Source organism: Nocardioides litoris (assembly GCF_006346315.1).
Lineage (GTDB): Bacteria > Actinomycetota > Actinomycetes > Propionibacteriales > Nocardioidaceae > Nocardioides > Nocardioides litoris.
Genome location: NZ_VDMR01000001.1, coordinates 112,218 through 168,886 on the forward strand (window position 1 = coordinate 112,218; position 56,669 = coordinate 168,886).

56 protein-coding genes (2 of these 56 cut by a window edge) are annotated in these 56,669 nt (G+C 74.8%); 43 read left to right on the forward strand and 13 right to left on the reverse strand.

Annotated elements, in window-relative coordinates:
* Together FJQ57_RS00555 and FJQ57_RS00560 are read left to right on the forward strand one after the other, a co-directional pair.
* On the forward strand, positions 1 to 659 hold the 3' portion of the coding sequence (locus FJQ57_RS00555) for a LacI family DNA-binding transcriptional regulator (RefSeq protein WP_211348699.1). 373 nt of this gene lie to the left of the window's left edge; the window shows 659 of its 1,032 coding nt (coding positions 374-1,032); the start codon falls outside the window, past its left edge; the stop codon is at positions 657 to 659.
* 29 nt (positions 660 to 688) lie between these two features.
* Complete coding sequence (locus tag FJQ57_RS00560; RefSeq protein WP_170219203.1) at positions 689 to 1,723, forward strand: aldose epimerase family protein; 1,035 nt, start codon at positions 689 to 691, stop codon at positions 1,721 to 1,723.
* Here FJQ57_RS00560 and FJQ57_RS00565 read toward each other — a convergent pair.
* Positions 1,678 to 2,403, reverse strand: a complete 726-nt coding sequence (locus FJQ57_RS00565; RefSeq protein WP_170219204.1) for a helix-turn-helix domain-containing protein — start codon at positions 2,401 to 2,403, stop codon at positions 1,678 to 1,680. The two genes, FJQ57_RS00560 and FJQ57_RS00565, sit on opposite strands and share 46 nt — an antisense overlap.
* Positions 2,404 to 2,509: 106 nt before the next feature.
* Here FJQ57_RS00565 and FJQ57_RS00570 point away from each other — a divergent pair, with 106 nt between their 5' ends.
* The 9 genes from FJQ57_RS00570 to FJQ57_RS00610 all read left to right on the forward strand — a co-directional run bounded on the left by FJQ57_RS00570 (position 2,510) and on the right by FJQ57_RS00610 (position 13,881).
* Complete coding sequence (locus tag FJQ57_RS00570) at positions 2,510 to 3,526, forward strand: ABC transporter substrate-binding protein (RefSeq protein ID WP_139977329.1); 1,017 nt, start codon at positions 2,510 to 2,512, stop codon at positions 3,524 to 3,526.
* Positions 3,527 to 3,701: 175 nt separating this feature from the next.
* Positions 3,702 to 5,345 carry a sugar ABC transporter ATP-binding protein gene (locus FJQ57_RS00575; RefSeq protein ID WP_211348700.1) on the forward strand — a complete coding sequence of 548 codons (1,644 nt, stop codon included), beginning with the start codon at positions 3,702 to 3,704 and terminating at the stop codon, positions 5,343 to 5,345.
* Positions 5,338 to 6,447 (forward strand): ABC transporter permease, encoded by a 1,110-nt coding sequence (locus tag FJQ57_RS23485; RefSeq protein ID WP_281284205.1) that lies wholly within the window; start codon positions 5,338 to 5,340, stop codon positions 6,445 to 6,447. Before FJQ57_RS00575 ends, FJQ57_RS23485 begins: the two co-directional genes overlap by 8 nt.
* The gene (gene yjfF / locus FJQ57_RS00585) at positions 6,444 to 7,493 is read left to right on the forward strand and encodes a galactofuranose ABC transporter, permease protein YjfF (RefSeq protein ID WP_139977330.1); all 1,050 of its coding nucleotides are present in this window, start codon (positions 6,444 to 6,446) and stop codon (positions 7,491 to 7,493) included. Before FJQ57_RS23485 ends, yjfF begins: the two co-directional genes overlap by 4 nt.
* Positions 7,490 to 8,533 carry a LacI family DNA-binding transcriptional regulator gene (locus FJQ57_RS00590; protein ID WP_211348701.1) on the forward strand — a complete coding sequence of 348 codons (1,044 nt, stop codon included), beginning with the start codon at positions 7,490 to 7,492 and terminating at the stop codon, positions 8,531 to 8,533. The genes yjfF and FJQ57_RS00590 overlap by 4 nt, the downstream gene beginning before the upstream one ends.
* Positions 8,530 to 10,287, forward strand: coding sequence for a ribulokinase (gene araB / locus FJQ57_RS00595; RefSeq protein WP_139977331.1), 1,758 nt, complete (start codon positions 8,530 to 8,532; stop codon positions 10,285 to 10,287). The genes FJQ57_RS00590 and araB overlap by 4 nt, the downstream gene beginning before the upstream one ends.
* On the forward strand, positions 10,284 to 10,961 hold the full coding sequence (locus tag FJQ57_RS00600) for an L-ribulose-5-phosphate 4-epimerase (protein WP_139977332.1): 678 nt from the start codon (positions 10,284 to 10,286) through the stop codon (positions 10,959 to 10,961). The genes araB and FJQ57_RS00600 overlap by 4 nt, the downstream gene beginning before the upstream one ends.
* A 54-nt stretch (positions 10,962 to 11,015) precedes the next feature.
* A complete protein-coding gene (gene araA / locus FJQ57_RS00605) occupies positions 11,016 to 12,551 on the forward strand; it encodes an L-arabinose isomerase (protein WP_139977333.1) in 1,536 nt (511 codons plus the stop codon).
* A gap of 22 nt (positions 12,552 to 12,573) precedes the next feature.
* The gene (locus tag FJQ57_RS00610) at positions 12,574 to 13,881 is read left to right on the forward strand and encodes an FAD-binding protein (protein ID WP_170219205.1); all 1,308 of its coding nucleotides are present in this window, start codon (positions 12,574 to 12,576) and stop codon (positions 13,879 to 13,881) included.
* Here the strand turns inward: FJQ57_RS00610 and FJQ57_RS00615 are convergent.
* Positions 13,866 to 15,065 (reverse strand): MFS transporter, encoded by a 1,200-nt coding sequence (locus tag FJQ57_RS00615; RefSeq protein ID WP_170219206.1) that lies wholly within the window; start codon positions 15,063 to 15,065, stop codon positions 13,866 to 13,868. The genes FJQ57_RS00610 and FJQ57_RS00615 overlap by 16 nt on opposite strands.
* Positions 15,066 to 15,109: 44 nt before the next feature.
* On the opposite strand from FJQ57_RS00615, the gene FJQ57_RS00620 reads away from it, so the two are divergent.
* From FJQ57_RS00620 to FJQ57_RS00630, 3 genes are read left to right on the forward strand one after another with little or no spacing between them, the layout of a single operon-like run.
* On the forward strand, positions 15,110 to 15,811 hold the full coding sequence (locus FJQ57_RS00620) for a FadR/GntR family transcriptional regulator (protein WP_139977336.1): 702 nt from the start codon (positions 15,110 to 15,112) through the stop codon (positions 15,809 to 15,811).
* 49 nt (positions 15,812 to 15,860) lie between these two features.
* The gene (locus FJQ57_RS00625) at positions 15,861 to 17,177 is read left to right on the forward strand and encodes an MFS transporter (protein WP_139977337.1); all 1,317 of its coding nucleotides are present in this window, start codon (positions 15,861 to 15,863) and stop codon (positions 17,175 to 17,177) included.
* Between the two features lie 12 nt (positions 17,178 to 17,189).
* Positions 17,190 to 18,851 carry a bifunctional 3'-5' exonuclease/DNA polymerase gene (locus tag FJQ57_RS00630; protein ID WP_139977338.1) on the forward strand — a complete coding sequence of 554 codons (1,662 nt, stop codon included), beginning with the start codon at positions 17,190 to 17,192 and terminating at the stop codon, positions 18,849 to 18,851.
* Positions 18,852 to 19,106: 255 nt separating this feature from the next.
* Here FJQ57_RS00630 and FJQ57_RS00635 read toward each other — a convergent pair whose 3' ends face one another.
* From FJQ57_RS00635 to FJQ57_RS00645, 3 genes are all read right to left on the reverse strand, one after another.
* Positions 19,107 to 20,393 carry an HNH endonuclease gene (locus FJQ57_RS00635; protein WP_139977339.1) on the reverse strand — a complete coding sequence of 429 codons (1,287 nt, stop codon included), beginning with the start codon at positions 20,391 to 20,393 and terminating at the stop codon, positions 19,107 to 19,109.
* Between the two features lie 159 nt (positions 20,394 to 20,552).
* Positions 20,553 to 21,173, reverse strand: a complete 621-nt coding sequence (locus tag FJQ57_RS00640; RefSeq protein WP_139977340.1) for an endonuclease — start codon at positions 21,171 to 21,173, stop codon at positions 20,553 to 20,555.
* Positions 21,174 to 21,229: 56 nt separating this feature from the next.
* Positions 21,230 to 21,580: an STAS domain-containing protein gene (locus tag FJQ57_RS00645; protein ID WP_139977341.1), complete on the reverse strand. Its 351-nt coding sequence runs from the start codon at positions 21,578 to 21,580 to the stop codon at positions 21,230 to 21,232.
* A 109-nt stretch (positions 21,581 to 21,689) separates the two neighbouring features.
* On the opposite strand from FJQ57_RS00645, the gene FJQ57_RS00650 reads away from it, so the two are divergent.
* Complete coding sequence (locus FJQ57_RS00650; RefSeq protein WP_139977342.1) at positions 21,690 to 22,649, forward strand: hypothetical protein; 960 nt, start codon at positions 21,690 to 21,692, stop codon at positions 22,647 to 22,649.
* Here FJQ57_RS00650 and FJQ57_RS00655 read toward each other — a convergent pair.
* The 3 genes from FJQ57_RS00655 to FJQ57_RS00665 are packed head-to-tail and all read right to left on the reverse strand — an operon-like array spanning position 22,623 to position 24,601.
* A complete protein-coding gene (locus FJQ57_RS00655; RefSeq protein ID WP_211348702.1) occupies positions 22,623 to 23,483 on the reverse strand; it encodes an SDR family NAD(P)-dependent oxidoreductase in 861 nt (286 codons plus the stop codon). The two genes, FJQ57_RS00650 and FJQ57_RS00655, sit on opposite strands and share 27 nt — an antisense overlap.
* Before the next feature lie 30 nt (positions 23,484 to 23,513).
* The gene (locus FJQ57_RS00660; RefSeq protein WP_139977343.1) at positions 23,514 to 24,002 is read right to left on the reverse strand and encodes a hypothetical protein; all 489 of its coding nucleotides are present in this window, start codon (positions 24,000 to 24,002) and stop codon (positions 23,514 to 23,516) included.
* Entirely contained in the window at positions 23,993 to 24,601 is a 609-nt protein-coding gene (locus FJQ57_RS00665; protein ID WP_246081523.1) for an RNA polymerase sigma factor, read from the reverse strand. The genes FJQ57_RS00660 and FJQ57_RS00665 overlap by 10 nt, the downstream gene beginning before the upstream one ends.
* A 181-nt stretch (positions 24,602 to 24,782) precedes the next feature.
* On the opposite strand from FJQ57_RS00665, the gene FJQ57_RS00670 reads away from it, so the two are divergent.
* From FJQ57_RS00670 to FJQ57_RS00710, 9 genes are all read left to right on the forward strand, one after another.
* Positions 24,783 to 25,256 carry an Asp23/Gls24 family envelope stress response protein gene (locus tag FJQ57_RS00670; RefSeq protein ID WP_139977345.1) on the forward strand — a complete coding sequence of 158 codons (474 nt, stop codon included), beginning with the start codon at positions 24,783 to 24,785 and terminating at the stop codon, positions 25,254 to 25,256.
* Between the two features lie 19 nt (positions 25,257 to 25,275).
* Positions 25,276 to 25,608, forward strand: a complete 333-nt coding sequence (locus FJQ57_RS00675; RefSeq protein WP_246081524.1) for a hypothetical protein — start codon at positions 25,276 to 25,278, stop codon at positions 25,606 to 25,608.
* Positions 25,605 to 25,892 carry a hypothetical protein gene (locus tag FJQ57_RS00680; protein WP_139977346.1) on the forward strand — a complete coding sequence of 96 codons (288 nt, stop codon included), beginning with the start codon at positions 25,605 to 25,607 and terminating at the stop codon, positions 25,890 to 25,892. Before FJQ57_RS00675 ends, FJQ57_RS00680 begins: the two co-directional genes overlap by 4 nt.
* A gap of 30 nt (positions 25,893 to 25,922) precedes the next feature.
* Positions 25,923 to 26,102, forward strand: a complete 180-nt coding sequence (locus tag FJQ57_RS00685) for a hypothetical protein (protein WP_139977347.1) — start codon at positions 25,923 to 25,925, stop codon at positions 26,100 to 26,102.
* Positions 26,095 to 26,484, forward strand: coding sequence for a hypothetical protein (locus FJQ57_RS00690; RefSeq protein ID WP_139977348.1), 390 nt, complete (start codon positions 26,095 to 26,097; stop codon positions 26,482 to 26,484). The genes FJQ57_RS00685 and FJQ57_RS00690 overlap by 8 nt, the downstream gene beginning before the upstream one ends.
* Positions 26,481 to 27,065 (forward strand): hypothetical protein, encoded by a 585-nt coding sequence (locus FJQ57_RS00695; RefSeq protein ID WP_139977349.1) that lies wholly within the window; start codon positions 26,481 to 26,483, stop codon positions 27,063 to 27,065. Before FJQ57_RS00690 ends, FJQ57_RS00695 begins: the two co-directional genes overlap by 4 nt.
* A complete protein-coding gene (locus FJQ57_RS00700) occupies positions 27,062 to 27,661 on the forward strand; it encodes a hypothetical protein (RefSeq protein ID WP_139977350.1) in 600 nt (199 codons plus the stop codon). The genes FJQ57_RS00695 and FJQ57_RS00700 overlap by 4 nt, the downstream gene beginning before the upstream one ends.
* A 137-nt stretch (positions 27,662 to 27,798) precedes the next feature.
* On the forward strand, positions 27,799 to 27,972 hold the full coding sequence (locus FJQ57_RS00705) for a CsbD family protein (protein ID WP_139977351.1): 174 nt from the start codon (positions 27,799 to 27,801) through the stop codon (positions 27,970 to 27,972).
* 128 nt (positions 27,973 to 28,100) lie between these two features.
* The gene (locus FJQ57_RS00710; protein ID WP_211348703.1) at positions 28,101 to 29,036 is read left to right on the forward strand and encodes a YihY/virulence factor BrkB family protein; all 936 of its coding nucleotides are present in this window, start codon (positions 28,101 to 28,103) and stop codon (positions 29,034 to 29,036) included.
* Between the two features lie 88 nt (positions 29,037 to 29,124).
* Here FJQ57_RS00710 and FJQ57_RS00715 read toward each other — a convergent pair whose 3' ends face one another.
* A complete protein-coding gene (locus FJQ57_RS00715) occupies positions 29,125 to 30,315 on the reverse strand; it encodes an acyl-CoA dehydrogenase family protein (protein WP_139977352.1) in 1,191 nt (396 codons plus the stop codon).
* 44 nt (positions 30,316 to 30,359) lie between these two features.
* Between FJQ57_RS00715 and FJQ57_RS00720 the strand changes: the two genes are divergently transcribed.
* Positions 30,360 to 31,145: a crotonase/enoyl-CoA hydratase family protein gene (locus FJQ57_RS00720; RefSeq protein ID WP_139977353.1), complete on the forward strand. Its 786-nt coding sequence runs from the start codon at positions 30,360 to 30,362 to the stop codon at positions 31,143 to 31,145.
* A gap of 144 nt (positions 31,146 to 31,289) precedes the next feature.
* On the opposite strand, the gene FJQ57_RS00725 is transcribed toward FJQ57_RS00720, so the two are convergent.
* On the reverse strand, positions 31,290 to 32,099 hold the full coding sequence (locus tag FJQ57_RS00725) for an SDR family NAD(P)-dependent oxidoreductase (RefSeq protein ID WP_139977354.1): 810 nt from the start codon (positions 32,097 to 32,099) through the stop codon (positions 31,290 to 31,292).
* A gap of 87 nt (positions 32,100 to 32,186) precedes the next feature.
* On the opposite strand from FJQ57_RS00725, the gene FJQ57_RS00730 reads away from it, so the two are divergent.
* From FJQ57_RS00730 to FJQ57_RS00760, 7 genes are all read left to right on the forward strand, one after another.
* Complete coding sequence (locus FJQ57_RS00730) at positions 32,187 to 33,476, forward strand: NAD(P)/FAD-dependent oxidoreductase (protein WP_281284206.1); 1,290 nt, start codon at positions 32,187 to 32,189, stop codon at positions 33,474 to 33,476.
* On the forward strand, positions 33,476 to 34,546 hold the full coding sequence (locus tag FJQ57_RS00735) for an NAD(P)-dependent alcohol dehydrogenase (protein WP_139977355.1): 1,071 nt from the start codon (positions 33,476 to 33,478) through the stop codon (positions 34,544 to 34,546). The genes FJQ57_RS00730 and FJQ57_RS00735 overlap by 1 nt, the downstream gene beginning before the upstream one ends.
* Positions 34,543 to 35,931 (forward strand): glucose-6-phosphate dehydrogenase, encoded by a 1,389-nt coding sequence (locus tag FJQ57_RS00740; protein WP_139977356.1) that lies wholly within the window; start codon positions 34,543 to 34,545, stop codon positions 35,929 to 35,931. The genes FJQ57_RS00735 and FJQ57_RS00740 overlap by 4 nt, the downstream gene beginning before the upstream one ends.
* Complete coding sequence (locus FJQ57_RS00745) at positions 35,928 to 37,751, forward strand: glycoside hydrolase family 15 protein (RefSeq protein WP_246081525.1); 1,824 nt, start codon at positions 35,928 to 35,930, stop codon at positions 37,749 to 37,751. Before FJQ57_RS00740 ends, FJQ57_RS00745 begins: the two co-directional genes overlap by 4 nt.
* A 174-nt stretch (positions 37,752 to 37,925) precedes the next feature.
* Positions 37,926 to 38,597: a maleylpyruvate isomerase N-terminal domain-containing protein gene (locus tag FJQ57_RS00750; protein ID WP_139977357.1), complete on the forward strand. Its 672-nt coding sequence runs from the start codon at positions 37,926 to 37,928 to the stop codon at positions 38,595 to 38,597.
* A gap of 27 nt (positions 38,598 to 38,624) precedes the next feature.
* On the forward strand, positions 38,625 to 40,070 hold the full coding sequence (locus FJQ57_RS22820) for a hypothetical protein (protein WP_211348704.1): 1,446 nt from the start codon (positions 38,625 to 38,627) through the stop codon (positions 40,068 to 40,070).
* Positions 40,067 to 42,322 carry an enoyl-CoA hydratase-related protein gene (locus FJQ57_RS00760; RefSeq protein WP_139977358.1) on the forward strand — a complete coding sequence of 752 codons (2,256 nt, stop codon included), beginning with the start codon at positions 40,067 to 40,069 and terminating at the stop codon, positions 42,320 to 42,322. The genes FJQ57_RS22820 and FJQ57_RS00760 overlap by 4 nt, the downstream gene beginning before the upstream one ends.
* A gap of 9 nt (positions 42,323 to 42,331) precedes the next feature.
* Here FJQ57_RS00760 and idi read toward each other — a convergent pair whose 3' ends face one another.
* Positions 42,332 to 42,910, reverse strand: a complete 579-nt coding sequence (gene idi, locus FJQ57_RS00765) for an isopentenyl-diphosphate Delta-isomerase (protein ID WP_139977359.1) — start codon at positions 42,908 to 42,910, stop codon at positions 42,332 to 42,334.
* 27 nt (positions 42,911 to 42,937) lie between these two features.
* Between idi and FJQ57_RS00770 the strand changes: the two genes are divergently transcribed.
* The 11 genes from FJQ57_RS00770 to FJQ57_RS00820 all read left to right on the forward strand — a co-directional run bounded on the left by FJQ57_RS00770 (position 42,938) and on the right by FJQ57_RS00820 (position 55,855).
* Complete coding sequence (locus FJQ57_RS00770) at positions 42,938 to 43,690, forward strand: ZIP family metal transporter (protein WP_246081526.1); 753 nt, start codon at positions 42,938 to 42,940, stop codon at positions 43,688 to 43,690.
* Positions 43,691 to 43,922: 232 nt separating this feature from the next.
* Positions 43,923 to 44,573, forward strand: a complete 651-nt coding sequence (locus tag FJQ57_RS00775; RefSeq protein ID WP_139977360.1) for an HAD family hydrolase — start codon at positions 43,923 to 43,925, stop codon at positions 44,571 to 44,573.
* A complete protein-coding gene (locus FJQ57_RS00780) occupies positions 44,570 to 45,847 on the forward strand; it encodes a sedoheptulose 7-phosphate cyclase (RefSeq protein WP_211348705.1) in 1,278 nt (425 codons plus the stop codon). The genes FJQ57_RS00775 and FJQ57_RS00780 overlap by 4 nt, the downstream gene beginning before the upstream one ends.
* Positions 45,848 to 45,855: 8 nt before the next feature.
* On the forward strand, positions 45,856 to 46,653 hold the full coding sequence (locus FJQ57_RS00785) for an O-methyltransferase (RefSeq protein ID WP_211348706.1): 798 nt from the start codon (positions 45,856 to 45,858) through the stop codon (positions 46,651 to 46,653).
* Positions 46,650 to 47,960: an ATP-grasp domain-containing protein gene (locus FJQ57_RS00790; RefSeq protein ID WP_139977362.1), complete on the forward strand. Its 1,311-nt coding sequence runs from the start codon at positions 46,650 to 46,652 to the stop codon at positions 47,958 to 47,960. Before FJQ57_RS00785 ends, FJQ57_RS00790 begins: the two co-directional genes overlap by 4 nt.
* A gap of 1 nt (position 47,961) precedes the next feature.
* Complete coding sequence (locus FJQ57_RS22825; RefSeq protein WP_211348707.1) at positions 47,962 to 49,821, forward strand: TauD/TfdA family dioxygenase; 1,860 nt, start codon at positions 47,962 to 47,964, stop codon at positions 49,819 to 49,821.
* Between the two features lie 28 nt (positions 49,822 to 49,849).
* Positions 49,850 to 50,818, forward strand: coding sequence for a glycosyltransferase family protein (locus FJQ57_RS22130; RefSeq protein WP_170219207.1), 969 nt, complete (start codon positions 49,850 to 49,852; stop codon positions 50,816 to 50,818).
* Positions 50,806 to 52,068 carry a glycosyltransferase gene (locus FJQ57_RS00805; protein WP_170219208.1) on the forward strand — a complete coding sequence of 421 codons (1,263 nt, stop codon included), beginning with the start codon at positions 50,806 to 50,808 and terminating at the stop codon, positions 52,066 to 52,068. Before FJQ57_RS22130 ends, FJQ57_RS00805 begins: the two co-directional genes overlap by 13 nt.
* Positions 52,065 to 52,931, forward strand: coding sequence for a WcbI family polysaccharide biosynthesis putative acetyltransferase (locus FJQ57_RS00810; RefSeq protein WP_139977364.1), 867 nt, complete (start codon positions 52,065 to 52,067; stop codon positions 52,929 to 52,931). Before FJQ57_RS00805 ends, FJQ57_RS00810 begins: the two co-directional genes overlap by 4 nt.
* A 318-nt stretch (positions 52,932 to 53,249) precedes the next feature.
* Entirely contained in the window at positions 53,250 to 54,350 is a 1,101-nt protein-coding gene (locus tag FJQ57_RS00815; RefSeq protein ID WP_139977365.1) for an FUSC family protein, read from the forward strand.
* Between the two features lie 242 nt (positions 54,351 to 54,592).
* Positions 54,593 to 55,855 carry a glucose-1-phosphate adenylyltransferase family protein gene (locus tag FJQ57_RS00820; RefSeq protein WP_211348708.1) on the forward strand — a complete coding sequence of 421 codons (1,263 nt, stop codon included), beginning with the start codon at positions 54,593 to 54,595 and terminating at the stop codon, positions 55,853 to 55,855.
* Between the two features lie 121 nt (positions 55,856 to 55,976).
* On the opposite strand, the gene FJQ57_RS00825 is transcribed toward FJQ57_RS00820, so the two are convergent.
* Together FJQ57_RS00825 and FJQ57_RS00830 are read right to left on the reverse strand one after the other, a co-directional pair.
* Entirely contained in the window at positions 55,977 to 56,450 is a 474-nt protein-coding gene (locus tag FJQ57_RS00825) for a hypothetical protein (protein WP_139977366.1), read from the reverse strand.
* Positions 56,451 to 56,471: 21 nt separating this feature from the next.
* On the reverse strand, positions 56,472 to 56,669 hold the 3' end of the coding sequence (locus FJQ57_RS00830; RefSeq protein ID WP_139977367.1) for a TIGR03943 family putative permease subunit. It continues 573 nt past the right edge of the window; 198 of the gene's 771 nt are visible here — the last part of the coding sequence; its start codon lies off the right edge, out of view; the stop codon is at positions 56,472 to 56,474.

Genomic DNA, 56,669 nt, shown 5'->3' on the forward strand with positions numbered 1-56,669 from the left:
ACCAGGCCGTGGAGGCGCTGGTCGTGGCGGTCACCCACCGCGACGCCGCCGCCCAGGTGCAGGCCCTCTCCCCGCCGGTCCCGGTGGTGGTCGTGCAGGGCCTGGCCGGCGGCGAGCAGCACGCGGCCGGCATCGACCAGGTCGCCGGTGCCGTCACCGCGACCGAGCACCTCCTCGACCTCGGCCACCGCCACGTCGCCCACCTGACCGGCCCCCGCGACTGGGTCGAGGCCGACCAGCGCCGCGACGGCTGGCGCCGCGCCCACGAGGCCCGCGGGCTGCTGCCGGGGCCCGAGCTCAGCGGCGACTGGTCACCGGCGAGCGGTCACGCCGCCGGGCTGAAGATCGCCGACGACCCCGACGTCACCGCGGTCTTCGTGGCCAACGACGCCATGGCGCTCGGCGTCATGCAGGCCCTGCACGAGCGCGGTCGCCGGGTGCCCGACGACGTCAGCGTGGTCGGCTTCGACGACGTGCCCGAGGCCGCGTTCTACTGGCCGGCGCTGACCACCGTCACCCAGGACTTCGCGGCGCTGGGGCGCCAGGCCCTCGCGGTGACGCTGCGGGTGCTCGGTGGCGACGAGGACGGCACGGCGGCCCCGCTGCTGCCCGAGCTCGCGGTCCGGGCCTCGACCGCGGCCCCGCGCTCCGGTGCCTGACCGGCCCGCGCGCTGTTAGCGTTCACAGCGTGACCGACTCCGACGCCGCCGTGCACGCTCACCCCGCCTGGACCATCGGGGCGGCCCCCGGGCCGGTGCTCACCGTCCTCGAGCACGGCGCGACCGTTCACCGGCTGGAGGTCACCGGGGGCGACGGCACCCGACGCAACGTCGTGCTCGGCCACGCCACGCCCCAGGACTACCTCGACGCCGGACTGTTCATCGGCGGCACGATCGGGCGCTACGCCAACCGGATCGCGGGCGGTGCCTTCGAGCTCGACGGCCGGGCGGTGCAGGTCGGCACGTCCGACCGCGGCAACCACCTGCACGGCGGCCCCGACGGCTTCGACCGCCGCCCCTGGACCCTGGTCGAGCACGGCGACGGTCGCCTGGTGCTGCGGATCACCAGCCCCGACGGCGACCAGGGGTTCCCCGGCGAGGTCACCGCGACCGTCACCTTCGAGGTCGACGCGACCAGCGTGCGCCAGACCTTCGAGGCCACCACCGACGCGCCGACGGTGGTCAACCTGACCAGCCACGCCTACCTCAACCTGGCCGGCGACGGCTCCGGCACGGTCGACGGCCACCGGCTGCGCGTGGCGGCCTCCCGCTTCACGCCGGTCGACGAGACCGGCATCCCGCTGGGCGACCACGAGCCGGTCGACGGCACGCCGTTCGACCTGCGCGAGGGCCCGGCGCTCGGTCCGGTCGTGCGCGCCGACCACCCGCAGGTGCGCCTCGGGCCCGGCCTGGACCACAACCTGGTGCTCGACGGTGAGGGCTGGCGCGAGGTGGCCTGGCTCGACGAGCCCACGACCCGCACCCGGATGGTGCTCTCGACCGACCAGCCCGGCCTGCAGGTCTACACCGGCAACTTCCTCGACGGCACCCGGCGCTCGCGGGAGGGCGTGGCCTACCGCCAGGGCGACGGCCTGGCCCTGGAGCCCCAGCTCGCGCCCGACACGCCCCGCCGCAGCGGCCCCGGCTGGCCGAGCGCGGTGCTGCGGCCCGGCGAGACCTACCGCGCGCAGTTGGCCTGGAGGTTCGAGCTGCTCGAGGGGTAGGCCGCCAGCAGGGCGCCGACCGGGAGCCGGTGCACCCGCTCGAGGCGGGCCCGGTTGCGTGCCGAGGGGACGCCCCGACCGGCCTCCCACCCGCGCACGGCGTCGGTCGTGCACCCCAGCAGGTCGCCGAGCTCGCGCTGCGTCAGGCCCGCCCACGAGCGCCACGTGCGCAGCACCGCTGGCAGGTCGCCCACCCGCCAGCGACGCGGGTCGAGCTCGCGGGGCGGCTCCACGCCCGCCGCCTCGGCCACGGTCGCCACCGGGACGCCGTACGCCGACGCGAGGCGCCGCAGCATCACCAGGGGCGGCGGGGTGCCGCCCTCCCAGGAGCCGACCGTGTGCCGGGTCGAGCCCACCCGGCTCGCGACGACCTCCTGCGACAGCCCGCTGCGCAGCCGCAGCCGGCGCAGCGGGGAGGCGGGGGCGGGCTCGGGCGCGCGCAGCGGGGTGCGCAGCAGCCGGCGCAGCGCCTCGGGCGGCACGCCCAGCGCCCCGGCCAGCGCGGGCACCGCACTGCGGGGGATGCGGGCCCGTCCGGCCTCCCAGTTGTAGACGGTCGCGGCGCGGACCTCGGCCGCGGCGGCCAGCCGGGTGACGGGCACGCCGGCGGCGACGCGCAGCGGGCGCAGCGAGCGGCCGGGCACCGAGGCGTCGACGGTCGGCGCCGGGTGAACGTTCACATCAATCTCCTCGAAACGGTTGACGACGCTCATGTTAGCGTTCACACTCATCCGCAGTGACACCGGTCACATGGGCACCGATGCCCCTGATCTGGAGGAAAATCCCGTGGTGAAGAAGAACCTGGCCGCCATCAGCGCGGTCGCCCTGACGGCCCTCACGCTGACCGCCTGCGGCAGCAGCAGCGAGGCCGGCGGCGGCAACGAGACCGGCGGCAAGGGCGCCGGCAGCGACGGCAAGATCACCATGGGCTTCGCCCAGGTGGGCGCCGAGTCCGGCTGGCGCACGGCCAACAGCACCAACATCCAGGAGTCGGCCGCCGACGCCGGCATCGAGCTGAAGTTCTCCGACGCCCAGCAGAAGCAGGAGAACCAGATCAAGGCCATCCGCTCCTACATCCAGCAGAAGGTCGACGTCATCGCCTTCTCCCCGGTCGTCGAGACCGGCTGGGACGGTGTCCTGCAGGAGGCCAAGCGGGCCGGCATCCCGGTCATCCTCACCGACCGCGCGGTCGACTCCGAGGACACCTCGCTCTACAAGACCTTCCTGGGGTCCGACTTCGTCGAGGAGGGCAAGAAGGCCGGCCAGTGGCTGGTCGACAACGCCGCCGACGCCGACGTCGACGGTGACGGCGACATCAACGTCGTCGAGCTGCAGGGCACCACCGGTGCCGCCCCGGCCATCGACCGCAAGGAGGGCTTCGAGGAGGTCATCTCGAGCAACCCCGAGATCGCCATCAGCCAGTCGCAGACCGGTGACTTCACCCGCGACGGCGGCAAGCAGGTCATGGAGGCCTTCCTGCAGTCCGAGGACGGCATCGACGTCGTCTTCGCGCACAACGACGACATGGGCCTCGGCGCGATCGAGGCCATCGAGGCCGCCGGCCTCGAGCCCGGCAAGGACGTCAAGATCATCACGATCGACGCCGTCAAGGACGGGATGACCGCCCTGTCCGAGGGCAAGATCAACTTCATCGTCGAGTGCAGCCCGCTCCTCGGGCCCCAGCTGATGGACCTGGCCAAGAAGGTCCTCGACGGCGAGGAGGTCCCCGCCCGCGTCGTGACGGAGGAGACCACCTTCACCCAGGAGCAGGCCGCCGAGGTCCTCCCGACCCGCGCCTACTGAGCGGCGCTGGGCCGACCCCACCGGGTCGCCCGCAGCGCACCCGACGGGCCGACCGCCCGTCCCCCTCGTGCCCGTCGCGGGTCCGGCCCCACCGAGGCCGGGCCCGCGGCGGACCGCCAGCACCTGTCACACCCCGCCCCACCCCCCAGCTCGCCCGCACCACCGGAGGTACCTGATGACGCAGACCGAGGCCCCCGTCCTGCCCGACGCGACCACCGCGACCAGCGCGGGCCGTCCGGCCGACGCCCCCGTCCCGGTCGTGGAGATGCGCGACATCTCCATCACCTTCGGGGCGGTCAAGGCGCTCTCGGAGGTGAGCGTGCGCCTGTACCCCGGTGAGGTCCACGCGCTCATGGGCGAGAACGGCGCCGGCAAGTCGACCCTGATCAAGGCGCTCACCGGCGTCTACTCCATCGACGGCGGCACCGTGCTCGTCGGCGGCGAGCAGCGCTCGTTCGGCTCGCCGGCCGCCGCCCAGGACGCCGGCATCAGCACGGTGTACCAGGAGGTCAACCTGGTCCCCAACCTCACCGTCGCCGAGAACATGATGCTCGGGCGGGAGCCCCGCATCGCCGGTGCCATCAACACCTTCGCCATGAACCGCCGCGCCGCCGCGGTCCTGCAGCGCCTCGGCATCGACGTCGACCCACGCTCGGTCCTCGGCTCGCACCCGATCGCCGTGCAGCAGCTGGTCGCCATCGCCCGGGCCGTCGACGTCGATGCCCGCGTGCTGATCCTCGACGAGCCCACCTCGAGCCTGGACTCCGACGAGGTCGCCAAGCTCTTCGACGTCATGCGCCACCTGCGCGAGAAGGGCGTGGCGATCGTCTTCGTCTCGCACTTCCTCGACCAGGTCTACGAGATCTCCGACCGGATGACGATCCTGCGCAACGGCCGCCTGGTGGAGGAGCGGATGGTCGCCGACACCAGCCAGCTCGAGCTCGTCCAGCTGATGATCGGCCGCGACCTCGAGGTGCTCGAGCGCCTCGACCGCGACGCGGCCGCCGCGGCCGAGGAGCCCGCGGAGCCCGCCGTCCCGGTCCTGACCGCCGTCGGCCTGGGCCGCAAGGGCACGCTCGAGGCCACCGACCTCGAGCTCTTCCCCGGCGAGGTCATCGGCATCGCCGGCCTGCTGGGCTCGGGCCGCACCGAGCTCGCCCGCCTCCTCTTCGGCGCCGACACCGCCGACCGCGGCAGCCTCGAGGTCGGCTCGGCGACGGGCAGGCGGTCGGGACGACCGGGCCGGCGCCGCCTGCGCAGCCCGCGCCACGCCATCGACCGCAAGGTCGCCTTCTCCAGCGAGGACCGCAAGGGCGAGGGCGTCATCGGCGACCTCACCGTCGCCGACAACATGCTGCTGGCCCTGCAGGCCTCCCGCGGCTGGCTGCGCCCGATCCCGCAGGCGGTGCGCACGCAGCTGGTCGACCAGTACATCAAGGCCCTCGACATCCGGCCCGCCGACCCGCACGCGCTCATGCGCAACCTCTCCGGCGGCAACCAGCAGAAGGTGCTGCTGGCCCGCTGGCTCATCACCGAGCCCGAGCTGCTGATCCTCGACGAGCCCACCCGCGGCATCGACATCGGCGCCAAGACCCAGATCCAGGCCCTCGTCGCCGACCTGGCCGCGCAGGGGATGTCGGTGGTCTTCATCTCCGCCGAGCTGGAGGAGGTGCTCCGCCTCTCCGACCGGCTCGTCGTGATGCGCGACCGCCGCAAGATCGCCGAGCGGCCCAACGACGGCGTCAGCGTCAGCGACGTCCTGGAGATCATCGCCGGCCCCCAGGCCACCACGACCGAGAAGGAGGAGACCCGTGGCTGACACCCTCAAGCCGCCCACCGAGGTCCCGCAGACCAGCGACGACCCGACCCAGCTCGTCGTGCGCCGCGGCCCGCTGGCCGCGGCGCTGTCGCACCAGCTGGTGTGGCCGGTCGTCGCGCTGGTCGTGCTGCTCGCGGTCAACGTCGCCGCCGACCCCGGCTTCCTGGCCATCCGGATCCAGGACGGCCACCTGTTCGGCAACCTCGTCGACATCCTGCGCAACAGCGCCCCGGTGCTGGTGGTCGCGATCGGCATGACCCTGGTCATCGCCACCCGCGGCATCGACCTCTCGGTCGGCGCGGTCGCGGCCATCGCCGGCGCCATCGCGTGCACGACGCTGGTCGACAGCGCCAGCCAGGGCGCCGCGGCGACGGCGATCATCGCCTGCACCTACGCCCTGGCCGTCTGCGTCCTGCTCGGCCTGTGGAACGGCTTCCTGGTCTCGGTCGTCGGCATCCAGCCGATCATCGCCACCCTGGTGCTCATGGTCGCCGGGCGTGGCCTGGCCATGCTCGTCACCGACGGCCAGATCACCACGGTCAACAACGACTTCTTCAGCGGCATGGCCTCCGGGTTCGTGCTCACCCTGCCCATCGCGTTCGTGCTCGCGGTCGGCGTCTACGCCCTGACCGCGCTCATCACCCGGCGCACGGCGCTGGGCATGCTCATCGAGGCCGTCGGCATCAACCCCGAGGCCAGCCGCCTGGCCGGCGTCCGGTCGCGCACGATCATCTGGACCGTCTACGTCTTCGCGGGCCTCTGCGCCGGCGTGGCCGGCCTGGTCATCGCGGCCAACACCAATTCCGTCAACGCCAACAGCCTGGGCCTGTGGATCGAGCTCGACGCGATCCTCGCCGTCGTCATCGGCGGCACCTCACTGGCCGGCGGCCGGTTCTCGCTCACCGGCACCCTCGTCGGCGCGATCTTCATCGCCACCCTGGCCCGCACCATCGCCAGCATCGGCATCCCGCCCGAGGCCAACTACCTCTTCAAGGCCATCGTCGTGGTGGTCGTGTGCCTGCTGCAGAGCCCGCAGGCCCGCGGCGCCCTGCGCGCGCACCTCGCCCCCGCCCGCTCCCCGAAGGGAGGTGCTCGCGCATGAGCACCGCCACCGCCCCCGCCGCCAAGCAGGCCCCGGCCCCCGGCACCCCTCGCCCCGACGGCTCCCGCTCGGTGTGGCACCGGGTCAAGGACTTCGAGCCGCCCACGCGGTTCCTCCCCGTCTTCGTGACCTTCGCCCTGCTCGTCGGCATGTTCGGCGTCGGCGGCGCCCGCTACGACGGGTTCGCCGACCCCCAGACCGTGCTCAGCCTGCTCACCGACAACGGCTTCCTCGTGGTGCTGGCCGTCGGCATGACCTTCGTGATCCTCACCGGCGGCATCGACCTGTCGGTCGGCTCCAACGTCGCGCTGTCGACCGTCATCGCGGCGAAGACGCTGCAGATGGGCTGGTCGCCGCTGCTCGTCGTGGTCACGGTCCTGGTCGTCGGCACGGTGCTCGGCACCCTCATGGGCCTGCTGATCCACTACCTCGACATCCAGCCGTTCATCGCCACGCTCGCCGGCATGTTCCTGGCCCGCGGCCTGTGCTACCTCATCAGTGCCGAGTCGATCCCGATCACCGACGACACCTTCAGCACCTGGGCGTTCAGCACGCTCGTCCTGCCCGGCGGCTACTACGTGAGCTGGTCGGCCGTGGTCGCGCTCGTGCCGGTCGCGGTGGCGGCGTTCGTGCTCGCCAGCACCCGCTTCGGCCGCACCGTCTACGCCATCGGCGGCAACGAGTCCTCCGCGATGCTCATGGGCCTGCGCGTCGCCTCCACCAAGGTCGCCGTCTACGCGATCAGCGGGTTCTGCGCTGCCTTCGGCGGCATCCTGTTCTCCCTCTACACGCTCTCGGGCTACTCCCTCAACGCCGTCGGCATGGAGCTCGACGCCATCGCCGCCGTCGTCATCGGCGGCACCCTGCTCACCGGCGGCCGCGGCTACGTCGTCGGCTCGCTGCTCGGCGTCATGGTGCTGGGCCTGATCCAGACCTTCATCTCCTTCGACGGCACCCTCAGCTCCTGGTGGACCCGCATCAGCATCGGCGTCCTCGTCCTGGTCTTCGTGGTCGTCCAGCGGCTGCTCACCCGGCGGCAGCCATGACGCTGGTGCCCCCGCGTCCCGCCACCGGGCGGACGCCGGTCATGGCCGACGTCGCCCGGCTCGCCGGGGTGTCCCACCAGACCGTCTCGCGCGTCGTCAACGGCCAGGACAACCTGCGCCCCGAGACCCGCGAGCGGGTCGAGCGGGCCATCAAGCAGCTCGGCTACCGCCCCAACACCGCCGCCCGCGCGCTGGTCACCCGCCGCTCGGCGACCATCGGCGTCATCGGGTCCAAGGGCGGGTTCTGGGGCCCGAGCACGGTGCACCGCACCATCCAGGCCGCCGGCCGCGAGGCCGGCTACTTCGTCAGCTCGGCCAACCTGCAGAGCCTCACCCGCGGCGCCATGGTCGACGCGGTCAACCACCTGCGCGACCACGGCGTCGAGGGCATCGTGCTCATCGCCGCCACCGACGAGGCGCTCGAGGTCGCCCGGCACCAGGGCGCGCTCGGCGTCCCTGTCGTCGTCGTCGAGGGCGACGAGGGCCGCGCGCCGTGGACGGTCGGCGTCGACCAGGCCGCCGGCGCCGAGCTGGCCACCCGGCACCTGCTCGACCTCGGCCACACCGAGGTCGTGCACCTCACCGGCCCGCTGTCGTGGACCGAGGCCCGCGGCCGCATGCTCGGCTGGCAGACCGCGATGTACGCCGCGGGCCTGCGCCCCGGGCCGCACCTGGTCGGTGACTGGTCGGCCCGCAGCGGCTTCGAGGCGGGTCTCGAGATCGCCTCACGACGCGACGTGACCGCGGTGTTCTGCGCCAACGACCAGATGGCGATCGGCCTGCTGCGCGCGCTGCACGAGGCCGGCCGCCGGGTGCCCGACGACGTCAGCGTCGTCGGCTTCGACGACATCCCCGAGGCGGCCTACCTCATCCCGCCGCTGACCACCGTGCGCCAGGACTTCGGCGCCGTCGGCCGCCGCGCCATCGAGATCCTGCGCGCCGCGATCGACGGCTCGGTCGACGCCCCGGCCCGCCTCATCGCCCCCGAGCTCGTCGTCCGCGCGAGCTCCGCCCCCCGCCCCGAGAGGACCCACCCGTGACCGCCCAGCCCGACCCGCCCGGTCAGCCGCGCGAGACCTACGTCGTCGGCGTCGACTACGGCACGCTGTCCGGCCGCGCGCTCGTCGTCCGCGTCTCCGACGGCGCCGAGCTCGGCTCGGCCGTGCTCGACTACCCGCACGCCGTCGTCGAGGACCGGCTGCCCGCCGACCTCGACCCCGCCGCGACCGAGCTGGCGCCTGAGTGGGCGCTGCAGGTGCCCGACGACTACCGCGAGGTGCTGCGCCAGGCCGTGCCGGCCGCCGTCCGCGCCGCGGGCGTCGACCCGGCCGACGTGGTCGGCATCGCCACCGACTTCACCGCCTGCACGATGGTGCCGACGCTGGCCGACGGCACGCCGCTCAACGAGCTGCCCGGTCTCGCGGGCCGTCCGCACGCCTACGTGAAGCTGTGGAAGCACCACGCCGCCCAGCCCCAGGCCGACCGCATCAACCGGCTGGCCGAGGAGCGCGCCGAGCCGTGGCTGCCGCGCTACGGCGGCCTGATCTCCTCGGAGTGGGAGTTCGCCAAGGGCCTGCAGCTGTTCGAGGAGGACCGCGAGCTCTACGACCGCATGGAGCGCTGGGTCGAGGCGGCCGACTGGATCGTGTGGCAGCTGTGCGGCACCTACGTGCGCAACGCCTGCACCGCCGGCTACAAGGGGCTGTATCAGTCCTACGAGGGCCAGGACGGCGCCTACCCGTCCGCGGCCTACCTCGACGCCCTCGCCCCCGGCTTCTCCGCCTTCGTGCCCGACAAGCTGGAGCACCCCATCGGCCAGCTCGGGGAGCGCGCCGGCACCCTGTCGGCCCAGGCCGCCGCCTGGACCGGGCTGCCCGAGGGCATCGCGGTCGCCGTCGGCAACGTCGACGCCCACGTCACCGCCCCGGCCGCGCAGGCCGTCGGCGCCGGCCAGATGGTCGCCATCATGGGCACCTCCACCTGTCACGTGATGTCGGCCGACGTGCTGCGCGAGGTGCCCGGCATGTGCGGCGTCGTCGACGGCGGCATCGTGGCCGGCAGCTGGGGCTACGAGGCCGGCCAGTCCGGTGTCGGCGACATCTTCGGCTGGTTCACCCGCACCAGCGTCCCGCCGTCGTACGTCGCCGCGGCCCAGGCCGCGGGGGAGTCGGTGCACGAGCACCTGACCCGCCTGGCCGCGGCCCAGGAGGTCGGCGAGCACGGCCTGGTCGCGCTCGACTGGCACTCCGGCAACCGCTCGGTCCTGGTCGACCACGAGCTCTCGGGGCTGGTCGTCGGCCAGACCCTGGCCACGAGGCCGGAGGACGTCTACCGCGCGCTGCTCGAGGCCACGGCCTTCGGCACCCGCGTCATCGTCGAGACCTTCCGCGACAGCGGCGTGCCGGTCGAGGAGTTCGTGGTCGCCGGCGGCCTGGCCAAGAACCACCTGCTCATGCAGGTCTACGCCGACGTCACCCGGCTGCCGCTGTCGGTCATCGACTCCGAGCAGGGCCCGGCGCTCGGCTCCGCGATCCACGCCGCCGTCGCGGCCGGCTGCTACGACGACGTGCCGAGCGCGGCCAAGAGCATGGGCAAGGTGCGCCGCGGGGTGTTCCTGCCCGACGAGGCCCGCGCCCAGCAGTACGACGACCTCTACGCCGAGTACGTCGCGCTGCACGACCACTTCGGCCGCAACCAGGCGACCATGCGCCGGCTCAAGGCGCTGCGCCGTGACGCCGTCGCCCGCCGACGGGCCCGCGGGGCCGGCGTCCAGGGCCAGGAGGTCTCGGCATGACCGTCGTCGACGACGTGCAGGACACCGTGCTGCGGCTGCGCCGCGAGGTGTGCGCGCTGCACGAGCAGCTCACCCGCTACCAGCTGGTCGTCTGGACGGCCGGCAACGTCTCCGCGCGCGTGCCCGGTCGCGAGCTGCTGGTCATCAAGCCCAGCGGCGTCTCCTACGACGACCTGGCGCCCGAGAACATGGTGGTCTGCGACCTCCACGGCCGCGTCGTCGAGGGCGAGCACGCGCCGAGCTCCGACACCGAGGCCCAGGCCTACGTCTATCGCGAGATGCCGCACGTCGGCGGCGTGGTGCACACCCACTCGACGTACGCCACGGCGTGGGCCGCGCGCGGCGAGGCCGTGCCGTGCGTGCTGACGATGTGCGCCGACGAGTTCGGCGGGGAGATCCCGGTCGGGCCGTTCGCGGTCATCGGCGACGACTCCATCGGCCGCGGCATCGTCGAGACGCTGCGCGGGAGCCGCTCGCCGGCGGTGCTGATGCGCAACCACGGCGTCTTCACCGTCGGCCCCACGGCCAAGGCCGCCGTCAAGGCCGCCGTCATGTGCGAGGACGTGGCACGGACCGTGCACGTCTCCCGCCAGCTCGGCACCCCGCTGCCCATCGAGCAGCGGTACGTCGACTCGCTGTTCGACCGCTACCAGAACGTCTACGGCCAGCGCTGACCGCGCCCGGCCGTCCCGACACGCTCCCCACGCTCGCCACCGAGAGGAACCCTGATGACCACCACGTCGACGCCGGCGCAGTCCCGCCCCGCCCCGGAGGTGTGGTTCCTGACCGGGAGCCAGTCGCTCTACGGCCCCGAGACCCTCGACCAGGTGGCCGCGCAGTCGCAGGACATCGCCGCCCAGCTGACCGCCTCGATGGCCGAGGCGGGCCTGCCGGCCGAGCTGGTCTGGAAGCCGGTGCTCCTCGACGCGGGGTCCATCCACCGCCAGATGCTCGAGGCCAACAGCGCCGCGCAGTGCGTGGGCGTCGTGGCCTGGATGCACACCTTCAGCCCGGCCAAGATGTGGATCGCCGGCCTGGACGCCCTGGCCAAGCCGCTGCTGCACCTGCACACCCAGCACGGCGTCGACCTGCCCTGGTCGACCATCGACATGGACTTCATGAACCTCAACCAGGCCGCCCACGGCGACCGGGAGTTCGGGTTCATCCAGTCCCGCCTCGGCGTGCCGCGCAAGACGGTCGCGGGCCACGTGTCCAACCCGGTCGTGGCCCGCCGCATCGCCGGGTGGGTGCGCGCCGCGCTCGGCCGCCACGAGGTCCGCAGCCTCAAGCTGGCCCGCTTCGGCGACAACATGCGCGACGTCGCGGTCACCGAGGGCGACAAGGTCGAGGCCCAGCTGCGCTTCGGGGTCTCGGTCAACACCTACGGCGTCAACGACCTGGTGGCCGTGGTCGACGCCGTGGCCGACGAGCACGTCGACAAGCTCTGCGTCGAGTACGCCGACACCTACCGCGTCGACGCCTCGCTGCTCCCCGGCGGCGAGCGCCACGAGTCGCTGCGCTACGGCGCCCGGATCGAGCTCGGGCTGCGCACGTTCCTCGGCGAGGGCGGGTTCGGCGCGTTCACCACCAACTTCGAGGACCTCGGCGGGCTGCGCCAGCTGCCGGGCCTGGCCGTGCAGCGGCTGATGGCCGACGGCTACGGCTTCGGCGGCGAGGGCGACTGGAAGACCTCGGTGCTGCTGCGCACGACCAAGGTGATGGCCCAGGGCCTGCCCGGCGGCACGTCGTTCATGGAGGACTACACCTACCACCTGGCTCCGGGGGCCGAGAAGATCCTCGGCGCCCACATGCTCGAGGTCTGCCCGACCATCACCTCCCAGACCCCGTCGCTGGAGTGCCACCCGCTCGGCATCGGCGGTCGCGAGGACCCGGTGCGGCTGCGGTTCACCGCCGACCCCGGCGCCGGCCTCGTCGCGGGCCTGTCCGACCTCGGCGACCGCTTCCGGCTGACCGTCAACGAGGTCGACCTGGTCGAGCCCGACGAGGACCTGCCGCAGCTGCCGGTGGCCTGCGCGGTCTGGGAGCCCCGCCCGTCGCTGTCGACCTCGGCCGAGGCGTGGCTGATGGCCGGCGCCCCTCACCACACGGTGCTCTCGACCGCGGTCGACGTCGAGACGTTCTCGGACTTCGCCGAGATGGTGCGGGTCGAGATGGTGACCATCGACGCCGACACGACGCCGCGCACGTTCCAGCGCGAGCTGCGCTGGAACGCCGCCTACCACCGGCTCGCCGAGCGCCTGTGACCCCACCTGTGAGACTGGCGTGGTGACCTCCCCCGCGCCGCTCGAGGCGAGCCCCACCGGCCTGAACTGGTCGGGCAACGTCCGCTACGCCTCGACCGGCGTGGTGCAGCCGCCCGACCTCGCCGGGGTGCAGGAGGCCGTCGCGGGCGCCGCGGCGGCCGGCACCCGTGTCCGCGCGCTGGGCTCGCGCCACTCCTTCTCCACCGTCGCCGACACCGACGGGCTGCACCTGTCGACCCGCGGGCTCGGCACCCGCGTCGAGGTCGACGCCGACGGCCTCGCCGCGGTGCCGTCGGGGGCGACGTACGCCGAGGTCGCGGCCCAGCTGCACGCCGCCGGCCGGGCGCTGCACAACATGGGCTCGCTGCCGCACATCAGCGTCGCCGGCGCCTGCGCCACCGGCACCCACGGCTCCGGCGACGGCAACGGGGCGCTGGCCACCGCGGTCCGCGGCCTCGAGCTGGTGACGGCCAGCGGCGAGGTCGTGCGGCTCGACGCCGACCACCCCGACCTGCCCGGCGCCGCGGTCTCGCTCGGCGCGCTCGGGGTCGTCACCCGGCTCTGGCTGGCCACCGAGCCGGCGTACGACGTCGCGCAGACGGTCTGGACCGACGTGCCCGCCGACGCGCTGGCCGACGAGATCGAGGCGGTCATGGGCTCCGGCCACAGCGTCAGCGTCTTCGACGACCTGCGCGACCCGTCGGTGGTGAGCGCGGTGTTCGTCAAGCAGCGCGTCGACGGTCGCGCCGACCTCGCGCCCGTGCTGGCCGGACGGCCGTCGGCCGCCGGCCCGGTGCACCCGGTGCCCGGCATCGACCCCGCGCCGGCCACCGAGCAGGGCGGCGTGTCCGGGCCCTGGCACGAGCGGCTGCCGCACTTCCGCGCCGAGTTCGTGCCGAGCGTGGGGGAGGAGCTGCAGACCGAGTACTTCGTGCCGCGGGCGGCGATCCGCGAGGCGCGTGCGGCGCTGGCCGAGGTCGCCGACCAGGTGGCGCCCGTGCTGATGGTGCACGAGCTGCGCACCGTCGCCGCCGACGAGCTGTGGCTCAGCGGCGCCCACGGCCGCGACACCGTGGCGATCCACTTCACCTGGCGGCCCGAGCCGGGGCCGGTCGGCGAGGCGGTGCGCCTGCTGGAGCGGGTGCTGGCGCCGTACGACCCGCGGGCCCACTGGGGCAAGGTCGCCGGCGGCACCGTGCCGCGCTGCGACCCGGCGGGGGCGGCGCGGTTCGCGGTGCTGCGCGACCGGCTCGACCCGGGGCGGGCCTTCGGCAACGCGTTCCTCGACGCCGAGCTCGACTCGCTGGCGGCTGCTCAGTCCTCGACGTAGCGGGGGCGGCAGGCGAACCAGCCCGCCACGAGCCCGGGCACCACGCTCGCGGTGAGCAGCCACAGCGGCGCCGACCACGAGCCGGTGGCCTCGCGGAGCAGGCCGAGGCCGAGCGGCCCGGTGGCGGCGAGGGCGTAGCCGGTGCCCTGGACGAACCCGGAGACGCTGGCCGCGGCGGCCGGCGTCCGGGTGCGCTGGTTGACCAGGGTCAGGCACAGCGGGAAGCTGCTGACGCCGACGCCGAGGGCGCAGACCCAGAGCAGGGTGCCCTCGCGCGGGGCGAGGTCGAGGCCGACGAACCCGACCACGAGCAGGGCCGAGCAGACCACGACCACCGGGAACGGGTTGGCCACCCGGGTCGCGAGCTGCGGCACCGCGAGCGCGGCGAGCACGCCCCACGCGGAGTAGAGGGCGACCATCGACCCCCCGAGCGCCCGGCTGCCGCCGGCGTCGGTGAGCACGGCGGGCAGCCAGGTGATGACGGCGTAGTTGGTCAGCGCGGTCAGGGCGAACAGGACGACGAGGCCCCACGCCGTGGCCGAGCGGGCCACGCGCGGGCGCGTCCCGGCCGGGGCGGACGCGCGGTGGTCGGCGGAGCGGGTGGCGAGCGCGAGCACCAGCCAGAGCACCGCGGCCAGCGCGGCGGGCACGGCCCAGACGCCGACCGAGACCCGCCACCCGGCGGCGTCGGCCACGGGCACGGCGAGCAGCGGGGCGATGAACTGGCCGGTCTGCAGCAGGAGCAGGTAGGTCGAGGTCCACAGCGCGATCCGGTCGGGGAACCACGTCTTGACCAGCGGGACGACCACCACGTTGGCCGCCCCGATGCCGGCGAGCGCGAGCACGGTGGAGACGACGAGGACGACCGGTCCGGGGGCCAGGGCCCGGAGCAGCAGGCTGGCCGCGGTGAGCGCGAGGGCGGCCGTGGCGGTGCGCTCCAGCCCGAACCGGCGGGTGACCACCGGCGCGAGCAGGCCGAAGATCGCGAACGACGCCGCGGGCACCGTGCCGAGCACGCCGATGAGGGCCACGCCGAACCCGAGCCGGTCGCCGATGGTCTCCAGCAGCGGGCTGAAGCCGGTGACCGCGGTGCGCAGGTTGACCGCGGTGACGGCGATGGCGAGGCCCGCCCACACGGCGAGGCGGCGGGCGGGTGGGGCGGCGGGGGGTGCCAGGGTGGTCACGTGGGCTCCGTCGGGCTGGATCCGGGCATAGATCGGATCATGGGATGAATTGGGACGATAGTGGAACGCCACCCCTCGGTCGAGGGGGCCTGCGCCGCGACAGCCTCGTCGACCAGGCCGCGGCCCGCTTCCGCGCCGAGGTCGTCTCGGGCCGCTGGTCCGTCGGCGGCCGCATCCCGACCGAGCCCGAGCTCGTCGACCTGGCCGGCGTCGGGCGCAACACCGTCCGCGAGGCCGTGCAGTCGCTCGTACACGCCGGGCTGCTGCGCCGCGAGCAGGGCCGCGGCACCTTCGTCATCTCCGACTCCGAGCTCGCCGGCCCGCTCGGCCGGCAGCTGGCCGGCGGCTCCCGGCGCGACTACCTCGAGCTCCGTCTCGCGCTCGACCGCACCGCGGCCGCGCTCGCCGCCACGCGGCGCACGGCGGAGGACGCGGACCGCCTGCGCGCGCTGCGCGACCGGCGAGCCGCCGCCTGGGCGCCCGACGGCGACCCCGAGGACCGCGCCCCGGCCGACCTCGCCCTGCACCGCGCCGTCGTCGAGGCGAGCCACAACCCGCTCTACCTCTCCCTGTACGCCAGCGTGCTCGACGTGTTCGCCCGGCACATGCGCGACGACGAGACCGGCGACGCCGACCCGGCGGCCCGCGAGCACCACGACCTCGTCGAGGCCGTCGTCGCCGGCGACGCCGTGGCCGCGGCCGCGGCCGTCGACCGCATCGTCGAGCCGCTGCTGCGCGACGCCTGAGGGAAACCCCGGCGACGACTGTCCGTGGTCGGTGGCAGAGTGCTGGCCGATGATCTCCCTCGCCACCGCCCTCAAGCCGCCCTCGCCCCTGGCCGGGCGGCTGGCGGGGCAGTCGCTCCTCTTCGCGCTCGGCGAGGGCACGTTCATGACGGGCTCGGCGGTCTTCTTCACCCAGATCGTCGGCCTGCGCGCCGCCGAGGTGGGGCTCGGCCTCACCATCGCCGGCATCGCCAGCTTCCTGGCGGCCTACCCGATGGGCAAGCTCGTCGACCGGTTCGGCCCCAAGCGCTGCTGGGCGGTCAGCGCGGCCGGGCAGGCCGCTGCGTTCACGCTGTGGCCCTTCATCGACAGCTTCGCCGGCTACGTCGGCATGGCCGTGCTGATGGAGGTCGTCGGCGCCCTCGGCGGCGCGGCCCACGGCGCCTACACGATCGACGTGCTGCCGCAGGAGGAGCGGGTGCAGTCGCGCGCCTACATGTACTCCGCGCTCAACCTCGGGTTCACGCTCGGCTCGGTCGTCGGCGGCGTCGCGCTCGCCTTCGACTCCGACGCCGTGCTCCAGGCCGTGCCCTGGTTCACCAGCGCCGTCTTCCTGGTCAACGCGGCCGCCATCCTGCGGCTGCCCAACGCCTCCCACGACGACCGCACGCCCGAGGAGCGCAAGGTCAAGGTCGCCGGGCCGGGGCCGCTGCGCAACGTGGGCTGGATGGCCTCGACCTTCTTCGTCGGCGTCCTGTGGACCAACCAGGTGCTCCTCAACATCGTCATCCCGCTCTGGCTGGTCGAGGAGACCGACGCCCCGCGGGTCCTGCTGGCGTTCCTGTTCGGCACCAACACCGTCATGTGCATCCTGCTGCCGATGGCCGCCGCCCGCGGGGTGCGCGACGTGCCCACGGCGCTGCGGGCGATCCGGTTCTCCACCGGCTTCTTCGTCCTCTCGTGCGTCATCACGCTCTACACCCACGACACCGTCGGCTGGGTGACCATCGCGCTGGTCTGGCTGGGCCACATCACCGTCACCGGCGCCGAGCTCTACCTCTCGGCCGCCAGCTGGTCCTTTGAGGCCGAGCTGATGGACCCGCGCCGCCGCGGTGAGTACCAGGGCGCCGCCGAGCTGAGCGGCACCCTCGGCAAGGTCTGGGCGCCCGCGCTCTACACGTTCCTCGCGCTGTCGTGGGGCGAGATGGGGTGGCTGGTCATCGCCGCGATCATCGTCGTCGCCGCCGCCGGCCTGCACTGGTCGGTCCGACCCGCCCGCGCCTTCCTCGACCGCCAGGGCGTCGACCCCTCCCTCGGCGCGCCCGACCGCGAGCCCGAGGCCGCCGGCACCCCGGTCCCGCCGCCCACGTTCGACGCCACCCAGTGACCGGGTGACCCGGTGACCGGGCGGGTGGCGCTGTCGCGGCTCGACGGCGACCGGGTGCTGGTCACCGACCCCGCCGGGGAGCACGAGGTCGCGGCGGCCGACCTGGCGTCGTACGTCGCGGAGCGGGAGGGGTCGGCCGACCCGCCGCGCTGGGTCTGGGACGACACCGGCCGGTGGTACCCGGCCCTGCTCGACGCCGGCGTCCGCGTCGCCCGCTGCCACGACCTGCGGCTCGGCCACCACCTGCTGCGTCGCTCGCCGGTCGTCGACCCGGGGCTGCTGGCCGGACCGCAGGACGCGCTGTGGGACCGGCTGGGCCCGACGGTGCCGACGGAGCCGACGCTGTTCGCCGCCGACGACGCGGCGGAGCGGCTCCGGGCCGACGTCGAGGACGCGCGGCAGCAGGCCGCGGTCGCCGCCTGCGCCGAGCCCGGGCGGCTCGGACTGCTGCTGGCCGCGGAGTCGTCGGGGGCGCTGGTCGCGGCCGAGATGACCTGGGCGGGCCTGCCGTGGCGCGCCGACGTGCACGACCGGTTGCTGGTCGAGCTGCTCGGTCCGCGCCCCCCGCGCGGCGCCCGCCCGCAGCGGCTCGAGGATCTCGCCGTGGAGGTCCGCGCGCTCCTCGACGCGCCCGGCCTCAACCCCGACTCGCGAGCCGAGGTGCTGGCCGCGCTGCGCCGAGCCGGTGTCGACGCGCCCGACCTGCGCGCTTGGACCCTGCGCCGCGTCGACCACCCCGCCGTGCCGGCGCTGCTGCGCTACAAGCAGCTCACCCACTTCTGGACCACCAACGGCTGGACCTGGATCGACCAGTGGGTGCGGGGCGGGCGCTTCCGGCCGGCGTACCTGCCCGCGGGCTCGGCCACCGGCCGCTGGACCACCAACGGTGGCGGCGCCCTCTCGCTGCCGCAGCAGGTGCGCCCCGCGGCCGTGGCCGACGAGGGCTGGGTGCTCGTCGTCGCCGACGTCGCCCAGCTCGAGCCGCGGGTGCTGGCCGGCATGAGCGGCGACCGGGCGCTGGCCCGCTCGGCCCGCGGCGTCGACCTCTACCAGGGCATGGTGGCCGACGGCGCCGTCGCCTCCCGCGACGAGGCCAAGCTCGCCCTGATCGGCGCGATGTACGGCGCCACCTCCGGCGGCAGCGGCCAGCTGCTGCCCGCCCTGGTCCGCCGCTACCCCGACGCCTTCGGCCTCGTCGAGGCCGCCGCCCGCGCCGGCGAGCGGGGCGAGCAGGTGCGCACCCTGCTCGGTCGCGGCTCGCCCCGAAGTCCGTCGGAGGTCGGGGAGCTCGAGCCGGACAGCGTGCCGACCGACCTCGGCGACCGCGACCGACGCCGCCGCGCGTGGGGTCGCTTCACCCGCAACTTCGTCGTCCAGGGCACCGGCGCCGAGTGGGCGCTGTGCTGGCTGGCCGACCTCCGCGCCCGCCTGTGGTCGCTCGGCTCCGGGCCCCTCGACCACCGCCCGCACCTGGTGTTCTTCCTGCACGACGAGGTCGTCGTGCACACCCCGGCCGCGCTGGCCGAGGAGGTCTCGGAGGCGGTGGTGGCGGCCGCGACCTCGGCCGGCCGGCTGGTGTTCCGCGAGGGCCCGGCCGTCGACTTCCCGCTCGGGGTCACCGTCGCGCGGTCCTACGCCGAGGCCGGCAAGGGTGCAACGCCGGAGGGGGCGTGAGCGACCGCCGCCGGGGTCGAGCTCGGGGAGGAGAGCCCTCACCTGCTCGGCAACGAGTGGTCGACCGCCGGGGAGCGGCATGCCGGTCGGGGAGCTCGTCGGCGTGGCCGGAGCCGGCCAGGCTCCGGTCGCTGGTCAGCCGGCCGCCACACCGTCGATGACCGACCCGCGGTCGGGCCCTCCAGACCTGGTCGCCACTTCGTGCAGCACGACAACCCCGCGCACCGGTGGTGGGCGGGGTACGGGGCGGGGTGGTCAGGGCTCCGCGCTGCGGTCGACCGTGTACTCCGCGCCGGCGGGGGAGTGCCACTCGAACACGCCCGGGCTGGGTTGGGTGTAGGTCCAAGCGCTGTGGGTCTTGGCGCGGTGGTGGGCTCGGCAGAGCCGGGCGAGGTTGGACGAGCGGGTCTGGCCGCCGGAGTCGTGGGGCTGGATGTGGTCGCGGTCGGTGCGGCGTCGGTTGCAGTGCGGGAACGCGCAGCGCTGGTCGCGGAGGTCGACCTGCTCGGCCAGCCGTGGTGACGGCGTGTAGCCGGCGGAGGTGAGGTCCGCGGTGAGGTCGATGACGGGCTTGACGTGGGCGTCATCGTGCAGCCACGCGGCGACCTGTTGGGCCAGGGCCCGGGCGGCGGTGAGGTCGCCGCCGGGGAGGTCGACGACCGGTGTGACGGTGACCGTCGTGCCGGGGTGGCGGCACCAGGCGGCGAGCTGCTCGGTGGTGATGGTGGAGCCGGTGGTCTCGACGACGTCGGAGTCCGAGCGCAGGTGCGCGTAGACCGTGACGCCGCGACCGGTGGTGGTCTCGAGATCCAGCGCGAGCTGGGCGCGGGCGATCTCGCCGACGGCGAGGGCGCGGCGGGCGTCCCACGACTCATGGCACCCCAGCTCGCCGAGCTGGGCCGCCACACCGGCAACGGCGGTGTCGAGGTCGACCGCGTCGGCCAGGTCGAGGGTCCCGGTGACCTCGACGGTGCCGTCGAGCGATCGGACGTGGTCGAGGTGGACGTCGAACCGACGGTGCTCCAACGCCGCCAACCTGCGGCGCTCCACCTCGTCGGGGCAGTGGGTGGCGAGCGCGGAGGCGACGGTGCGGTCGACCTGCGCGAAGGTGCAGGAGTGCGCGGTCGGGGTGAGCGCTCGGTCGACCTCCGCTGCACCCGCGGGCGGGAGCTGCTGGGTCTGCTCGGCGATCCGGAACGCCTTCCACACCGGCACCTGCAGCGCGACGACCCTGGCCCACAGGCGGGGGAGGCGGTGGCGCAGCTCGAGGGCGTTGCCGACGTACACCGCGCACGGGTCGGGCGAGCGGCCGAGGACGCAGGCCAAGTCGTGGGTGTCGAACTCGCTGACCCACGGACACCCTGGCCCGCCGAGCTGCAGACCGGGCGTCATGGTGTGGAGCGACGCCTCGGCCTCCGACACCTCATGAGCCGCGCACCAGTCCAGCACCGCGACCAGCGTGGCGACCTCCTCGCGCAGCATCCGCCCACGCGCGTCGGCCACGGCGGCGAGGGCCGGGTCGAGGATGCGCGTGCTGTTCATGTCGTCAGAGTAGACGCGACCACCGACAGTTCTCGACGATGTGTTCGATGCTGTGGATGGCCCTGGGGAATGGTCTTGAGACGGGCGCCAGGGCGCCCTCCTCGACCACCGTGGGGTGCGGTCGCGACGCGGGCGCTCGCCCGCTCGACCAGCGCTCCGTCAGTCCGACTCGGCCTTCTCGGCACGCACGAGGGCCGCGCCGACGACCTCGAGGCCGAGGCCGGCGCCGTCGGTGGCGGAGGCGAGGCCGGAGACGGTGTGGGGGAGGTCGTGGGCGCGGGCGAGGTCGAGGACCCGCTGGTCGGCGTACGGGCGGATCGCGGGCCAGACGGCCTGGACCTCGCGGCGGAAGATGTCGGCCCCGACGGCGCCGATGCCGGTGAAGTCCTGGAGCCGGTCGCCCAGCGCGTCGGCGTCGCCGTCGACGTCGTCGCGCAACCGCCGCAGGTCGCCGTCCCAGCGGTCCTCGACCTCGTCGGCGAGGGCGACGAGCTGGCGCGCGGTCTGCCGCTTGCGCAGGTAGCGGGCCTCGACGAGGGTCTCGTGCACGGCGTCCTCGCCGTCCTCACGCAGGCGGGCCGACGTCGGGTGGGCGCGACGTACGGCGTCGGCGGCGCGGACGCCGAGGGCGCGGTCGAGGTTGGCGGAGAGCAGCGAGGTCAGCACGAGGAGCTGGAACAGCGGGGCCGGCTGGTCGCGCAGGTGCAGCCCGGACTCCTCGGCGAACGTCGTGCCGTGCTCCTCGCACAACGTGGTCAGCCGCTCGCGGGTGCTCGCCATGAGACTTGTCTAGCCCCGGCACCCGGGAGGCCGGACCACCCGGGCGGGCAGCAGGGTCAGGCGGCGAACGGGTCGGAGTCGGCGCCGAGCTCGACGGTCATGACCCGGTCCAGGCGGGCCAGGCGCAGCACCGCGAGCGCCTTGGACGACGGCCGCCACAGCACCAGGTCGGTGCCGGCGGCGCGGGCGCGCTTCCAGGCGGCGACGAGCACGCCGAGGCCGACGCTGTCGATCCAGGTCAGGCCCCCGAGGTCGAGCACGATGCGCTCGGTGTGACGGCCCAGGGCGTCGTGGAGGGCGCTGCGGAGCGTGCCCGCGGCGCGCACGTCGACGTCGCCGCGCAGGACCACGAGGACACCGCGCGCGTGCGCGCTCACCTCGACCGAGAGGTCGTCGTCGTGTCCCATGGCGCGTCCTGACGTCACAAGGCGCGTTGGCTTCCGAGACCGCGCTGGGGACAACGTAGGGCGGCCCCGGCCGGGCCGCCCCAGCCCTAGGGGTGGGACGGTGGTCGGCGTGAGCGACCCGACCGGCGACGAGACGGTGGTCGACGCGACGCCCGAGCAGGTCCTGGCGGTGGCCGAGCAGATGGTCGACCTGCCCTGGCCCGCCGACGGCTCCGACGACGACCTGCCGTGGGTCCTCGACGGGCTCGAGGGCACGTCGCTCTGGCTGGCCCACGTCCTCCCCCTCGCCGCCCGGGCCGAGCCGGCGCAGGTCCGTGCCCTGCTCGACCCGCTCGTCGCCCTGGCCGACCGCCGATGGGCCGTGCGCCACCGCTTCGACGCCACCGCCCACACCGACGACGCCCGCACGATGGCCGACCCGTCGGCGTACGACCGGCGCAGCGCCCCGGCGGGCATGGTCCGCTCGCTGGGCGCGAGCACCGCCCCCTGGTGGCGGTGTGCCGGCCACGCGGTCCTCCTCGTCGACGGCGGCGACCGGGCCGCGCTGCTCGTGCTCCCGGTGGAGTGGATGGGCCGGCCCGGGGCGGCGGAGGCTGCCCTCGCGACGCCACTGGGTCGCGACCTCGTCTCGGGCGACCGGGCGCGGGTGCTGACGGCGGTGTGGGAGGTCATCCGCACCCGCGACCCCGCGGTGCTCGGCCCGCTCGTGCCGGCCCTCCCGGCGATCCGCGAGGTGGCCGACGACGCCGACCTCGGTGGGGCGCTCATCAGCAACCGCACCCACCTGGCCCACGCCCTGCTGCGGGTGCGGCTGCACGGCGAGGGCGCCTGCCTGTGCCTGGCCTACCCCGACCACCAGCTCTACGACGTGGTGAAGGAGGTCGACCGAGGCCACGTCACCGTCGTCGGCACGGTGCCCAACCCGCGGCAGTGGGAGGACGACCGCATCTGCGCCTGCACCGGCTGCGGCCGCCGATACCAGGTGGAGCAGGGCGACTACCACTACCCCTGGTGGGCCTGGACCCCGCGCGACGGGGGTGCGTCAGGAGAGCCCGACGAGGTCGGCTGAGCGCTCCCAGAGCCCGTCGATGATGCGCTGGTCGCGGGCCTGCTTGTTCTCCTTGCCGTCGGCGGTGAACCGGCTGAAGTAGCGACCGTCGACCTCCGGGTCGGGGCCGCGCTCGGCCAGCCACACCAGCGGCGCGGCCCCGTCGGGCACGCTGATCGTGGCCAGCTTCTTCAGCGGCGTGCGGTAGAGCAGCCCGAACAGCCGGGAGTCGCGCCCGAAGGAGCTGCCGACCGGTCCCGGGTGCACCGCCACCGACGCGACGCCCGCCGGACCCCAGCGCTGCGCCAGCCCGCGGGTGAAGACGATGTTCATCAGCTTGCCCGTGCCGTACGCCGGGAGCTCGAGCACGCGCCGGCGCTCGTGGTCGAGGTCGTCGAGCACGATCTTGCCCATCAGGTTGCCGATGCTGGAGGTGTTGACCACGAGCGAGGGCGCGCGGGTCAGCTGCGGCTCGAGCAGCCGGGTCAGCAGGTACGCCGCCAGGTGGTTGACCTGGAAGTTGGGCTCGTGGCCGTCGTGGGTGCGCCGCCGCGGGTCGAAGGTGCCGCCGGCGTTGTTGAGCAGCACGTCGAGGCGGCCGTCCGGCCCCAGGCGCTCGGCGACCTCGGCGGCGAGGCGGCGCACGTCGTCGAGCCGGGAGTAGTCGGCGACGAGCGGCTCGGTGCCGACGGCGGCCGCGACCGGCCGCAGCTTCTCGGCCGACCGGCCGGTGACCAGGACCGTGGCCCCGCGCCCGGCCAGCACCCGGGCCGCCTCCGCGCCGATGCCGTCGCTCGCGCCGGTGACCAGCACCGTGCGCCCCGCCATGGACCGCTCCACACCCGACTCGCTCACGTCCCGAGCGTAGGGCGCGCTCGGGCGCGGTCAGACCACCCGCGGGTCTCCCTCGACCACGTCGACGACCTCGACGTGCACCGGCCGGGCGCCGGACGCCGAGCCCCCGACCTGCTCGTCGAGCAGGTCGCCCGCGGCCCGGCGCACGTCGGCCGCGACGGTCGCGATGTCGCTGCCGTAGGCGACGGCGACCGCGACCTCGACGGCGACCACGTCGTCGCCGTCGTCCCCGCCGAGGTCGAACCGCACCGACTCGGCCGCGTGGGTGGCGGTGGTGAGGGCCTCACGGGCCAGGGTCAGCAGCACCCGCGTGGAGACCCAGGTGCGGGACCCGTCGGCGTCGAGCACGGTGGCCCCGGAGGCGTCGCGCACCAGCACGGGGTCGGACGGCCCGACGACGGTGCGCACCTTGGACCGGATGTTCTGGGCCAGGGCCGGCCACGTCGCCGGCGGCTCCTCGGCGCGCGCGGCGGCGACCGCCCGGGCCAGCGGGTCGGGGGAGGGCTGCTCTAGCGCCATCGGGCCATCCTCTCGGCCAGGGTGCGACGGCCGCGGTGCAGGTGCCCCCGCACGCTGCCGACGGGCAGGGAGAGCGCCTCGGCGATCTCGTCGTAGCTCATGCCCTCGACCTCGCGCAGCAGCCAGGCGGCGCGCTGGTGCCAGGGCAGCTCGTCGAGCGCCTGCTGCAGGGCCTCGAGCAGCTCGGCGTCGAGCGCGCTCTGGAGGGGGTTGTCGGACGCGGGCCTGCTGACGACCGAGAGCAGGTCGTCGTCGACCGGGATCGGACGGCGCTTGCGCCGCAGGTCGGCCGCCCGCCGGTGCACGAGGCGGATCAGCCAGGTGCGCAGGCTCGACCGGCCCTCGAAACCGTCGAGGCCGCGCCAGGCCGAGACGAACGCCTCCTGCACCGCCTCGGCGGCGTCGGTCGCGTCGGCGTTGACCAGGCGCAGGGCGTAGCGGTACATCGCGGGTCCGTGGCGCTCCACGATCTGCGCGAACGCCGCCTCGTCGCCGAGCCGGGCGGCCCGCACCAGCGCGGTGTCGGACCGTTCGGGGCCGTCGTCAGCGTCGTCGTCGGCCCCGGGCAGGGCGACGGTGGACGGGGGCGACGTGGTCACACCCCTCATTCTGAGCAGCCGGCCCGGGCGGATCTCACCCCGTCAGGTGAGGTCGCCCACGCCTGGGGGCGGAGGGGCGGCCTCGGCCATCGGGGTGTGACCCACGTCTCCGAACGACAGGCGTGACGTCCGGGGCCTCGGGCGCGACCAACGCCCGTACACACCGATCGAAGGAGCTGGAATGACGGAGACCAAGACCCCCGCCACGACCACGACGACCTCCGCGGGCACCGAGGTGGCCACGAGCGGCGGCACCGGCCTCGCGACCGAGCAGGGCCGCACCTCGATCGCCGACACCGTCGTGTCGAAGATCGCGGGCATCGCCACCCGCGAGATCAACGGCGTGCACGCCCTCGGTGGCGGCGCCGCGCGGGCCGTCGGCGCGCTGCGTGACCGGATCCCGGGCTCCCGCACCAACCTGAGCCAGGGCGTCGCCGTGGAGGTCGGTGAGCGGCAGGCCGCCATCGACCTCGACATCGTCGCCGAGTACGGCGTCGCCATCTCCGACCTCGCCGCCGGCATCCGTCGCAACGTCGTCAGCTCGGTCGAGCGGATGACGGGCCTCGAGGTCACCGAGGTCAACATCACCGTCCACGACATCCACATCGACGGCGACGACGAGGACGACGAGCCGGCCGTCTCCCGTGTCGAGTGACGACCACCCGAGGGCGGCGGTGACCCCGCTGCGCAGGCCCACCGAGCCCGGCGTCGACCCCGACGCCGGGCCGGCGGAGCCTGCCGACCTCGTGGCCGCGGCCGTCCTCGCCGTCCCCGGTGTCGCCGGCCTGCACGGGGGCGTCCTCGGCGAGGTCGGCACCTACCTGCCGGGGCGCCGGGTGGCCGGCGTACGGCTGCGCGACGACCGGGCGGAGGTGCACCTCACCGTCGAGATGGGCGCTCCGCTGCACGACACCGTGCGGCTCGTGCGCGAGGCCGTGCGCGGTGTGGTCGGCGGGCCCGTCGACGTGACCGTCGAGGACGTCGTCGCCCCCGGGACGCCCGCGTGACCCCGGAGCCGGACGACGCCGCCGCCCGGGCCGCCCGGTCCGAGCGCCGGCGCGTCGCCCGGCTCCACCATCCCGACCTCGGCGGGGACCCCGACGACTTCGTCGAGGCCATGCGCCGGCTCGACCGGCCCCGCCCGCCCCAGCCCCTGGCCCCGCCCCCGACCGCGCCCCTCCGGGTCGAGGTCGTGCGGACGACCCGGGGCCGGTTCGCGCGGCTGCTGCGGCGCCGCGCCCGCCCCATCGTCGACCGCCTCACCCCGCGCCGCCGGTACGGCGGCTACTGACCGCCCCACACCCATCCCGAGGAGAGCACCATGACCACGTCCACCGTCGGCCTCATCGCCGGCCTGCTGCTGGCGATCGCCATCGCCGCCGGGGGCTTCACCGGCCTCCTCCTCGGCCTGCTGCTCGGGGCCGTCGGCTACCTCGTCGGCGGCCACGTCGACGGCCAGCTCGACCTGGGCGCCCTGGTCCGCGGGCGGCAGCGTGACTGAGGCACCCGCGTCGGCCACCCCCGCCACCGAGCCCGAGCAGCGCGGCACCCTCGACGTCCGGGTCAAGGCCCTCGAGCACGCCGTGCAGCGGATCGTCCTCGACGTCCCCGGCACGGTGCGCCACCGCAGCACCCTGCGCCGCCTCGCCGGCGGCGGCACCCCGCAGGCCTCGACGACCCTGCGCGGCGGCAGCGCCCGGCTGGAGGTGCAGGTCAGCTGCGCCTGGCCGTGCGACGTGACCCGCGTCGTGACGGAGGTCCGTGACCGCGTCCTCGTCGAGGCGGCCCGGCTGACCGGCATCGACATCACCACCGTCGACGTGACCGTCGAGGCGGTCACGCCCGACGACCTCGACACCGCACCCACCAGGAGGGTCCAGTGACCACCGACGTGACGAGGCCCGACCTCGCGGTCACCGACCGCCCCGACGCCGGCACGCCCCGCACCCACCCCGGTGCCGGCGGCGTCACCGTGCTCGTCTGCCTGCTGCTCGCCGGCCTGGCCGCCCTGGGCGTCCAGGACCTGCTGGCCTCCCAGGGCTGGACCGCCGGCGAGCCGTGGCTGCTCACGGCCGTCGACGCCGTCGACGGGCTCGCCGTCGGCGCGGCCACCACGGCCGCCGGCGTCGTGCTCGTCGTGCTCGGCCTGGCCGTCCTGCTGCTCGCCGTACGCCGGGGCCGGCCGACGCACCTGCGCACCTCGGCCAGCGCCGAGACCTGGGTCTCGCCGCGCGCCCTGGGCGCGCTGGCCGCCCGCGCCGCCGACCGCGCGCCGGGCGTGCTGCACACCTCGGTGGTCAGGAGCACCCGCCGCTCCGTCGTGGTCGAGGTCGGCACCCGGTCCGGGCCGGGGGCACCGGCCGACCCGGGCGCCCTCGACGCTGCCCGCACCGCCGCCTCGGCCCAGGTCGAGCTGGTGCCCGGCGCCCGCCTGTCGGTGCGCCAGGCCAAGGACGCGTCGTGAGGCGCGCCCGGACCACCGACCGGGTGGTCGCGCTGGTGCTGGGGCTGCTGCTCGTCGCCGGGGGCCTCGCGCTGGTCGACCTGCAGACGGGCGTGCTGCTCGGCACGCCCTCCGACCTCGACCTCGGACCGGTGCGCGACGTGGTCGACACCGGCTGGTGGCCGTGGGTCTTCGCCGTCGCATCCGTCGTGCTCGGCCTGCTCGCCCTGGGCTCCCTGCTCGGACGGCTGCGGCCCGGCCGCGACGGCTCGACCCGCCTCACCGCGAGCGACCCGCGGGGTCGACTGGTCGCCGACCTCGACTCCGTCGCCTCCGCCGTCGCCGGCCGCCTCGAGGCCACCGCTCCCCTCGCCCGCGCCCGTGGTGCGGTCGTGCGCAGCCGGCGGGGACCGGTGCTGTCGGTCCGGGCCCACCTGGCGCCCGACGCCGACCTCGCCGAGGTCGCCGCGGCGGCCGAGGAGGCCGCGGCCGACGTCGTGCGCGCGTTCCCCCAGGACGCGATCGGGTTCCGGCTGCTGCTGGAGGAGCCGCGGGCCGAGCGCACGCCCCGCAACCGGTCGCGCCGCCGCGACACCGTGCGCGTGGGCGAGGCCTGAGGCCGGGCCAGGCCGGTGCACGACTGTGCGCTGGATCACCGGCACATCGCGTGACGATCGGCGTGCACCGCACGACCAACTCTTGAAAGCACCGAGCGGTCGCACCCGGCGGCCGCCGACATCCGAGGAGGATCACCATGGGTATCGCTGACAAGGCCAAGAACGCCGCCGAGGACGCGCTGGGCAAGGCCAAGGAGGTCATCGGCGACGTGACCGGCAACGAGAAGCTCGAGGCCGAGGGCAAGAAGGACCAGACCAAGTCCTCGGTCAAGGACGCGGGCGAGAACGTCAAGGACGCGTTCAAGAAGTGACGTCGTCCGGCACGGTCCGGGACGCGGGGTCGCCCCCCGAGGGCGACCCCGCCCCGTCCCCGGACCTGCCCCTCGGCCGGTGGGACCGTTGGCAGCGAAGACATCCGCTGCTGGCGGTCCCTCTTGCCGTGCTCTACAAGTTCTTCGACGACCAGGGCGTCTACCTGGCCGTCATCATCACCTACTACGCCCTGCTCTCGGTGGTGCCGCTGCTGCTGCTCGCCACCTCCGTGCTGGGCTTCGTGCTCTCCGGCGACCCCGAGCTGCGCACGCGGGTCCTCGACTCGGCGGTCAGCGACTTCCCCGTCGTCGGTGACCAGCTCGGCCGGCCCGAGGGCCTGCAGGGCTCGGTCGGCGCCATCGTCATCGGTGGTGCCTTCGCGCTGTACGGCTCGCTCGGCCTCGGCACCGCCGTCCAGAACGCGCTGCTCACCGCCTGGGCCGTCCCGCGCAACAACCGCCCCAACCCGGTGCTGCTGCGGGTCCGCTCGCTCCTGCTGCTCGTCGCCGGCGGTCTCGCCGTGCTCGCCGTCTCGTCGGTCTCCACGCTCGCCCAGGTCGTCGACCGCGACCCCACCGGGCTGCTGCCGCCCGAGGTCTTCCGCTGGACGGGACCCGTCATCAGCGGGCTCGCCGTCACCGTCGTCGTCGCCCTGCTGCTCTGGCTCGGCGCCGGGCGCCGCCACTCGCTGCGCCGCTCGTTCGCCGGCGCGCTCGTCATCGCCCTGCTCTGGCAGCTCATCCAGCTCGGCGGCACCCGCCTCGTGGGCCGCTCGGTCCGCGAGGCCTCGGAGATGAACGCGACCTTCGGCGTCGTCCTCGGCCTCATCGCCGTCACCTACCTGGCCTCGGTCTCCCTCGTCCTCGGGGTCGAGACCAACGTCGTGCTGCACCGGCGCCTCTGGCCCCGGGCCCTGCTCACGCCGTTCACCGACGCCGTCGCCCTCACCGACGCCGACCGCCGCGCGTACGCCGACTACGCCAAGGCCCAGCGGCACAAGGGCTTCGAGCGGGTCCGGGTCGAGTTCGAGGACCGCGACCGCGACCGCGACGACCGGTCCTGACGGCCCGAGCGGGGATAGTGCGTCACCCGGTCAACGTCGAGGAGGGCCCGCGACGTTGACGGGGTGACGCAGTACCCCCAGGCCCAGGTCAGGAGGGGGCCGCGACGGTGATCTCGCCGTCGCCGCCGGCCTTGAGGTCCAGGGAGCGGGAGACGACCAGGCGCTGGACCTGGTTGGTGCCCTCGAAGATCTGCATGACCTTGGCCTCGCGCATGAACCGCTCGACGGGGAAGTCCTTGGTGTAGCCCGCGCCGCCGAGCACCTGCACGGCGTCGGTGGTGACCTTCATGGCGTTGTCGGTCGCGACGAGCTTCGCGATGGACGCCTCGCGACCGAACGGCAGGCCCGCGTCGCGCAGCCGCGCGGCGTGCAGCGTGGTCGCGCGGGCGGTCTGGATCGCGGCCTCCATGTCGGCCAGCACGAAGCCCAGGCCCTGGTGGTCGAGGATCCGCTTGCCGAACGTGGTCCGCTCCCGGGCGTAGGCCAGCGCGTGGTCCAGCGCCCCCTGGGCCAGGCCGACCGCGACCGCGGCGATCCCGAGCCGGCCGGAGTCCAGGCCCGCGAGGGCGATCTTGAGCCCGTCGCCCTCGGCGCCGAGCAGCCGGTCGCCGTCGACGCGGACGCCGTCGAACCGCATCGTGGTGGTGTGGGAGGCCGTGAGGCCCATCTTGCGCTCCGGCGGGTCGGCCGAGAGGCCGTCGGCGTCGGCGGGGACCAGGAAGCAGGAGATCCCGCGGGCGTCGCCGGGCTCGCCGCTGGTGCGGGCCATCACCTTGTAGAAGTCGGCGTGGCCGCCGTGGGTGGTCCAGGCCTTCGCCCCGTCCAGGACGTAGGAGTCGCCGTCGCGGCGGGCGGTGGTGCGCATCGCGGCCGGGTCGGACCCGGCGTGGGCCTCGGAGAGGCAGTAGGCGCCCAGCAGGTCGCCGGCCAGCATCTCCGGCAGCCACAGCTGCTGCTGCTCCTCGGTGCCACGGGTGTGGAGCCCGAAGCACGACAACGCGTGCACCGAGACCCCGACCCCGACCGAGGCCCAGACCGCGCCGAGCTCCTCCAGCACCTGCAGGTAGACCTCGTAGGACACGCCACCCCCGCCGACGTCCTCGGGGTAGGGCAGGCCGAGGATCCCGGTCTTGCCGAGCATCCGGAACGCCTCCCGCGGGAACGTCTCGGTGGCCTCGGCCTCGGCGACCTGCGGCAGCAGCTCGGAGGTGGCGATGTCGCGCACCAGGCGCAGCAGGTCGGCGTGCTCGTCGGAGTCCAGGACGCGGCGTGCGGGCATGTCCTCGACGATAACGCGGCCCCCGCTCTGCTGTGATGGGCGTCATGAGCGAGGAGAACGCACCCGAGGAGCAGGCGGTCCTGGTCGAGGCCCGCGACGGCGTCCAGGTCATCACGATCAACCGACCACGAGCGCGCAACGCGATCAACGGCGCCGTGGCCCGTGGCCTCGCCGCTGCCGTCGACGAGCTCGACGCCTCCGACGACCTGCGGGTCGGCGTGCTGACCGGCGCCGGCGGCACGTTCTGCGCCGGCATGGACCTCAAGGGGTTCCTCACCGGCGACGTGCCGGTGGTGGAGGGCCGCGGGTTCGGCGGCATCACCGAGCGCGGTCCCCGCAAGCCGCTGGTCGCCGCCGTCGAGGGGTACGCCGTCGCGGGCGGCTTCGAGCTGCTGCTGGCCTGCGACCTGGTGGTCGCGTCCGAGACGGCCCGCCTCGGCGTGCCGGAGGTCAAGCGCGGCCTGGTCGCGGCCGCCGGCGCGGCGATGCTGCTGCCGCAGCGGGTGCCGCCCGCGATCGCGCTGGAGATGCTGCTCACCGGTGACCCGATCGACGCCGCCCGCGCGGCGTCCCTGGGGCTGGTCAACCGGGTCGTCCCCGAGGGCGGCGCCCTCGACGGCGCGCTCGAGCTGGCCGCCCGGGTCGCCGCCAACGGACCGCTCGCGCTCGCGGTCACCAAGCAGGTCGCCCTCGAGGCCCCCGACTGGTCCTACGCCGAGCGCTGGCAGAAGCAGGCCGACCTCACGCTGCCGGTGTTCGGCTCCGCCGACGCCACCGAGGGCGCGGCGGCGTTCGCCGAGAAGCGCCCGCCGCGCTGGACGGGGCGGTAGCGCCTCGGCTCGTGTGGTCTCGAGACAGGCGCTGGCGCGCCTTCCTCGACCACCGTGTGGCCCGGCTGGACCTCACGGTGGTCGAGGAGGTTGCGCTGGCAACGGTCTCGAGACCACACGACCACAGCCCCGCAGCCCCGCAGCTCAGAGGGTCGCGACGGATCCCGAGTCGACCCGGTAGTTGGCCCCGTTGACGAAGGACGCCTGCTCGGAGCAGAGGAAGGCGATGACGGCGGCGACCTCCTCGGGCTTCCCGCGGCGGCCGAGCTCCATGTAGGGCCGCTCCTCCTCGAGGAACGACTCGATGGCCTCGTCGAAGGAGACACCCTCCTCCTGCGAGCGCATCTCCATCATCGCGTCGGTCATCGGGGTCTCGATGAACGCGGGGGAGACGGAGTTCACCAGCAGGCCCTCGTGGGCGTAGGAGCGGGCCAGGCCGCGGGCGAAGGAGAGCAGGCCGGCCTTGCTGGCGCAGTAGGGCAGCTCGTCGTCGTACGGCTGGACGGCGTCCTCGCTGTTGACGTAGACGATGCGGCCCCAGCCGCCGTGGCGCAGCGCGGGGAGGAAGGCGCGGGTGACGCGGACCGCCGAGAGCAGGTTGACCGTGATGGCCTCGACCCAGTCGTCGTCGCTGATGTCGTGGAAGGCGCCGGTGGCGCCGGTGATGCCGGCGCCGTTGACCAGCACGTCGACCTCGCCGGCCAGGTCGGCGACGGTCGAGGCGAGGTCCTTGGCCGCGGCGTCGGTCGACAGGTCGGCGGGGACGGTGAGGGCCGAGGGGCCGCCGGAGGACTGCTCGTCGAGCCAGGCCCGGGCCTGCTTGAGGTCGTCCTTGTCCTGGTCGACGAGCACCACCTGGGCGCCCTCGGCGAGCAGGAGGCGGGCGGTGTGGCGGCCGATGCCGCCGGCGCCGCCGGTGATGACGGCCGTGCGGCCGGAGAGTCCGAGGTCCATGTCCTCCACCTTGACGAGCGGCGGGGGTGAACCCGGCCACCCCCACAGGTGACCGCCCCCACCCCCACGGCTGCCTACCTTCGGGGCGTGACGCAGACCGACCAGACCGACGTGTCCACGGACGATCCCGGCGCTCCGCGCGCCACCTACGACTTCCTCATCGTCGGCGGCGGCATGGTCGCCGACGCCGCCGCCAAGGCGATCCGCGAGCAGGGCGCCCAGGGCAGCATCGGCATCCTCGGCGACGAGCCGACCACGCCGTACCCGCGCCCGGCCCTGTCGAAGAAGCTGTGGACCGACCCCGACTTCTCCTACGACGACGGCGAGCCGTCGACGGCCGAGGAGACCGGCGCCGAGATCCACCTCGAGACCCGCGTCGTCGGGCTCGACCCCGACGCGCACGAGGTGACGACCGAGGCCGGCGACCGCTTCGGCTACGGATCCCTGCTCATCGCCACCGGCGGGCACCCCACCACGCTCGACGGGCTGCCCGCGGGCGACCGCGTCCTCTACTACCGCACCCTGAGCGACTACCACCGCCTGCGCGGGCTCGTGCCCGAGGGCGAGGGCGACAAGCCGCACGTCGCCGTGGTCGGCGGGGGCTACATCGGCTCCGAGATCGCCGCGGCCATGGTCGGCGAGGGCTGCCGGGTGACCCTGCTCCACCCTGACGAGGTCCTGGGGGAGTCGGTCTACCCGCGCGAGTTCGCCGAGCGCTACCAGCAGCTGTTCACCGACGCCGGCATCGACGTCCGCGGCGGGTCCAAGGTCGCCGGCGGGCTCGAGGCCGGCGACGGCGTCCAGCTGCAGCTCGACGGCGGCGAGACCGTCGAGGCCGACGTCGTCGTGCTCGGGCTGGGCATCCAGCCCAGCGGCGACCCCATCAGCGACGCCCTCGACCGGGCTGACGACGGCGGCATCGTCGTGGACGAGCGGCTGGCCACCTCCGCGCCCGACGTGTACGCCGCGGGCGACGTCGCGCAGTACCCCGACCCGATCCTGGGCCGCCGCCGCGTCGAGCACGTCGACAACGCCGACAGCCAGGGCGCGACCGTCGGTCGCATCATGGCCGGCTCCGACGAGGCCTACGACCACACGCCGATGTTCTACTCCGACCTCTTCGGCCACGGGTACGAGGCGATGGGCACCCTCGACGCCTCCCTCGAGACCGTGGTCGACGACTTCGAGGACGGCGACGGCGGGCAGAGCACCGTCCTGTACTACCTCTCCGACGACGAGGTCGTGGGCGTCCTGCTCTGGGACTGCGCCGGCGGCCTCGACGAGGCCGAGCAGCTGCTCGCCGCCCACACCCGTCCCGCCGACGCCTCCGAGCTCGTCGGCCGCATCCGCCCGCAGAAGAACGACGAGGACTCCTGATGACCACCACCGCCCACGCCCTGTCCGCCCCCGAGGCGGGCGCCTCCTTCGAGACCGTCGACATCGAGCGGCGCGACCTGCGCCCCGACGACGTGCGCATCGACATCCGCTGGGCCGGCATCTGCCACTCCGACATCCACCAGGCCCGCGACGAGTGGGGCCAGGGCATCTTCCCGATGGTGCCGGGCCACGAGATCGTCGGCACCGTGGCCGAGGTCGGCAGCGACGTCACGACCCACCAGGTCGGCGACCGCGTCGGCGTCGGCTGCTTCGTCGACTCCTGCCTGGAGTGCGAGGCCTGCCGCGACGGCGAGGAGATGTTCTGCGAGAGGGGCGTCGTCCAGACCTACTCCAGCAAGGGGTACGACGGCGACGTCACCGCGGGCGGCTACAGCAGCCAGGTCGTCGTGCGCGACCACTTCGTGGTCAAGGTGCCCGGAGCCTACGCCGACGACGACCTCGCGGCCGTCACGCCGCTGCTGTGCGCCGGCATCACGACCTACGCCCCCCTGAAGCGGTACGACGTCGGCGCGGGCACCAAGGTCGGTGTGATCGGCATGGGCGGGCTCGGCCACGTGGCCGTCAAGATCGCCGCCGCCCTGGGCGCCGAGGTCAGCGTGCTCAGCCGCACCGACGCCAAGGAGGCCGACGGCAAGGAGTTCGGCGCGACGGCCTACCACGCCACCGAGGACGCGTCGGTCTTCGACGACCTGCAGGGCCACTTCGACGTGCTGCTCAACACCGTGGGCGACGCCGTCGACCTCGACGCGTTCCTCGGCACGCTCGGCCGCGGCGGCGTCATGGTCAACCTCGGCGCGCCCAGCGACGAGCTCGAGCTCGGCGCCTTCTCGCTGCTGACGATGCGGCGCGCGGTCGCGGGCTCCATGGTCGGCGGGCTCGAGCTGACCCAGCAGATGCTCGACTTCTGCGCCGAGCACGGCATCACCGCCACCGTCGAGGTCATCTCCGCCGACCAGGTCGACGACTACTACGACAAGGTCGTCAGCGGCGACGTGCGCTACCGCGCCGTCATCGACGTGCCCACCATCGGCGGGGGCGACCAGGCGTGAGCGAGCCCGAGCGGCCGGCCCCGCACGTCGTCGTCCTCTTCGGGGCCAACGGCGACCTGGCCAAGCGGATGATCTACCCCGCCCTGGCCTCGCTCGGCGCGGCCGGGCGGCTGCCGGCGTCGTACGCGCTCATCGGCACGGGCCGCCACCAGCCCGACGACGAGTACGCCGACATCGTGCGCGCCTCGATCGAGAAGGCCGACGGCGAGGTGGGGGAGCTGGCCGACCGGGCCCGCTTCCAGACCTCCTCGGCCGACGACGGCACCGACCTCGGCGAGCTGGTGCGCCAGGCCGAGCAGGAGCTGGCCGAGGAGGCCGGCTGCGACGTCGAGGACGTCCGCCGGCTGGTCTACCTCTCCGTGCCGCCGGGCTCGATGCCCGACATCGTGGCCATGCTCGGCCGCGAGCGCATCGCCGAGCGGGCGCGGCTGGTGGTGGAGAAGCCGTTCGGCCTCGACCTGGAGTCCTCCCGCGAGCTCGACCGGGCCATCAAGGACGTCGTCGACGAGGACGAGGTCTTCCGTGTCGACCACTTCCTGGGCAAGGAGGCGGTGCAGAACGTCCTCGCGCTGCGCTTCGCCAACCGGCTGCTCGCCACCGTCTGGAACGCCGAGACCGTCGAGTCGATCCGCATCGAGGTGCCCGAGACGCTCGGCCTCGAGGGCCGCGGCAGCTTCTACGAGTCCGTCGGCTGCCTGCGCGACATGGTCTCCACCCACCTGAGCCAGATCCTGGGCTTCGTGGCGCTCGAGCCGCCGGCCGACCTGTCGGCGGAGTCGGTGCGCGACGCCAAGGCCGCGGTCTTCCAGGCCCTGCGCCCGATCGCCCAGGACGACGCGGTCTTCGGCCAGTTCGAGGGCTACCGCGACGACGACGACACCGCCGACGACAGCCAGGTCGAGACGCTCGTCGCCCTGACGGCGTACGTCGACACCGACCGCTGGCGCGGCGTGCCGTTCCACCTGCGCACCGGCAAGGCGATGGCCGACGACCGGCGCCTGGTCGTGGTGCACTTCCGCGAGCCCGACCCGGCGCTGTTCGGCGACACCGGCGACGGCGACCACCCGCACGAGCTGGTGCTCGACCTGAGCGACCAGCCGAAGATCGCCTGGCGGCTCCGGGGCAAGAAGCCCGGCCCCGAGCTGGAGGTCGCCCCGGTGACCCTCACCCTCGACTACGCCGAGGACTTCCCCGACGACCAGCCGCTGGCCGCCTACGAGCGGATCCTGCTCGACGTCTTCCACGGCGACCAGCTGCTCTTCGCCCGCGCCGACGAGGTCGACCGGCTGTGGGAGGTCTACGGGCCGCTGCTCGACGACCCGCCGCCGGTGCAGACCTACGAGCAGGGCACCTGGGGGCCGACCCCGCCCTGGGAGCGGGAGTGACCGACACGGGCGAGTGGTTGCCGATCGCGGGCCACGGCCTCATCGGCGACCTGCGCACCTGCGCCCTGGTCGGCAACGAGGGCACGATGGACTGGTTCTGCGCGGGCCGCTTCGACTCGCCCAGCGTGTTCGGGTCGCTGCTCGACCCCGACGCCGGCTCGTGGCGGATGCAGACCCACGAGTCGGCCGAGGCCGTCACGACCCACCAGTTCTACCTGCCCGACTCCAACATCCTCATCACCCGCTTCCTCACCGAGGCCGGCGTGGTCGAGGTGCAGGACTTCATGCCGGTGCTGGCCGCCGACGACCAGGACCACCGCCAGCGGCTGGTGCGCCGGGTCATCGGGGTCCGCGGCCGTACGACGATGACGACCGTCCTCGCCGCGCGGCCCGACTACGGCCGCACCAGCCCCGACATCTCCGAGGTCGACGGCGGGCTGCTGCTCGTCGCCGACGGGGTGCGGCTGGGGCTCGTGGCCTCGGTCGGCCTCGAGGTCGACGGCGACGACGTGCGGGCGACCTTCGAGGTCGGCACCGGCGACGAGGCCCTCTTCGTCCTCGAGGTGCTCGACGGGGACTCCGGCGGCGGCGAGACGCTGCCGACCGTCGACCCCGAGCAGTCCGACCAGCTGATGGACCGCACGGCGGCGTACTGGCGCGGCTGGCTCTCGCAGTCGACCTACACCGGGCGCTGGCGCGAGATGGTCAACCGCTCCGCGCTCACCCTCAAGCTGCTCACCCACGAGCCGACCGGAGCGATCATCGCCGCGCCGACGACGAGCCTGCCCGAGCAGGTCGGCGGGGAGCGCAACTGGGACTACCGGTTCGTGTGGATCCGCGACGCCGCGTTCAGCCTCTACGCCCTGCTGCGCCTGGGGTTCACCGACGAGGCGGCCCGCTTCATGGAGTGGCTCTCCCAGCGGCTGGGGGACTCGCGCGACGGCGACCTCGGCCCGCTGCGCGTGGCCTACGACATCGACGGCGGCGTGCCCGAGGAGACCGAGCTCGACCACCTCCGCGGCTACCGCGACTCCCGGCCCGTGCGCGTCGGCAACGCCGCCATGGGCCAGCTGCAGCTCGACATCTACGGCGAGCTCATCGACTCGGTCTACCTGTTCAACAAGTACGGCCCCGGCATCAGCCACGACGCCTGGACCGACCTGCTGCGCGTCCTCGACTGGGTCATGGACAACTGGGACCGCGACGACGCCGGCATGTGGGAGATCCGCGACGAGCCGCGCGCCCACACCACGTCGCGGCTGATGTGCTGGGTCGCCGTCGAGCGCATGATGCGCACCGCCCGCCAGCGCGGCCTGCCCGGCGACATCGCCGCCTGGTCCCGGGTCCGCGACGCGATCTACGAGCGCATCCAGGAGAAGTCCTGGGACCCCGAGGTCGGGGCCTACATGCAGTCCGAGGGCTCGGACTCCCTCGACGCCGGCGTGCTGCTGATGCCGATGGTCAAGTTCGTCGCCCCCAACGACCCCCGCTTCGTCTCCACGCTGGAGGCGATCGAGGAGCGGCTGGTCTCCGACAGCCTCGTCTTCCGCTACGACGTCGAGGAGTCCTCCGACGGCCTCGACGGCACCGAGGGCACCTTCTCGCTGTGCTCCTTCTGGTACGTCGAGGCGCTCACCCGCGTCGGCCGGCTCGAGGAGGCCCGGCTGGCCCTGGAGAAGATGTTCACCTACGCCAACCACCTCGGCCTGTACGCCGAGCAGGTCGGCCTCACCGGCGAGCAGCTCGGCAACTTCCCCCAGGCCTTCACCCACCTCTCGCTGATTAGCGCCGCCACCAACCTCGACGGCGAGCTCGGCTGACCGGGTTCGCGGGGAGGAAGGTCCCGGACCACACGGTGGTCGAGGAAGGTGCGCCAGGCGCCCGGACCGCACGGTGGTCGAGGAAGGCGCGCTGGCGCCTGTCTCGAGACCACTGGACGTGGTCTCGAGACAGGACTTCGTCCCTCCTCGACCACCGTGGGTGAGGATGAGCGCATGAGGGCCAGCGACGAGTGGCAGGGCGTGCTCGACCGGGTGAGCGGGATCGTGCGCGACGAGGTCGAGCGCGACGGTGAGCAGGCACTGGCGCTGCCCGTGCCGGCGTGCCCCGACTGGACGGTCAGGGACCTGCTCGCCCACGTGGTCGGGCTCGTCGCCGACGTGCTGGACGGCGACGAGCCCGACGACCACGACCCGACCTGGACCGGGGCGCAGGTCGACGCCCGCCGCGGCCGCAGCGGGCTGGACCTGCTCGCCGAGTGGGAGGGCCACCGCGAGGCGATGGTCCGCTACCTCGACGAGGTCGACGTCCGTCCGCTCGGTGACGCGATCATCCACGAGCAGGACCTCCGCGGCGCGCTCGACCGCCCCGGCGCCCGCGACACCGCTGGCCTGGCCGCGGTCCGCCAGATGATGGCCGACCGCCTGGCGGGGTCGCTCGACGGGCTCGCGCCCCTCGAGGTCCGTTCGCCCGACTGGCACTGGCGCTCGGGGCCCGGCGAGCCGGGCGTGGTGCTCGAGGCGTCGGGCTTCGACCTGTTCCGCGCGGTGACCAGCCGGCGTACGGCGGACGAGCTGCGGTCGTGGGTCGTGGAGGGTGACGTGACGCCGTACCTCGACGTCTTCGCCGGCCTCGGTCCGCTCCCGGAGAAACCCCTCCGCGAGTAGGGGGAGGGGGCCGTTACGGTTCTCGGCATGGCTGAGTCCCTCTCGCGTGAGCTGATCCTGCCCGCGCGCCGGTTGTCGGTGCCGGAGAAGCCGTCCGACCGGCAGCTCGCCGCTGCCGCCACCCGCAGCACCGACGTCTGGACCGCGACCCCGCGCGAGTGGCTGACCGGGCAGGTGGTGCGGCTCGCGATCGCCGCGGTCATCCGCTCCCAGGTCGAGCGCTCCGGTGAGGCGTACGCCGACCAGGCGACCCTGGGTCACGTGGCCAAGCTCTTCCGGCCCCACGTCCGTCTGGCCGACCAGGCCTTCCGGCTCGGGGTCGTCGAGGCCGTCAACGCCGGCGTGCCCGCCGCCGCCGACCCGCTGCGCGACGCGCTGCGGCGCCTCGGCGTGACCGGGCGCGAGCCCCTGGTCATGGTCGCCCTCGGGCTCGACCGGGTGCCCGACGGCCAGCGCGACGCGTTCTGGCAGTCGGTCAAGGGGTCGGCCACGGTCACGTCCGTCATCGACGCGATCGCGGCCAACCACGCCGGCGCGGCCGACATGAGCGGCCTCGACCGGCGGATGCTGGCCCGCGCCGACGCGGTCGTGCTCGCCGCCGGCCGGGTCACCCCGGTCTCCCTGGTCCACCCGCCGGCGCCCACCGGCGGCTGGCTGCAGGTGCCCGTCGCGCTGACCAAGCCCCACCGACCCGTGGCCGACCGCGGCCGCGGCGGCGGCAAGGGCGCGCCCGCCGGCCCGATCGAGGTCACGCTGCGCGCCGACGGCTGGACCGAGGTCTTCGAGACCGCGCTCGACGCGGTCAGCGTGGCCATGCACCAGCTCGACGGCGGCAGCCGGCCCAAGGGCCGCTCGTCCGCCGTCGTCGACTCGATCGTGTCCCGGCTGCTCTCGGCCCGCAAGCGACCGGTGGCCGAGGTGCTGGAGTCGCTGCGCGCGGTCGACGAGCTCGTGCTCGAGATGTTCGACCACCAGGTGACCACCACCGACGTCCGCGTCGCCGTCCCCGTGCTCGAGGACGACGCGATGGCCTCGCTGTGGCTCTCGCCCGAGGCGCTGGCCGGTCCGCTCGTCACCGGTGCGGCCGACCTGTTCCTCGGCGGCCGCGCCGAGCCGCGCCCGCAGCAGCAAGGTGGCGGGCGGGGCCCGCGTCCTGGCGGGGGTGGCGGCGGTCGTGGCCCGCGCCCGGGCGGCCAGCCCGGCCAGCCCGGCCAGGGCCGCAAGGGTCGTGGAGGCCGGGGTCAACGCCCGGCCGCGGCACCCGCCGAGGCCCCGCCGGCGCCCGAGGCTCCGCGTGCCGAGGCGCCCGCGCCGGAGGCTCCGGCCCCCGAGGCGCCCGCACCGACTCCGGCCCCCGAGGCACCGGGTCCCGAAGCTCCCGCACCGGCTCCTGAGGCTCCCGCTCCCGAGGCTCCCGCTCCCGAGGCTCCCGCGCCGGCCCCCGAGACGCCGGCCCCGGCCGACGACGCGTGAGCCCGCTCGACCCGCGCACGCCGGTCCTCGTCGGGGTCGGCCAGCACTCCGAGCGCATCGACGACGCGTCGTACGAGGCGCTCTCGCACGTCGACCTGGCCGCCCGCGCGGCCCGGGCGGCGCTGGCCGACACCGGGCTCGACCCCGAGACCTGGGTGGGCGAGGTCGACGTGGTCGCCGCGACGCGGCAGTTCGAGTCGGCGACGCCGCTCAACGAGGTGCCGTTCGGCCGGTCGTCCAACGTGCCGCGCTCGATCGCCCAGCGCCTCGCGGCCGACCCGGCCCGGGCGGTCCTGGAGGTCGGCGGCGGGCAGTCGCCGCAGCACCTCGTGACCGAGATGGCGGGCGAGATCGCGGCCGGCCGGGCCGAGGTCGCCCTGCTCGCGGGCGCCGAGGCCATGTCGACCGTGCGCCACCTGCGCGGCACCGACGCCCAGCCCGACTGGACCGAGGACCCCGGCGGCAGCCTCGAGGACCGCGGCTACGGCCTGCAGGGCATGGTCGTGCGCCGCGCGCTGACCCACGGCCCGCAGGAGATCGCCGGGTTCTACGCGATGGGCGACCACGCCCGTCGTGCCCGTCTCGGCCTCTCGCGCGACGCCTACGCCGCGGCGATGGGCGAGCTGTTCGCGCCGTTCACCCAGGTCGCGGCGGCCAACCCGCACGCCGTCGCCCCCGAGGAGCTGACCGCGGCCGAGCTGGTGACCGTGGACGAGCGCAACCGGATGATCACCACGCCCTACCCGCGCCTCGTGGTCAGCCGCGACCTCGTCAACCAGGGCGCCGCCCTGCTGCTGACCTCGGTGGCCACCGCCGAGCGGCTGGGCGTCGACCGGTCGCGCTGGGTCTTCCTGCACGGGCACTGCGACCTGCGCGAGCAGGACTGGTACGACCGTGCCGATCTCGCCGCCGCGCCGACCCAGCCCGACGCCGTACGGGCCGCGCTGGCCCAGGCCGGCACCACGCTCGACGACGTGCGCTGGCTCGACCTCTACTCCTGCTTCCCGCACGCCGTCCTCCAGCTCCTCGACGGCCTCGGCCTCGCGCCCGACGACCCGCGCGGGCTGACGCTCACCGGCGGCCTGCCCTTCTTCGGGGGCCCCGGCAACAACTACTCGATGCACGCCATCGCCGAGGTCGTCGACCGCTGCCGGGCCGAGCCCGGCTCGGTCGGCCTGGTCAGCGCCAACGGCGGCATGCTGTCCAAGGTCTCGGTCGGCGTCTACGCCACCACGCCCGCGCCCTGGCGCGAGGGTGACGACGCGGCCCTGCAGGCAGCGGCCGACGCCCGCCCGAGCGTCCCCCTCGAGGACCACCCGGCCGACGGGTGGCTGAGCGTCGAGACCTGGACCGTGCGCCACGGCCGCTCGGGGCGGCGAGCGGTCGTGGTCGGCCGCACCGCCACCGGCCACCGCACCACCGCCGCGAGCCTCCCCGGCGACGACGAGCTCGTCGACTGGCTGGAGGCCGACCACCAGCCGGTCGGGCAGCGGGTCTTCGTGCGCGACACCGGGCCGGCCGTGCGGGTCGCCCTGACCCGCGAGCGCATGGACGAGCTCGCCCCGGCCACCGGGGCCCGGACCGACTGGCGCGGACCGTGGGAGCACCTGCGCCTCGACGGACTCGAGGCCGGCGTCCTCGAGGTCGAGCCCGCGGCCGACCTGCCGGCGGCCGGGCACCACGAGCTGGCGAGCCTGCTCGACGCGGCCGAGGCCGACCCCGACGTCCGGGTGGTGCTCATCCGGGCGCGGTTCGACCTCGACGGCAAGCCAGAGCACCTGCCCCGCAGCGGCTGGGCCGGACTCACCCGTCGCCGCCTGACCGTGCCGGTCGTGCTGGCCCTGGGCAGCCCGGCGACGGGCGGGGGTGCCGAGGCGGTGCTGGCGGCGACCTTCGTGACCATGGGCGACGACGCGACGCTGTCCTTCGACCACCTCGCCGGCGGCACGCTGCCCGAGGAGGGCGCGCTGGTCCGCCTGCCGCGGATCGTGCCGCAGCGGGTCGCCGCCGAGCTCGTCCTCACCGGCCGGCCCGTCGGCGCCGCCGAGGCCCTGGCCCTCCGGCTGGTCAACCGCGCGGGTGCCGACCACCTGCGCCAGGCCCGCGAGCACGCCGCCCACCTCGCCGCGCTCCCGCCCCACCTGGTGCGCGCGACGCTCGCGGTGCTCGCCGACGCCGAGGCCGAGCCCGACACCCTCGCCGCCGTACGCCGCCCGCGGCAGGTCTTCGACGACGTGCTGGTGGGGGAGTAGGCCTCCGGGTCAGGCGCGCTCGGCCAGCAGCGCCCGCAGCGCGGGCTCCTGCTCGACCAGCCACGGGCTGAGCGCCCAGGGCGCCCGTTCGACGGTGGCGAGCACGTCGGCGACCTCGGTCCACTGCAGCTCGGCGACCTCGTCGGGGTTGGGCTCGGGGACGGCGGTGAGCACGGCGGTGAACACCGGGCACACCTCGTTCTCCACGACGCCGGCCGCGTCGACCGCGCGGTAGCGGAAGTCGGGCAGCAGCGGCCGCAGCCCCTCCAGCGCCTCCGGGGCGAGACCCAGCTCGTGCCGCGCGTGCCGGCGCACGGCGTCCTCGGGCGTCTCGCCCGGGCGAGGGTGGCCGCAGAACGAGTTGGTCCACACCCCCGGCCACGTCTTCTTCGACAGCGCCCGCCGGGTCACCAGCAGCCGACCGTCGGGGTCGAGCAGGTGGCAGGAGAAGGCCAGGTGCAGCGGCGTGTCGGTGTGGTGCACCGTCGCGCGCGGGTGGGTGCCGATCGGGGTACCGGCGTCGTCGAGGAGGATGACGACGTCCTCCGGGTCGAGGTCGGCGCGGGGGTGCTCGGAAGTGACGGTCATGGTGGGTCCCAGCGTAGGGAGTCGGTAGTGGTGCCGGAGTGGGCGCAGGCCGGTCTGTGGGGGCTGGCGTCCGGCGGGATGCTCGTCGTCGGCGCCGCGATCGCCTGGTGGGTGCGGGTGCCGCGCCTGGTCGTCGCGGGCGTCATGGCCTTCGGGGCCGGCGTGCTCATCTCGGCGCTGGCCTTCGAGATGGTCGACGAGGCCGAGCGCGAGGGCGGCCTCGGCCCGACCCTGCTCGGCCTGGTCGTCGGTGCCGCGGTGTACGTCGCCGCCGACCTCGCCCTGGCCCGGCGCGGCGCCCGCCACCGCAAGCGGTCGGAGGACCAGCAACCCAGCGAGTCCGAGCAGGCCGGCAGCGGTGCGGCCATCGCCATCGGCGCGCTCCTCGACGGCGTGCCGGAGTCGACCGTGCTCGGGCTCTCGCTCACCTCCGGCCAGGGCGTCGGGGTCGCGGTCCTGCTGGCCATCGCGATCTCCAACCTGCCCGAGGGGCTCTCCAGCGCCGCCGGCATGAAGCGCGCGGGCCGCAGCCTCGGATTCGTCCTCGGCGTGTGGACCGCGATCGCCGTGGCCAGCGGCGTCGCCGGCCTGCTCGGCTACACGCTGCTCGACGGCGCCTCGCCCGCGACCGTCGCGGTCATCACCGCCGTCGCCGCCGGCGCCATCCTGGCCATGGTCACCGACACGATGGTGCCCGAGGCGTTCGAGCGCACCCACGCCCTCAACGGCGCGCTGTGCACCGCGGGCTTCGTCGTCGCGTTCGCGATCAGCCGGGGCTAGCCACCGCCGAGCCGCCTCAGTCGAACGGGTGAACCACGGCCGGGGCGCGACGTCGTGTCTCCGGAGGGGTGGTGCCAGGCCCCCGGCCCGGTGGAAGCGTCAGGTCCGCAGTCGGGCGACCACCGGCCACCCCGACACCTGCGCCAGGGCGAGTCCGCACGCCCGGCCGACCTTCTCGTCACCAGCCGCTCGTCGTCTCCTCAAGCGCGCCCGCGCGCGGAACGGACCACCCATGCCTGCCCTCCTCCTCGGCTCCATCAGCACGGTCGCCGACACCTCCGAGATCCAGCGCGACGCCTTCAACCGCGCGTTCGCCGAGCACGGCCTCGACTGGACCTGGGACCGCGACGAGTACAAGACGCTGCTCGACTCCAACGGCGGTCGCGACCGGGTCGCCGACTACGCCGCGAAGCGCGGCCAGGAGGTCGACGCCGACGCCGTGCACGCGACGAAGTCGAAGATCTACCAGGACACGCTCACCAGCACCGACATCGCGCCGCGGGCCGGTGTCGCCGAGACGATCAAGGCCGCCCGCGACGCCGGGTGGAAGGTCGGGCTCGTCACCACCACCAGCGCCGACAACATCGCGGCCCTGGGCCAGGCCCTCCAGGGCCAGGTCGACTTCTCCGAGCTCGACGTCGTCGTCGACCAGGCCAAGGTCGGGGCGCGCAAGCCCGACGCCGAGGCCTACACCTTCGCCCTGTCCCAGCTCGGCGAGCAGGCGCAGGACTGCGTGGCGATCGAGGACAACCTCGGCGGCGTCGCCTCCGCGAAGGCCGCCGGCGTCCCCGTCGTCGCCTTCCCGAACGGCAACACCGTCGACCAGGACTTCGGCGACGTGCGCCGGGTCGAGACCCTCGAGCTGGAGGACCTGCGCAAGTGACCACCGCACCCACCGCCCCGCGCGAGACCCCGCGCGAGACGACGCCCGAGGCCCCCGCGCCGCTGGCCGAGCCCACCGCCCGGCTGACCTCGACGGCGACGACGTTCCGCGTCGAGGCCTACGAGAAGGTCGACTACACGCTGCAGTACGTCGCAGGCGTCTTCGACGTGGCCAACCCCGAGGTCGCCGACGCGTTCCGCCTCCAGGGCCGCTGCCTCATGGTCATCGACGAGAACGTGCTGCGCCTGCACGGCGACGCCGCCCGTACCTACTTCGACCACCACGGCATCGAGCTGACCGTGGTCCCGGTGCGCATCGCCGAGACCGCCAAGTCGCTGCGCACGCTGGAGTCGATCGTCGACGCGTTCGCCGACTTCGGTCTCAACCGCAAGGAGCAGGTGCTCGTCGTCGGCGGCGGCCTGACCACCGACGTCGCCGGGTTCGCCTGCGCGGCGTACAAGCGCAGCACCGACTACGTGCGCATCCCGACCACGCTGATCGGCCTCATCGACGCCAGCGTCTCGATCAAGGTCGGCGCCAACCACGGCAAGCACAAGAACCGGCTGGGCGCCTACCACGCCTCCAAGCAGGTCTTCCTCGACTTCTCGATGCTCCGCACGCTCCCGGTCGACCAGGTGCGCAACGGCATCGCCGAGATCATCAAGATCGCCACCGTCTCCCACGCCGGCGTGTTCGAGCTGATGGAGCAGCACGCCGAGGAGCTGCTCACCTCCTCCTTCGGCCACGCCGACGGCGCGGGCCACCTGCGCCCGGTGGCCGACGAGATCACCTACGAGGCGATCAAGACCATGCTCGAGCTCGAGGTGCCCAACCTGCACGAGCTCGACCTCGACCGGGTCATCGCCTACGGCCACACCTGGAGCCCGACCCTCGAGCTCGCGCCCGAGCCGCCGCTGTTCCACGGCCACGCGATCGCCGTCGACATGGCGTTCTCGGCCACCCTGGCCGCCCGCCGCGGCTACTGCACCGAGGCCGACCGCGACCGGGTGCTCGGCCTGTTCAGCAAGCTCGGCCTGGCCATCGACAGCCCGTGGTTCACCCCCGAGCTGCTCGAGAAGGCCACCGGCTCGATCCTGCAGACCCGCGACGGCCTGCTGCGCGCGGCGGTCCCGAAGCCCATCGGCACCTGCCACTTCGTCAACGACCTGACCGTCGCCGAGCTGGTCGAGGTGCTGGCCGAGCACAAGGCGCTGTGCGCGACCTACCCGCGCGGCGGCGAGGGCGTCGACCAGTACACGACGCCGGAGCAGTGACCCACGCGGTGAGCACCGGACCCCGGCCCGTCACGCCCGTCGGCATCGCCGCCGAGCTGCTGGCCGGGGTCGTCGAGCGCCTCGGGGATCCCGGGCTCGCCGACGCGCCCGACGACGTGCGCCGGGACGTGGCCCGGGCCCACGCGCTGGTCGCCGGCCTCGACGACTACGTCGCCCGCACCACCTCGCCCGCCTCGTCCGACCTCGACGCGCTCGAGCAGCGCACCCGCGAGGTCCCGTGGGGCGGCGGGCTGGAGCAGGAGATGCTGTCGGGGCACGTCGAGGGCGCCTTCCTGCGGATGCTGGTCGCGGTGACCGGCGCGCGGCAGGTGCTCGAGATCGGCATGTTCACCGGGTACGCCGCGCTCGCGATGGCCGAGGCCCTCCCCGCCGGCGGCCGGGTCGTCGCCTGCGAGGTGGACGAGCAGGCCGCCGCCGTCGCCCGCGAGGCGTTCGCCTCCGCGGCGGCGGGGGAGCGGGTCGAGGTGCGCATGGGTGACGCCCAGCAGACGCTGCGCGACCTGGCCGGCGCGGGCGACCGCTTCGACCTGGTCTTCCTCGACGCCGACAAGGCCGGCTACGCGGCGTACGTCGACGCGCTGCTCGACCTCGACCTGCTCGCCGACGGCGCGCTGGTCTGCGTCGACAACACCCTGATGCAGGGTGAGCCGTGGGCGGCCGGGGCGCCGTCGACCAACGGGCGGGCCATCGCCGACTTCAACGAGCGCCTCGCCGCCGACCCGCGGGTCGAGCAGGTGCTGCTGCCGGTCCGCGACGGCGTCACCCTGGTCCGGCGGGTCCCGTGAACCTCGGCCCCCGGCTCAAGAGCGTCGCGGCGATCGCGGCGCTCGAGGCGACGCTGCCGCTCAACCTGGCGCTGGTCGGGGCCGCGGTGCTGCGCCGGGGCCCGCTGCGCCGGGCCGAGCCGACGGGCCGCACGGTGCTGCTCAGCGGCGGCAAGATGAGCAAGGCCCTGGTGCTGGCGCGGCTGTTCCACGAGGCCGGGCACCGGGTCGTGCTCGTCGAGACCGCGCGCTACCGCTTCACCGCCCACCGCTTCTCCCGCGCGGTCGACGCCTTCCACGTCGTGCCCGACCCCTCCTCCCCGGAGTACGCCGACGCGCTGCTGCGCGTGGTCAAGGAGGAGGGCGTCGACGCCTGGGTGCCGGTGTCCAGCCCGGCCTCGAGCCTGCCCGAGGCGCAGGCGGCCGAGCTGCTCGACGGTCACTGCGAGGTGGTGCACCTGCCCACCGACGACCTGCGCCGCGTCGACGACAAGCACGCCTTCGCCGAGATGGCGGCCGAGGCCGGGCTGCCCGTCCCGGCCACCCACCGGATCACCGACCCGCAGCAGGTGCTCGACTTCGACTTCACCGCCCACCCGGGACCCTGGGTGCTCAAGTCGATCCCCTACGACCCGGTGCGCCGGCTCGACCTGACCCCGCTGCCGCGCCCGACGCCGGAGGAGACGGCGGCGTTCGTGTGCGACCTGCCGATCTCGCCCGAGCAGCCGTGGATCCTGCAGGAGCTGCTCGCCGGCACCGAGTGGTGCACCCACGGCACGGCCCGCGGCGGACGGCTGCAGGTGTGGGTCTGCTGCCGCTCCTCGGCCTGGCAGCTGACCTACGAGCAGGTCGAGCACCCGGCCATCCGGCAGTGGGTCGAGACCTTCGTGGCCCACCACGGCCTGACCGGCCAGGTGTCGTTCGACTTCATGGAGGCCCCCGACGGCACGATCCGGGCCATCGAGTGCAACCCGCGCACGCACTCCGCGATCACCCTGCTCGCCCACCGGCCCGAGGTCGCCGCGGCCTACCTCGACGACGACGCGACCCCCGACGGACCGGTCGAGCCGCCGGTGGGCGGGCGGCCGACGTACTGGCTGCACCACGAGCTCTGGCAGGCCCTGCGCCACCCCTCGACCGCCCCCGGCCGGGTGCGGACCGTCCTGCGGGGCACCGAGGCGGTGCTGAGCGGCCACGACCCGCTGCCGTTCCTCGCCCTGCACCACCTGCACCTGCCGTCGCTGCTCCTGGGCAACCTCCGGGCCGGCCGGCCCTGGCTCAAGATCGACGTCAACATCGGCAAGCTCGTCGAGCCGGCGGGAGACTGACGTGCGCGTGCTCCACCTGACCGGCTCGGCGGTCGACCCCCTCCTCGACGACGTCTCGCGGCTCTACGCCCGCGGCTGCCTCGACGCCCTGGCCCCGCTCGACGACCTCGAGCACGTGGTCGCCCACGTCTCGCCCGGCGGCGCGTGGCGCTTCCCCACCAGCCTCGACGACGCGAGCCTCGCGGCCGCGCCGCCGATGACCTTCGGCGAGGCCGTCACGCACCTCGAGGCGCTGCGGCCCGACGTCGCGCTGCCGCAGATGTTCTGCCGTCCCGGCATGACCGCCTACCGCGGGCTGCTGGAGCTGCTCGACATCCCCTACGTCGGCAACCGGCCCGAGGTGATGGCCGTCGGGGCCGACAAGCCTCGCGCCTCCGCCCTGGTCGCCGCGGCCGGCGTGAGCACGCCCGAGCGCCAGGTCGCGCGGCCGGGCGACCCGCTGCTGCTCGCGCTGCCCGTGGTCGTCAAGCCCGCCGACGCCGACAACTCCCTCGGTGTCACCCTCGTGCGCGACGCGGCGGCGTACGACGAGGCCGTGCGCGAGGCGTGCGGGCACGGCTCCGACGGCCGCGCCGTCGTCGAGACCTACGTCGAGCTGGGCCGCGAGGTCCGGTGCGCGGTCGTCGAGCGGGGGCCGGGCGACCTGGTGGCCCTGCCGCTGGAGGAGTACGCCGTCGACCCCGACACCAAGCCGGTGCGCGACCACGACGACAAGCTGCGCCGCGACGACGGCGGCGACCTCGGCCTGGTCGCCAAGGACGCCGAGCACGCCTGGATCGTCGACCCCGCCGACCCCGTGACCGCGCCGGTGCAGGCGGCCGCGCTCGCGGCGTACGACGCCCTCGGCTGCCGCCACCACGGGCTGTTCGACTTCCGGGTCGACCCCGACGGCGTCCCGTTCTTCCTCGAGGCCTCGCTCTACTGCTCCTTCGCGCCGACCTCGGTCGTCGTGGTGATGGCCGCTGCCGCCGGCACCACGCTGCCCGAGCTGTTCTGCACGTCCGTGGAGCGCGCCTGCCCGTCCCGCCCCCGATGCCCGTCCCGACCCGCGAGAGGTGACGCGATGACCACCACCCCGACCCTGACCACCGAGGTGCTCGACCCCGTCGGCGTGCGGGTGACCGGCCTGCAGGTCGCCGACGACCCGACCGCGCCGGTCGACGCGCTGCGCGGGCTGCTGGCCGAGCACGGCGTCGCCGTGCTGCCCGGGCAGGTGCTCGACGACGACGCGTTCCTGGCCTTCCTGCAGGGGTTCGGCGACCTGACGTTCACCCAGGGCGAGACCCCGCTCGAGGGCCACCCCGACCTCAACGTCATCAGCAACGTCGGTCGCTGGGACTCCGGCACCCCACCGAAGAGCAACTTCCACGTCGACACCAGCTACGTCCGCCGACCGCCGGCCTACACCGCGCTGCGGGCCGTGACCGTGCCCGAGCAGGGCGGGGCGACCCAGTTCACCAACCAGTACCGCGCCGCGGAGACCCTCCCTGACGACCTTCGCCGCCGCGTCGAGGGTCGCACGATCACCCACGTCGTCACCGGCGTCGAGCTCGGTCCCGACGACGAGTCCTCGGCCGACCACCCGATCCTGCGGCCGCACCCGGTGACCGGGCGCGAGACGTTGTTCCTCACCTCGCCGGCCCGCTGCGCGTCGGTGAGCGGGCTGTCGCAGGAGGAGTCCGACGAGCTCGTCGCGGCCCTGCTCGCCCACTCCACGCGGCCCGACAACACCCTCGACCACCGGTGGGCGCCCGGCGACCTCGTCATCTGGGACAACGGCTGCGTGCTCCACCGGGCCGACCACGCCGGCGTCGTCGGCGACCGCGTCATGCACCGTGGGATGGTCGGGTCCTACGCCTGACCCCCACGTCCCCCGCCCCGGAGGCCCCGTGACCACGCCGCCGCGCCACCTCGTCCTGGGCGACCCCCAGCACGGGGTTGCCCGGTTCGGCGCGCACATGGCCGAGGCCTGCGGGGCCGACGTGGTCCGCAGCGCCGAGGCCCTGGCCACCGGGGAGCCTGTCCACCTGCACCTGACCGACCGGCTGCTGGCCCGCACCTCCGCCGACGCGGCCGCGGTCGTCGAGCTCCTCGCCCAGGGGCACCGGCTCACGGTCACCCTCCACGACGTCCCGCAGCCCACCGACGGGCCCTCGTTCGAGGCCCGCGCGGCGGCGTACGCCCGGATCGTGGCGGCCGCCCACGCCTGGGCCGTCTGCTCCCACCACGAGCGGGCGCTGGTCGAGCGCTGGTGCTCCCCGGGCACGCCGGGCGAGGTGCTGCCCCTGCCCGTGCCCGACCGCGCGGGCCCGGCCGAGACGGTGCCGCTGCACCTCGAGCCCGTGCTCGGGGTCTTCGGGTTCGTCTACCCGGGCAAGGGCCACCGGCAGGTCGTGCGGGCCGCGGCCGCCCTGCGCCGCGCCGGGGTGCCCGCACGGGTGCTGGCCGCGGGCGCGCCCGCGGCGGGGCACGACGACGACGTCGAGGACCTGCGTGCGCTGGCCGAGGTGCGGGGCGTGCCGCTCGAGGTGACCGGGCGGCTGCCCGACGACGAGCTCGTCGACGTGCTGCGCTCGGTCGCGGTGCCCGTCCTGGCCCACCGCAACGTCTCCGCCTCCGGCAGCCTCACCGACTGGCTCTCCGCCGGCCGCCGCCCGCTCGTGCGCGACGGCGTCTACGCCCGCGAGATGGCCGCGCTGCGGCCCGGCACGGCCACCCTGTTCACCGACGACCGGCTGGCCGACGCCGCCCTCGACGCGCTGCGCCGGCCCGCGTCGACGTGGCTGGCCCGCGACGTCGACCTGCGGCCGTTCCTCGACGACACCGTCCGTGGGTACCTGGCCTGGTGGACCCGCTGACCACTCCCTCCGCTCCTCCGTTCGGCTTCCCGGTCCCCGGCAACCGCTGGGACCTCGCCGGACCGCCGGCGCCCGACCTGCGGGTGTCCGTGGTCGTGTGCCACTACGAGCAGCCCGCCGAGCTCGCCCGCACCCTGGCCGCGCTGGGGGAGCAGACCCGGCCGCCCGACGAGGTCGTGGTGACCGACGACGGGTCGGCCGTCGCACCGTCCGTGCCGGCCGGCGTCCGGCTGGTGCGGCAGGAGGACCGCGGCTTCCGCGCGGCCGCCGCCCGCAACCTCGGCGTCGCCGCCTCCACCGGCGACGTGGTGGTGCTGCTCGACGCCGACACGACGCCCGAGCCGGGGTTCGTCGAGGCCATGGTCGACCTGCCCGCGCGCGTGCCCGAGGCCCTCGTCGTCGGCCGCCGGCGGCACGCCGACCTGTCCGGCGACGGCCGCGTGCTGCCCGAGCCGGCCTGGCTCGCGTCGGCGTACGACGAGACGCGCGACCTGCTCGACGCCGACCACGCCTCCCACCGGTTCGTCATCTCCGCCGTGCTCGCCTGCACCCGGTGGTGGTGGGACCTGCTCGGCGGCTGCGACGAGACCTTCACCTCCTACGGCGGCGAGGACTGGGAGCTGGCCGCCCGCTCGTGGCTCGCCGGCGGCGTGCTCGCCCACCGCCGCGACGCGGTGGCCTGGCACGACGGGCCCGACGCGGCGGGCCGCGCGGCCGACCCGTCGGTCAAGCGCGCGGAGACGGTGGGCGTCGCGGACCGGGTCGGCCTGCCGCGCACGGCGTGGCGTGGGCTGCTCCGCGGTCCCGCCGACGTGGTGGTCACGCTGCCGGCCGGTCTCGACGACGGGGCGGTGCTGGCCACCGTCGACAGCCTGCTCGCCGCGGTGCCGACGGCGCGGGTGCGGCTCTCGTCGCCCCACCGCGCGTTGGTGGGCGACGACCCGCGGGTCCTCGACCTCGACGCACCGCTCGACGGCGCTCGGCTGCACCTGGCGCTCACCACGGGCGCGCTGGGCTCGGCCGAGGCCTGGCGGACCGCGCTGTCCTCGCTCGACGGCTCGGCGACCGACGGCGCGGGTCGGCGCGACCTCGGTGTCGGTGAGCTCGTCGACCTCCGGCTCGCCCGGCGCGCCGGGCGGTGGTCCCACCCCCACCTCTGCCCGCCCCACCCCGACCCCGAGCGGTCGCTGACCCCCTGGGACCCCGGCCGGCACTCGCTCGAGGCCTGGCTGGGCGGCTGGGCGCCGTGACCGCGTCCGCGACCCGGGTGCGGCCCCGGCTGGTCGTGCTCGGCAACTGCCAGGCCGAGTCCCACCGGCTGCTGCTCGACGCGGGCGACCTCGAGTCCGAGCGCCTGCCCGCCGTGCATGAGCTCACGCCCGCCGACGTCGAGCCGCTGCGCGCGCTGCTGCGCCGCACCGACCTCCTCCTCACCCAGCCCGTCGCCGACGACTACCGCGGCCTGCCCGTCGGCACCGACCAGCTCCGCGAGCACCTGCCGGCCTCGGCCCGCGTCGCGCTGGTGCCGAGCGTGCGGTACGCCGGCCTGCACCCCTTCCACCTGCTCGTCCACCCGCCCGGGCTCGAGCAGCCCGACCCGCCCGTGGTGCCCTACCACGACGTCCGCACCGTCCTCGCCGCCGCCGGCCGCCCCGTCGACCCCGCCTGGCGGTTGTCGCCCGACGCGGTCCGCGCCGTCGCCGCGGCCTCGGTCGCCGAGCTGCAGCGCCGCGAGGTCCGCCACGGCACCGTGGTCGTCCACGACCTCCTGGTCCGGCCCACGGCCGACTCGATGCGCACCATCAACCACCCCGGCAACACCGTCCTCGAGCCGCTCGCCGCCCGGCTGCGGGCCGCCCTCGGCCTCCCGCCCGCCCCACCCGGCGTACGCCGTCCGCTGCTCGCCGGCATCCACGCCCCGCTCCTGCCCGAGGTCGTCGCGGCCCACGGCCTCGCCGCCACCCCCACCACCGCCTGGACCATCGAGGGTCGCACCGTGGCCGTCGACGAGGCCGCGGCCGCCCACCTCGCGTGGTACGCCGCCCGCCCCGAGATGCTCGCCGCCGCCCTCGAGCGCGCCGCGCCCGTCGTACGGCTGCTTGGGCTGGGGTGACCCCGGCTCCCCAGGCCCCGCCGACCCTGGGGTCGGCTCGGGGTGGGGGTGAGGTGGCGACGTCCTGGGCCGCGGGTCCGGTCGCCAGGTCACCGCTGCTGGGGGTCGGCTGGGGGTCGGCTCGGGGTGGGGGTGAGGTGGCGACGTCCTGGGCCGCGGGTCCGGTCGCCAGGTCACCGCTGCTGGGGGTCGGCTCGGGGTGGGGGTGAGGTGGCGACGTCCTGGGCCGCGGGTCCGGTCGCCAGGTCACCGCTGCGACCAACCCGCACGACGTCGCTCGCCCCGCGACCTGGCCGCCCGACCTGCGAGGATCGCCCCGTGCAGGCCGCCCCCCTCGACCGCGTGCAGCAGCGGAGCCGCCGGAGCCTGCGCGAGCGCCTGCAGCGGTTCCGCGACAAGCGGTGGCAGATCGCCCAGTGCGCGGTGGCGGCGGGGGTGGCGTGGTTCATCGCGCGCGACCTGCTCGGCCACGACGTGCCGGTCTTCGCGCCGATCGCGGCGGTGGTCAGCCTCGGCACGTCGTACGCCCAGCGCCTGCGGCGGGTCGCCGAGGTCACCGCGGGGGTGGCCATCGGGGTCTTCCTGGGCGACCTGCTGGTCGCGCTGCTCGGGTCGGGCGCCTGGCAGATCGCGCTCATCGTCGGGCTGGCCATGACGGCGGCGGTGATGCTCGACGCGGGCACGCTCTTCGTCAACCAGGCCGCCATCCAGAGCCTGTTCGTCGCGGCCCTGGTGCCCACGACCGGCGACTCCCTCCTGCGCTGGACCGACGCGCTCGTCGGGGGAGCGGTCGCGCTCGTCGCGGCGACCGTCGTGCCCGCCGCGCCCCTGCGCCGACCGCGGGAGCAGGCCGGCGCGGTGCTGGAGAAGGTCGCCGAGCTGCTCCGCTCGGCCGGCCAGGTCATGGTCGACGGCGACGCCGACCGCGGGCTCGACCTGCTCGCCGACGCCCGCGCGACCGACCAGCTCGTCCGTCGTCTCCAGGCCGCCGCCGACGAGGGCATGGCCGTCGTCGCGAGCTCGCCGTTCCGCGTGCGCCACCGCCCCGGCATCCGGCGCATGAACGAGCTCGTCGAGCCGCTCGACCGCGCCCTGCGCAGCACCCGTGTGCTGGTCCGCCAGGTCGCGGTCGGCGCCTACCGCCGCCGGCCCTTCCCCGCGTCGTACGCCGCCCTGGTCGACGACCTCGCCGACGCCGTCCTCGAGGTGGTGGCCGAGCTCGACGCCGACCGGATGCCGGCCGCCGTGCGCGAGCGGCTCGTCGATCTCGGCCACGCCACCTCGCGTGTCGGCCGCGCCGAGGAGATGAACGCCGAGGTCGTGCTCGTGCAGGTGCGCTCCGTCATCGCCGACCTGCTCATGCTCACCGGCCTCGGCAGCCTCGAGGCCACCGACGCCCTCCCGCCGCCGCCCCGCTGACCCGGGTCGGCCACCCCGCCTGACCTGCACCGATGCCCCCCGTGCGGGTGGAGGTGCACGGGTGCGATGGACGTTATGTTCGATTCGTCACCGTCGGACGACTCACGCAGCTCGGATGCCGGAGACGTCAGGTCCGGGCGTGATGGCGCTGTCCGCCCGGCTCGTCTGAGGCCCTGCCGTTGCTCCCCCGCCGGCGGGGTCTCAGTCGTTGTGCGCCACCCCCACCCCCCGAACGAGGCACCGTGCCCGGACCACCCACCCTCCGCCGCCCCCGCGTCCTGGCGATCGTGCAGGCCGGCGGCGCCGGCTCGCGCATGGACGTGCTGACCCGCGAGCGCGCCAAGCCGGCGCTGCCGTTCGCCGGCACCTACCAGCTCGTCGACTTCCCCCTGTCCAACCTCGCGCACAGCGGCGTGCAGGACGTGTGGCTCTCGGTGCAGTTCCAGGCCGCGACGCTCGCCGAGCAGGTCGCCAACGGGCGGCCGTGGAACCTGGACCGCAACGACGGCGGACTGCGCCTCCTCATGCCCCAGCAGGGCACCGGGAGCCTCGACGAGGACGGGTTCGCCACCGGCAACGCCGACGAGCTCTACCGCATCCGCGACCAGGTGCAGGCCTTCGCGCCCGACGTGCTGCTGGTGCTCAGCGCTGACCACGTCTACCGGCTCGACCTCGCCGAGGTGGTCGACGGCCACCTGGCCTCCGGCGCCGAGTGCACCGTCGTCACGTCCACCGTGCCGATCGAGGAGGCGGGCGACCACGCGGTCGTCGAGGTCGACGCCGACGGCCGGGTGACCGGCTTCGCCCACAAGCCCGACCACCCGACGAGCGGGCTCGTCGCGACCGAGGTCTTCGCCCACGACCCCGCCGTCCTCGTCCCGGTGCTCGAGGAGCTCCACCGCGAGCTCGGGGCCGGCGCCGAGCCGGGCGACACCGGGCTCGGCGACTTCGGCGAGCACCTGCTGCCGCGCCTGGTCGCCCGTGGCCGCACCCGCCAGCACGACCTGCCCGGCTACTGGCGCGACCTCGGCCAGCCCCACCTGTACCTGCGCGCCCACCGCGACGTCCTCCTCGACGGCGCCGGGGTCCTCGACGTGCCCGGGTGGCCCATCCTCAGCCACCAGCCCCAGCGGGCCCCGGCGCGGGTGCTGGCCGGCGCCGAGGTCGTCGACAGCCTGGTCAGCCCGGGCGCGACGGTCGCGGGCGTCGTACGACGCAGCGTGCTCGGTCCTGGCGCGGTGGTCGAGGCGGGGGCCGAGGTGGTCGACGCGGTCGTCTTCGCCGACTCCGTCGTGCGGGCCGGCGCCTCGGTGCACCGGGCCGTCGTCGACACCCGCTGCGAGATCGGTCCCGACGCCCGTGTCGGCGGCCCGGAGGCCGACCTCGACGACCCCGACGCCATCACGCTCGTCGGGCGGGGGAGCCACGTGCCTGCGGGCGCGGTGGTCCCCGCCGGTGGCCGCCTCGAGCCCGGCACCGGTTGGAAGGCGGAGCCTGTCACCTGATCGGCCGGTCCGAGCCTCGGACGGTGGCACCAAGGTCACTCGACAAGGTAGACATAGGACACGTCGCCGCGACCGTGCACCCGGTCGCGGCGACGTACGTCGTCAGGGCGTCGGCAGGGCGTCAGGCCGGGCAGGTCGCCTGCAGGTAGGCGTCGAGGTCCGCGCCGTCGGCCTCGACGTCGGTGGGTCCCTCGGTCGGGCCGCCGGCCTCGCCGAGCGAGCCCGCCACGAGCTGCCGCAGGCTGGCCATGCCGCCGTCGGAGAGGCCCAGCGGCTGTCCCTCGGCGAGCAGGGCCTGGCCGGCCTCGACCAGCACGGTGGCCTGGGCGTCCTCGGGGGTGGCGACGAAGCGGGTGCTGGCCTCGGTGAAGGTCCGGAACGACCGGCACCACGTCTCCGGGTCGGGTCGCACCGCCGAGGTCGGTGTCGCGAGCGAGGCCCCGGAGGTGCTCGGCTCGGGCGTGCCGGTGCCGGGGCCGGTCTCCGGGTCGCCCCGGCCGCCGATGCCCAGCAGGACCAGGACCACCGCGACCACGAGGGTCAGGGGGACCAGTGCCGTCGCCGCGCGTCGCGCCGCACCTGCCCCACCAGCCACGCCGTCGAGGTTAGCCAGCCCCTACTCGTAGGTCTGGGTGGGCGCCGCGGTCTCCTCGACCGCCGTGGCGCTGATCACGGGCGCGCCGGTGCCGGCGCCGCCCGTGCCGGACCGGTAGGTACCGGTCACGTCGACCCACTGGTCACGCTCGGGCCGGTCGGCCCCCTCGACCTCCACCCGGTAGGACGTCGCGTCGGCGGCGCAGCACCCGATCGCCAT

Coding starts and splice junctions, on each gene's coding strand:
- FJQ57_RS00685 (WP_139977347.1), top strand. CDS start 25,923: ATGACCACGTCCACCGTCGGCCTCATCGCCGGCCTGCTGCTGGCGATC.
- FJQ57_RS00705 (WP_139977351.1), top strand. CDS start 27,799: ATGGGTATCGCTGACAAGGCCAAGAACGCCGCCGAGGACGCGCTGGGC.
- FJQ57_RS00640 (WP_139977340.1), bottom strand. CDS start 21,173: ATGGCGAGCACCCGCGAGCGGCTGACCACGTTGTGCGAGGAGCACGGC.
- FJQ57_RS00775 (WP_139977360.1), top strand. CDS start 43,923: ATGCCTGCCCTCCTCCTCGGCTCCATCAGCACGGTCGCCGACACCTCC.
- FJQ57_RS00600 (WP_139977332.1), top strand. CDS start 10,284: ATGACCGTCGTCGACGACGTGCAGGACACCGTGCTGCGGCTGCGCCGC.
- FJQ57_RS00590 (WP_211348701.1), top strand. CDS start 7,490: ATGACGCTGGTGCCCCCGCGTCCCGCCACCGGGCGGACGCCGGTCATG.
- araA (WP_139977333.1), top strand. CDS start 11,016: ATGACCACCACGTCGACGCCGGCGCAGTCCCGCCCCGCCCCGGAGGTG.
- FJQ57_RS00735 (WP_139977355.1), top strand. CDS start 33,476: ATGACCACCACCGCCCACGCCCTGTCCGCCCCCGAGGCGGGCGCCTCC.
- FJQ57_RS00750 (WP_139977357.1), top strand. CDS start 37,926: ATGAGGGCCAGCGACGAGTGGCAGGGCGTGCTCGACCGGGTGAGCGGG.
- FJQ57_RS00660 (WP_139977343.1), bottom strand. CDS start 24,002: ATGGCGCTAGAGCAGCCCTCCCCCGACCCGCTGGCCCGGGCGGTCGCC.
- FJQ57_RS00635 (WP_139977339.1), bottom strand. CDS start 20,393: ATGAACAGCACGCGCATCCTCGACCCGGCCCTCGCCGCCGTGGCCGAC.
- FJQ57_RS00670 (WP_139977345.1), top strand. CDS start 24,783: ATGACGGAGACCAAGACCCCCGCCACGACCACGACGACCTCCGCGGGC.
- FJQ57_RS00725 (WP_139977354.1), bottom strand. CDS start 32,099: ATGGACCTCGGACTCTCCGGCCGCACGGCCGTCATCACCGGCGGCGCC.
- FJQ57_RS00575 (WP_211348700.1), top strand. CDS start 3,702: ATGACGCAGACCGAGGCCCCCGTCCTGCCCGACGCGACCACCGCGACC.
- FJQ57_RS00720 (WP_139977353.1), top strand. CDS start 30,360: ATGAGCGAGGAGAACGCACCCGAGGAGCAGGCGGTCCTGGTCGAGGCC.
- FJQ57_RS00715 (WP_139977352.1), bottom strand. CDS start 30,315: ATGCCCGCACGCCGCGTCCTGGACTCCGACGAGCACGCCGACCTGCTG.
- idi (WP_139977359.1), bottom strand. CDS start 42,910: ATGACCGTCACTTCCGAGCACCCCCGCGCCGACCTCGACCCGGAGGAC.
- FJQ57_RS00625 (WP_139977337.1), top strand. CDS start 15,861: ATGATCTCCCTCGCCACCGCCCTCAAGCCGCCCTCGCCCCTGGCCGGG.
- FJQ57_RS00620 (WP_139977336.1), top strand. CDS start 15,110: ATGAATTGGGACGATAGTGGAACGCCACCCCTCGGTCGAGGGGGCCTG.
- FJQ57_RS00645 (WP_139977341.1), bottom strand. CDS start 21,580: ATGGGACACGACGACGACCTCTCGGTCGAGGTGAGCGCGCACGCGCGC.
- yjfF (WP_139977330.1), top strand. CDS start 6,444: ATGAGCACCGCCACCGCCCCCGCCGCCAAGCAGGCCCCGGCCCCCGGC.
- FJQ57_RS22820 (WP_211348704.1), top strand. CDS start 38,625: ATGGCTGAGTCCCTCTCGCGTGAGCTGATCCTGCCCGCGCGCCGGTTG.